Raw genomic sequence first — 57,671 nt, 5'->3', positions numbered from 1 at the left:
CGTATGAAGTTCAACCGTTCTCTGCTGCGCGACGAAATCGAAGGTTCCGGTATCCTGAGCAAAGACGACATCATTGAAGTGATGAAGAAGCTCATCGATATCCGTAACGGTAAAGGCGAAGTGGACGATATCGACCACCTCGGCAACCGTCGTATCCGTTCCGTAGGCGAAATGGCGGAAAACCAATTCCGCGTTGGCCTTGTACGTGTTGAGCGTGCGGTGAAAGAGCGTCTGTCTTTGGGCGATCTGGATACCCTGATGCCTCAGGATATGATCAACGCCAAGCCGATTTCTGCAGCAGTGAAAGAGTTCTTCGGTTCCAGCCAGCTGTCTCAGTTTATGGACCAGAACAACCCGCTGTCTGAGATTACGCACAAGCGTCGTATCTCTGCTCTCGGCCCAGGCGGTCTGACCCGTGAACGTGCAGGCTTTGAAGTTCGAGACGTACACCCGACTCACTACGGTCGCGTATGTCCAATCGAAACGCCTGAAGGTCCGAACATCGGTCTGATCAACTCCCTGTCCGTGTATGCACAGACTAACGAATACGGTTTCCTTGAGACCCCGTACCGTAAAGTGACCGACGGTGTTGTAACTGACGAAATTCACTACCTGTCTGCTATCGAAGAAGGCAACTACGTTATCGCTCAGGCGAACTCCAACCTGGATGACGAAGGCCACTTTGTAGAAGATCTGGTTACCTGCCGTAGCAAAGGCGAATCCAGCTTGTTCAGCCGTGACCAGGTTGACTACATGGACGTATCCACCCAGCAGGTGGTATCCGTCGGTGCGTCCCTGATCCCGTTCCTTGAACACGATGACGCCAACCGTGCATTGATGGGTGCGAACATGCAACGTCAGGCCGTTCCAACTCTGCGTGCTGATAAGCCGCTGGTTGGTACCGGTATGGAACGTGCTGTTGCCGTTGACTCCGGTGTTACAGCAGTTGCTAAGCGTGGCGGTACCGTTCAGTACGTCGATGCTTCCCGTATCGTTATCAAAGTTAACGAAGACGAGATGTATCCGGGCGAAGCGGGTATCGACATCTACAACCTGACGAAATACACCCGTTCTAACCAGAACACCTGTATCAACCAGATGCCTTGCGTATCTCTGGGTGAGCCGGTTGAACGCGGCGACGTGCTGGCAGACGGTCCGTCCACCGACCTCGGTGAACTGGCGCTCGGTCAGAACATGCGCGTAGCGTTCATGCCGTGGAATGGTTACAACTTCGAAGACTCCATCCTCGTTTCCGAGCGTGTTGTCCAGGAAGACCGTTTCACCACCATCCACATTCAGGAACTGGCGTGTGTGTCTCGTGACACCAAGCTGGGGCCAGAAGAGATCACTGCTGATATCCCGAACGTGGGTGAAGCTGCGCTCTCCAAACTGGATGAATCCGGTATCGTTTACATTGGTGCGGAAGTGACCGGTGGTGACATTCTGGTTGGTAAGGTTACGCCGAAAGGTGAAACCCAGCTGACACCAGAAGAGAAACTGCTGCGTGCAATCTTCGGTGAGAAAGCGTCTGACGTTAAAGACTCTTCTCTGCGCGTACCAAACGGTGTTTCTGGTACGGTTATCGACGTTCAGGTCTTTACTCGCGATGGCGTAGAAAAAGACAAACGTGCGCTGGAAATCGAAGAGATGCAGCTGAAGCAGGCTAAGAAAGACCTGTCTGAAGAACTGCAGATCCTCGAAGCTGGCCTGTTTGGTCGTATCTACGCGGTGCTGGTTTCCGGTGGTGTTGAAGCTGAGAAGCTCGACAAACTGCCGCGTGACCGCTGGCTGGAACTGGGCCTGACCGACGAAGAGAAACAAAATCAGCTGGAACAACTGGCTGAGCAGTATGACGAACTGAAACACGAGTTCGAGAAGAAACTCGAAGCGAAACGCCGCAAAATCACTCAGGGCGACGATCTGGCACCGGGCGTGCTGAAGATTGTTAAGGTATACCTGGCGGTTAAACGCCGTATCCAGCCTGGTGACAAGATGGCAGGTCGTCACGGTAACAAGGGTGTTATTTCTAAGATCAACCCGATCGAAGATATGCCTTACGATGAAAACGGCACGCCGGTAGACATCGTACTGAACCCACTGGGCGTACCGTCTCGTATGAACATCGGTCAGATTCTGGAAACCCACCTGGGTATGGCTGCAAAAGGTATTGGCGATAAGATCAACGCCATGCTGAAACAGCAGCAGGAAGTCGCGAAACTGCGCGAGTTCATCCAGCGTGCCTACGATCTGGGCTCAGACGTTCGTCAGAAAGTTGACCTGAATACCTTCAGCGATGAAGAAGTTCTGCGTCTGGCTGAAAACCTGCGCAAAGGTATGCCGATCGCAACGCCGGTCTTCGACGGTGCGAAAGAGTCTGAAATCAAGGAACTGTTACAGCTGGGTGGCCTGCCGACTTCCGGTCAGATCACACTGTTTGACGGTCGTACCGGTGAGCAATTCGAGCGCCAGGTTACCGTCGGCTACATGTACATGCTGAAACTGAACCACCTGGTTGATGACAAGATGCACGCGCGTTCTACCGGTTCTTACAGCCTGGTTACTCAGCAGCCGCTGGGTGGTAAGGCGCAGTTCGGTGGTCAGCGCTTCGGGGAGATGGAAGTGTGGGCGCTTGAAGCATATGGCGCAGCATACACCCTGCAGGAAATGCTCACCGTTAAGTCTGATGACGTGAACGGCCGTACTAAGATGTATAAAAACATCGTAGACGGCAACCATCAGATGGAGCCGGGCATGCCGGAATCCTTCAACGTACTGTTGAAAGAGATTCGTTCGCTGGGTATCAACATCGAACTGGAAGACGAGTAATTCTCGCTCAAACAGGTCACTGGTGTCGGGTTAACCCCCGACACCGGATTGTGCTAACTCCGACGGGAGCAAATCCGTGAAAGATTTATTAAAGTTTCTGAAAGCGCAGACTAAAACCGAAGAGTTTGATGCGATCAAAATTGCTCTGGCTTCGCCAGACATGATCCGTTCATGGTCTTTCGGTGAAGTTAAAAAGCCGGAAACCATCAACTACCGTACGTTCAAGCCTGAGCGTGACGGCCTTTTCTGCGCCCGTATCTTTGGGCCGGTAAAAGACTACGAGTGCCTGTGCGGTAAGTACAAGCGCCTGAAACACCGTGGTGTGATCTGCGAGAAGTGCGGCGTTGAAGTGACCCAGACTAAAGTACGCCGTGAGCGTATGGGCCACATCGAGCTGGCGTCTCCGACTGCGCATATTTGGTTCCTGAAATCACTGCCGTCCCGTATCGGCCTGCTGCTCGATATGCCGCTGCGCGATATCGAACGCGTGCTGTACTTCGAATCCTATGTGGTTATCGAAGGCGGTATGACTAACCTGGAACGCCAGCAGATCCTGACTGAAGAACAGTATCTGGATGCGCTGGAAGAGTTCGGTGACGAATTCGATGCGAAGATGGGTGCGGAAGCTATCCAGGCCCTGCTGAAGAGCATGGATCTGGAGCAAGAGTGTGAAACTCTGCGCGAAGAGCTGAACGAAACCAACTCCGAAACCAAGCGTAAGAAGCTGACCAAGCGTATCAAACTGCTGGAAGCGTTCGTTCAGTCTGGTAACAAACCAGAGTGGATGATCCTGACCGTTCTGCCGGTTCTGCCGCCAGATCTGCGTCCGCTGGTTCCGCTGGATGGTGGTCGTTTCGCAACGTCGGATCTGAACGATCTGTACCGTCGCGTTATCAACCGTAACAACCGTCTGAAGCGTCTGCTGGATCTGGCTGCGCCGGACATCATCGTACGCAACGAAAAACGTATGCTGCAGGAAGCGGTTGACGCCCTGCTGGATAACGGTCGTCGCGGTCGTGCGATCACCGGTTCTAACAAACGTCCTCTGAAATCTTTGGCCGACATGATCAAAGGTAAGCAGGGTCGTTTCCGTCAGAACCTGCTCGGTAAGCGTGTTGACTACTCCGGTCGTTCTGTAATCACCGTAGGTCCATACCTGCGTCTGCATCAGTGCGGTCTGCCGAAGAAAATGGCACTGGAGCTGTTCAAACCGTTCATCTACGGCAAGCTGGAACTGCGTGGCCTGGCCACCACCATCAAAGCCGCTAAGAAGATGGTTGAGCGTGAAGAAGCTGTCGTTTGGGATATCCTGGACGAAGTGATCCGCGAACACCCGGTACTGCTGAACCGTGCACCAACACTGCACCGTCTGGGTATCCAGGCATTTGAACCGGTACTGATCGAAGGTAAAGCTATCCAGCTGCACCCGCTGGTTTGTGCGGCCTATAACGCCGACTTCGATGGTGACCAGATGGCTGTTCACGTACCGCTGACGCTGGAAGCCCAGCTCGAAGCGCGTGCGCTGATGATGTCTACCAACAACATCCTGTCTCCAGCGAACGGTGAGCCAATCATCGTTCCTTCTCAGGACGTTGTATTGGGTCTGTACTACATGACCCGTGACTGTGTTAACGCCAAAGGCGAAGGCATGGTGCTGACTGGCCCTAAAGAAGCTGAGCGTATCTATCGCGCTGGCCTGGCCTCTCTGCATGCGCGCGTTAAAGTGCGTATCACCGAGTATGAAAAAGATGAAAACGGCGAATTCGTTGCGAAAACCAGCCTGAAAGACACGACCGTTGGCCGTGCCATTCTGTGGATGATCGTACCGAAAGGTCTGCCTTTCTCCATCGTCAACCAGGCGCTGGGCAAGAAAGCGATCTCCAAAATGCTGAACACCTGTTACCGCATTTTGGGTCTGAAGCCGACTGTTATCTTCGCTGACCAGACAATGTACACCGGCTTTGCTTATGCAGCGCGTTCAGGTGCATCTGTTGGTATCGATGACATGGTCATCCCAGAGAAGAAACACGAGATCATCTCTGAAGCGGAAGCCGAAGTTGCTGAGATCCAGGAGCAGTTCCAGTCTGGTCTGGTAACCGCAGGCGAACGCTATAACAAAGTTATCGATATCTGGGCAGCGGCGAACGATCGTGTATCCAAAGCGATGATGGATAACCTGCAAACTGAAACCGTTATTAACCGTGACGGCGAAGAAGAGCAGCAGGTTTCCTTCAACAGCATCTACATGATGGCCGACTCCGGTGCGCGTGGTTCTGCGGCACAGATTCGTCAGCTGGCAGGTATGCGTGGTCTGATGGCGAAGCCAGATGGCTCCATCATCGAAACGCCGATCACCGCGAACTTCCGTGAAGGTCTGAACGTACTCCAGTACTTCATCTCCACGCACGGTGCGCGTAAAGGTCTGGCGGATACCGCACTGAAAACAGCGAACTCCGGTTATCTGACGCGTCGTCTGGTTGACGTTGCGCAGGACCTGGTTGTTACCGAAGACGATTGTGGTACCCTCGAAGGCATCACGATGACTCCGGTTATCGAGGGTGGTGATGTTAAAGAGCCGCTGCGCGATCGCGTACTGGGTCGTGTAACCGCAGAAGACATTCTGAAGCCGGGTACCGCAGACATTCTGGTTCCGCGCAACACGCTGCTGCACGAACAGTGGTGTGACCTGCTGGAAGCGAACTCTGTTGACTCCGTGAAGGTACGTTCCGTCGTATCCTGTGACACCGACTTTGGTGTATGTGCGCACTGCTACGGTCGTGACCTGGCGCGTGGCCACATCATCAACAAAGGTGAAGCTATCGGGGTTATCGCGGCACAGTCCATCGGTGAACCGGGTACACAGCTGACGATGCGTACGTTCCACATCGGTGGTGCGGCATCTCGTGCGGCTGCTGAATCCAGCATTCAGGTGAAAAACAAAGGTAGCATCCGTCTGAGCAACGCGAAGTCGGTTGTGAACTCCAGCGGTAAACTGGTTATCACCTCTCGTAACACCGAGCTGAAGCTGATCGACGAATTCGGTCGTACCAAAGAGAGCTATAAAGTGCCTTACGGCTCTGTTATGGCGAAAGGTGACGGTGAGCAGGTTGCTGGCGGCGAAACCGTAGCAAACTGGGATCCGCACACCATGCCGGTTATCACCGAGGTGAGTGGTTTCGTCCGCTTCACTGACATGATCGACGGCCAGACCATTACTCGTCAGACCGACGAGCTGACCGGTCTGTCTTCTCTGGTGGTTCTGGATTCTGCTGAACGTACTACCGGTGGTAAAGATCTGCGTCCTGCACTGAAAATCGTTGATGCTCAGGGTAACGACGTTCTGATCCCGGGTACCGATATGCCTGCGCAGTACTTCCTGCCGGGTAAAGCGATTGTTCAGCTGGAAGATGGCGTACAGATCAGTTCTGGTGACACCCTGGCGCGTGTACCGCAGGAATCCGGCGGTACCAAGGACATCACCGGTGGTCTGCCGCGCGTTGCGGACCTGTTCGAAGCACGTCGTCCGAAAGAGCCGGCAATCCTGGCTGAAATCAGCGGTATCATCTCCTTCGGTAAAGAGACCAAAGGGAAGCGCCGCCTGGTTATCACCCCGGTAGACGGTAGCGAACCGTACGAAGAGATGATTCCGAAATGGCGTCAGCTCAACGTGTTCGAAGGTGAACGTGTAGAACGTGGTGACGTGGTTTCCGACGGTCCGGAAGCGCCGCACGACATTCTGCGTCTGCGTGGTGTGCATGCTGTGACTCGTTACATTGTTAACGAAGTACAGGACGTATACCGTCTGCAGGGCGTTAAGATTAACGATAAACACATTGAAGTTATCGTTCGTCAGATGCTGCGTAAAGCCACCATCGAAAGCGCAGGTAGCTCCGACTTCCTGGAAGGCGAGCAGGTTGAATACTCCCGCGTCAAGATCGCGAACCGCGAACTGGAAGCGAACGGCAAAGTGGGTGCAACATTCTCCCGCGATCTGCTGGGTATCACCAAAGCGTCTCTGGCAACCGAATCGTTCATCTCTGCCGCATCGTTCCAGGAGACCACGCGTGTCCTGACCGAAGCAGCCGTTGCGGGTAAACGCGACGAACTGCGCGGCCTGAAAGAGAACGTTATCGTGGGCCGTCTGATCCCGGCGGGTACCGGTTATGCGTACCACCAGGATCGTATGCGTCGCCGTGCAGCGGGTGAACTCCCGGCAGCACCGCAGGTGACTGCAGAAGATGCGTCCGCGAGCCTGGCAGAACTGCTGAACGCAGGTCTGGGCGGTTCCGATAACGAGTAATCGTTGATGCAGCTAATAAAAAACCCGCTTCGGCGGGTTTTTTTATGCCTGGCGGATTGTAAGCTGGATACGGTGAAAGGCCTTCATGCCTGATGGCGCTACGCTTATCAGGCCTATGAGATTGTTTGTAGGCCGGATAAGGCGAAGCCGCCATCCGGCGCTATTCATACCTGTTAGCTCTTTACCTACGCGGCGGGGGGTAACCGACGGTAAATCTCAATCATATCGCCGGCCAGATCCTGAATAACCATCGCGTTCATGAGATGGTCCTGCGAATGAACGGTGATCAGATTCACCGGAAGCTTGCCCGTGCCTTCATCGATGCCAATAAGCTGTGTCTGGATTTTATGCGCTTGCTTCACGTATTCATGCGACTCAGACATTGCTTGTTCCGCACCGGCAAAATCTCCTTTGCGTGCCAGTTGCAGCGCGGTTAATGCCTGGCTACGTGCTGCTCCGGCATTAACCAGCAGCTCCATAATAATGGTTTCGAGTTCTTCCATGTCATTGCTCCATCAGTTTCAGGGCTTTTTCCAACACGGCGTCCCCTTTCATCATGCCGTAATCCATCATGTCGATAACCGCGACTTTCTTGCCGAGCGGATCGGCCAGCGCCTGTAATTTCGCCTGCTCATATTTGACCTGAGGTCCCAGCAGGACTATATCCGCCGTGGCGATATTTTCTTTGAATTCAGCGACAGGGACGGCCCTTATGGAAACCTCAACGCCTTTTTTCTGCGCGGCGTCTTTCATTCGTTGAACCAGCATGCTGGTGGACATTCCTGCGGCACAGCATAAAACGATGTTCTTCATAGTTCGCTCTCACGGTTTCGTTGATACTTCATCTTTAGTCCGTGCTTGAGATGAGAACAACCGTCTTACCGAGAATGTGTGTAAAACATCACAAAGAAACAGCACAAATAATGAAACCGGTTACGGTTATTCTCAATCTGTAAAAAAGCCCGTCGCAACGGGCTTATCAGGGGGGCATGGGCGATCAGCGTTCGGCCACAATAATGCGGTTTTTTCCTTCCTGTTTTGCTTTATACAATGCTTCGTCCACACGCATGATGAGCTCTTCCTGCGTTTGCAGATGCCATTCCCCCAGCCCTACGCTAAAGGTAACGTGCAGGTTCTCTTCGCGCCAGGTGCGCTCCGCAATCTGAATACGCCACTGTTCCAACAGCGAGAATGCATTGTTGAGTTGTTCGCCGGAGAACAGCACGGCAAACTCTTCTCCCCCGTAGCGGTAAACTGAAACTGAGGCTGGCTGCATGATCTGAATCCCTTCACGGGCAACGTTACGCAGCACGATGTCACCGGTCAGATGGCCCCAGGTATCATTGATGGATTTGAAGTTGTCGATGTCGACTAAAGCCAGTGTAAAGGGTTGATGATTGTTCATCAGCGCGGCGATATCATTATCAAAAGCCCGGCGGTTTTTGCAGCCGGTCAGCGCGTCGATGGTTGCCTGGCGTGCGTAATCCATCTGGCGCTCTTTATTCGATTCAATGGCTTTACTCAGCATTGCTTCAAGACGCGGGGCTCGTTTGACATCGCCGGTTTTGATCGCGTTAATGATATTCATCAGCACGGTACGAGAAGCATGGCGTAAATACAGGCCAAACAGCACAATCATGATGGCTGCCAGCGCAAACCCCCAGGCGACGATATTCGTTTCATGACGCGTCAGGTCTAACAGCGTCGAATTGGAAACACGATAAATAACAAACCAGTCCGGGTTAGTAAAAGAGTAATAGTAATACCAGGTTTGACTGCCCGACTCGTAGAGATACCCCTCACCGCTGGTCATCTGACTCATGACCTTCTTGCTGACATACGTCTTAAAAATCGCGCCCGTATCCGGATGTATAACTACTTTGCCTTCACGGTCGACGACAAAAAACTCGTATTGTACGGGAGCAACCATCTGGCGCAGCGTGTAACCCATTGAGGTCAAATCGAGCTGGAACGCCAGGCTGCCTTTTAGAATACCTTCTGGCGAGATCACCGGCTTATAGACGGTTACCGTCGGATTTTGTGAGAAATACTCCAGATAGACCGGGGAGTAGCGGCTAAAGGTACTGGCTTCGGCTTGTTCCAGAAACCACGGGCGCGTTTTGATATCAAACTTTTGGCTGTGTGTATTGTTAAGAACCTGCGGTGCCCGCAGGTAATGTCCTTCGGTATCCAGCAGAAAGATAGATGAGACGGTGGGCATCAGGGTTTGTAACTGCATCAGTACCTTTATGCCCGCTTCAGGATTAACATTCACCATTTCATTGAGTTGGTCATTGCGGGAAAAGAATGTGGTTGCGCGGGTAAGAACATACTCGTTTTCACGTAACAGGGACTCGGTATAATTTACCGCCAGGTTATGCGTAAAGTTTCTGTTAATGCCATGATAATCCTCTAAAAAATCGTTTCGCTGAGTAAAGGTGATAAAAAACGCAATCAGAACGAAACTTAACAGGATCCCCGAGAAGCTCATCAGAATAGGAGATGTAAAAGAAAGGTTTCTGGAATGACGAGCCATTATTGTTCATTGTTCCTGAAGAGAGAGGTCCTGAAGCAAAGTGAGTATTCGGTACAGCAGGACAAGATGCCTACAATTATAATCTTTCTGATATAGTCCATTATGAGTTATCTTAAAAACAAATTACTGTCGTTTCGTTATTAATGATGACAGCTAACTATCACTTTTTTCACAGGAAGGCAGGGCGAAACGAGGGAGAAGCCTTTCGCCCTGGACAGCACTGCTGCTGACGGCCATACGATAAAAAAAGCGAGAGGCGGACCACAACCTCCCGTTTGCTCTCTTTCGTAGCGGCTCGGAAAAGAGTTATGCACTTGCATCCTGCTTCATAAGCGTTGCGAGGCGCGCCCCAAAAACGCATCCCAGTCTTTCCATACCGGCTGCAATCCCTGAGCGGAAAGGGCGGCTGCGACAGCTTCGGGACGGCGGTCATCATGCGGCGCAAACTGTTCCAGTTCCGGGTGATTGTCCGCGTATCCTCCTGGTTGCGTTTTCGAAAATGCGCTGACGTTAGTAATCGCCAGCGGGATCACGCGATCGCGAAACCACGGGGATTCCCGCGTGGAGAGCGACAGTTCAATGTCAGGTGCCAGCAGGCGAAATGCACAAATGGTTTGCACCAACTGGCGTTCGTCCATGATTGAGGCAGGTTCAATGCCTCCCGCGCACGGGCGTAGACGCGGAAAGGAAATGGAGTAACGACTCTGCCAGTACTGTTGCTGAAGCCACAGCAGATGTTCAGCGACCATATAGCAATCCACTCGCCAACTGTCGGACAGGCCAATTAGCGCACCCAGGCCGATCTTGTCGATTCCAGCGCGCCCAAGTCTGTCCGGCGTTTCCAGGCGCCAGAAGAAATCCTGCTTTTTCCCTTTCAGATGATGCTTTGCATACATCGCCGGGTGGTACGTTTCCTGATAAACCATCACGCCGTCCAGCCCCAGCGTTTTCAGTTCAGCATACTCGGCTTCGGATAATGGCTGAACTTCCATCTGCAATGAGGCAAATTGTTGGCGAATTGCGGGGAAATGAAGGCGAAAATAGTCCATTCCTACTTTTGCCTGATGCTCACCGGTGACCAGCAGAAGATGCTCAAAGCCCATTTCACGAATGGCCGCACATTCGCGCGCAATCTCATATTCATCGAGCGTTTTGCGCTTGATGCGGTTGCTCATGGAAAAACCACAGTAGGTACAGTCATTGGCGCAAAGATTAGAGAGATACAACGGGACGTACATATTCACAGTATTGCCGAACCGCTGTCGAGTAAGCTTCTGGGCACGCTGCGCCAGTGGCTCAAGAAATGCGCTTGCCGCAGGTGACAGCAACGCCATCATATCGTCGCGGCTGAGACGGGCGGCGTTCAGCGCTCGCTCAACGTCGGCGGCCGTTTTGCTGTGAATACGCAGGCGGATGTCGTCCCAGTTCAGCTGTTGCCAGTAGTCGGTGAACGTTTTCATGCCTGCGCCTCCAGAAAGCCGGTCAGCGGGCTGGTGGCGTTTGCCTGACTGCTGCGACTGCCCGGAACGGCCTGACGCGCCAGCAAGCCCGCTTCCACTGCCAGTCGGAACGCTTTTGCCATCGTTACCGGATCGTCCGCCACGGCAATTGCCGTGTTAACCAGCACTGCATCAGCCCCCATTTCCAGTGCCTGTGCCGCATGGCTGGGTACGCCAATCCCGGCGTCGACCACCACCGGAACGGTCGCTTGCTGAATAATGATGTCCAGCATCGCGCGGGTTTCCAGGCCCTGATTAGAACCAATAGGCGCGCCGAGTGGCATCACCGCCGCGCAGCCCGCTTCTTCGAGACGTTTACACAGTACCGGATCCGCGCCGCAGTAGGGCAGTACAACAAATCCCTGTTTGACCAGCGCTTCGGCGGCCTTCAGCGTTTCAATAGGATCAGGTAACAGCCAACGGGCATCGGGATGGATTTCGAGCTTCAGCCAGTTTGTTCCCAGCGCTTCACGCGCCAGTTGGGCGGCGAAGATAGCCTCTTCGGCGGTCTTCGCGCCGGAAGTATTGGGCAGAAGCGTGACGCCCGCGTCGATGAGCGGTGCCAGAATGGCATCGCCTGGCTTATGTAAATCCACACGCTTCATCGCCAGCGTCACCAGTTGGCTCCCCGAAGCGCGGATCGCATCAATCATCAGCGCAGAGGAGGCGAATTTTCCCGTTCCCGTGAAAAGATGCGAATCAAAAGTCTTATCGGCGATACATAACATCTCAACCTCCTGCAATTACCTGAAAAAGCAGGATGTGGTCATCTTCCTGCACGATGTGTTGCCGCCACTGTTCGCGCGGCAGGATCTGTTGATTCAGCGCCAGCGCAGCGCCCGGTTTGAGCTGATTTAACTGAACCAGCAGGTCGTGTACCGATAGTTCATCTGCACATTGCATCGGTTCATCATTAAACTGAATGCGCATCTCGGCCTCCGCATACCGGACAGCCGCTGGCACGCTGCAAAGCCAGCGAACGCCACTGGCTGGTTTTACCATCAAACAGGCGCAATTCACCGCCAGGCGTTGCCATGCCGCTCAGCAATTTAATTGCCTCCAGCGCCTGTAGCGTTCCCATCACCCCAACAACCGGGCCGACGATGCCAGCAGTGCGGCAATTGCGCTCTGGCTCCTCGTCGTCCGGCCACAGGCAGCGGTAGCAGCCTTGTTCCCAGGGCGGCGTGAGTACCATAAGTTGGCCGCCAAAACCGACAGCGCTGGCGGTAATCAGCGGGGTATCGTTTGCCACACATGCCGCGTTGATCTCCTGGCGTGTGGCCATATTATCGGTGCAGTCGAGTACCACATCGGCTTGCGCGATGGCATGGTTGAGGGCATCGCCCGTTAAACGCTGTTGTAGAGCCACCAGCGTGATATCTGGGTTAAGCTGCGCCAGTCGCTGCTGCGTTACCTGCGACTTGGCTTGGGCAATATCCTCAGTGGTGAACAGGATCTGCCGCTGCAGGTTGCTGATATGCACCTCGTCGTCATCGGCCAGGACCAGCGTACCGACGCCCGCTCCCGCCAGATACAGCGCGGCGGGGGAACCTAAACCGCCTAAGCCAATAATCAGTACACGGCTTGCAAGCAGTGCTTGTTGGCCTTCAACGGCGATTTCGGCCAGCAGGATCTGGCGGCTGTAGCGCATAAAGTCACGATCATTCATCGCCCGCTCCTGCTATCGCCAGTAACTGCGCCGTGGCGGCTTGCCAGTCTGCCGCCTGGGTGATGGCGCTCACTACGGCAATGCTCCCCACGCCGGTAGAAAGCACGTCCGGCGCGCGTGCCAGGCTAATGCCGCCAATGGCGACGGTGGGGTAGTCCGCAAGTCTTTCGATGTGGCGAGCTAACTGCGCCAGCCCCTGCGGCGCAGAAGGCATCTGCTTAGTTTGGGTAGGAAACACATGCCCGAGTGCGATATAGGACGGTCGGGCAGCAAGCGCGACGTCAATCTCCATATCATCGTGCGTCGAGACGCCCAGTCGCAGCCCTGCCGCCTGAATCGCATTAAGATCGGTGGTTTCCAGATCCTCCTGACCCAGATGCACACCGTAGGCCTTGTGCTTAATTGCCAGTCGCCAGTAATCATTAATAAAGAGCCGGGCGTCATAGCGACGTCCCAGTTGAATGGCCGCGACCACATCAGCCTCAACCTCTTCATCGCGTTTATCCTTGATGCGAAGTTGAATCGTGCGCACGCCAGCCTCCAGTAAGCGTGCGATCCATTCCACGCTATCAACAACCGGATACAGCCCTAAACGGAAGGGCACGGTGGGAAAATCAGGCTGATACATTACGCCTCCTCTTTTTTGAGGTAGATTTCGCCGCCTCTGGCGCGAAAATTCTCCGACATATCCGCCATCCCCACTTCGATGGTCTGTGCGGCGGCATAGTTGCGGACTTCCTGACTGATTTTCATTGAGCAGAATTTAGGCCCGCACATCGAACAGAAGTGCGCGACTTTACCGGACTCCTGCGGCAGGGTTTCATCGTGATACGCGCGGGCGGTAAACGGGTCGAGTGCCAGATTAAACTGGTCTTCCCAGCGAAATTCGAATCGCGCTTTAGACATGGCGTTGTCGCGGATCTGCGCGCCAGGATGGCCTTTCGCGAGGTCGGCGGCGTGGGCGGCGATTTTGTAGGTAATCAGCCCCTGCTTCACATCTTCTTTGTTTGGCAGGCCGAGGTGCTCTTTTGGCGTCACGTAGCAAAGCATCGCGCAGCCGAACCAGCCAATCATTGCCGCGCCAATGCCGGAGGTGAAATGGTCATAGCCCGGCGCGATGTCGGTCGTCAGTGGCCCCAGGGTGTAGAACGGCGCTTCGTGGCAGTGCTCCAGCTCCTCGGTCATGTTGCGGCGGATCATTTGCATCGGCACGTGACCCGGGCCTTCAATCATCACCTGCACATCGTATTCCCACGCGATTTTAGTCAGTTCACCCAGCGTATGCAGTTCGGAGAACTGCGCCTCGTCGTTGGCATCCTGAATCGAGCCGGGGCGCAGGCCATCGCCAAGAGAAAGTGACACGTCATAGGCGGCGCAGATTTCGCAAATCTCACGGAAGTGCTGGTAGAGGAAATTCTCTTTGTGATGGGAAAGGCACCACTTCGCCATGATCGAACCGCCGCGCGAGACGATACCGGTCAGGCGCTTCGCGGTCATCGGCACGTAACGCAGCAGCACGCCGGCGTGGATGGTGAAGTAATCGACCCCTTGTTCCGCCTGTTCCAGCAGCGTGTCGCGAAAGGCTTCCCAGGTGAGATCTTCGGCGATCCCGTTAACCTTCTCCAGCGCCTGGTAGATCGGCACGGTACCGATAGGCACCGGACTGTTACGTAAGATCCACTCACGGGTTTCGTGGATATATCGTCCGGTGGAAAGGTCCATCACCGTATCCGCGCCCCAGCGAGTCGACCAGACCAGTTTTTCCACCTCTTCTTCGATGGAGGAGGTGACCGCCGAGTTGCCGATGTTAGCGTTGACCTTCACCAGGAAGTTGCGGCCAATGATCATCGGCTCGGATTCCGGGTGGTTGATATTGGCGGGAATAATGGCGCGACCGGCAGCGACTTCGTCACGAACGAATTCCGGCGTAATATTTTCCGGCAGGCGTGCGCCGAAACCTTCCCCCGGATGCTGGTGGCGTAACACTTCGCTGCGGATACGCTCGCGCCCCATGTTTTCGCGAATCGCAATAAATTCCATTTCCGGGGTCACGATCCCCTGGCGGGCATAGTGAAGCTGGGTAACGCGGCGTCCTGATTTGGCGCGTTTTGGTGTCAGCAGGCCAGTGAAACGCAGTTCGTCCAGACCGTCATCGGCCAGACGTTCCTTCGTGTACGCTGAACTGCGGTCGTTCAGTTCTTCGCTGTCGTTACGGGCGTCAATCCACGGCTGGCGCAATTTTGCCAGGCCCTGTTGCACGTCAATCGTCACGTCAGGATCGCCATACGGGCCGGAGGTGTCGTAAACCGGAACCGCTTCGTTCTCTTCGAACTGCGGGTTCTCTTTGCTGCCGCCGATAAGCGTTGGACTCAACTGGATTTCCCGCATCGGTACGCGGAGATCGGGTCTGGAGCCGGGAATATAAATGCGTTTTGAGTTGGGGAAAGCAGTGCCTTCCAGGGTATCGATAAAGTGTTGGGCCTGTGCGCGCTGTTCGCGGCGGGACAATGGTGTAGTGGCAGACATAGCTCATTCCATAAAATTAAGGACGTGGCTTGCCAGACGACGGATGGAGTAATGGATGTGCGCCGCCCGTGAAGGCTGGTGCATAAAGCAGAATTACTCTTGTTCCCTTCGCAGGTATTAACCTGATCAGGTTCCGCGGATCCCGAATTAACGGTCTCAGCCCTTTCCACTTATTCCTTCGTGCTGCCCTGAGGCATTACGTCGGCTTAGGTGAAAAACAGGCACTCCGACAAGATAACTTCCCCTCCTGAGAGGGGGACATTTGTAAACTACGCGTTAACTGCGCAGAACTCAAGCAGGCCGTTTGATTTTGGCGTTCTCATGCATGGCCTCAAATACCAGCATAATCAGCTTGTCTTCCAGCACGAACCGGGCTTCCAGCGCTTCGCCGATATCCGACAGTGCCTGTTGAAATTCAAGGCAATTATCATGATCGATTGCGGTTTCCAGGCTGGAATCGTAGTAGTCCATGATGTGTTGCGTATTGGCTTCCAGCAGCGGCCAGATCTTTGTCGCTGCTAAAAGCTGACCGTTCCCTTCCAATTTATGCAGAATACGTTCATAAATACTGAAGTGTCCGGTGGAGAGGTAATCGACCAGGCTCTGGCAAAAATCATCCAGCGCTTTTTCATTCAATCGCATGTACGATTCTTTACCAGGTCTAATGCCAACCAGATTGTTGTAAGCCACGAGCAGGTGCTTACGTACATGCAGCCAGCGATCAACCAGTTTATTACTTCCACCGACGCGTTCTGTCAGGTTTTCCAGCTGGTTTAACATGTTCGACTCCAGAAGTTTAGATTTTAAAACTGCTCACTCAAAAATTGTAAAAATTATGTTAGCAACATGCCAGTGAAGCTAAGGTAGTGCAAGAGCTATGGATCGTATAATTGAAAATTTAGATCACGGCTGGTGGATCGTCAGTCATGAACAAAAATTATGGTTGCCCGGTGGAGAATTACCACATGGCGATGCGGGAAATTTCGATCTTGCGGGGCTGAAAGCACTGCATATCGGTGAGTGGGAGGGGGAACCTGTCTGGTTAGTTCATCAGCATCGTCGTCATGATATGGGCTCCGTCCGTCAGGTTATTGATCAGGATGTCGGCTTGTTTCAACTGGCGGGGCGGGGCGTACAGCTGGCGGAGTTTTATCGTTCGCATAAGTTCTGTGGCTATTGCGGGCATACCATGCACCCCAGCAAAACCGAGTGGGCGATGCTCTGCAATCACTGCCGGGAACGCTACTACCCACAAATTGCGCCATGCATTATTGTCGCTATTCGGCGTGACGACTCGATTTTACTCGCTCAGCATACCCGTCATCGCAATGGCGTACATACTGTACTCGCCGGGTTTGTTGAGGTCGGTGAAACCTTAGAACAGGCGGTTGCGCGTGAAGTGATGGAAGAGAGCGCGATAAAAGTTAAGAATCTGCGCTACATCACCTCACAGCCCTGGCCTTTTCCCATGTCATTAATGACCGCGTTTATGGCGGATTACGACAGCGGCGAGATCGTCATCGATCCGAAAGAGCTGTTGGAGGCCAACTGGTATCGCTACGACAATTTACCGCTGTTGCCACCGCCGGGCACCGTCGCACGGCGCTTGATCGAAGATACGGTGGCAATATGTCGGGCTGAATATGAATGACATGGTAAACTGACGGCCTGACGCAATAAGGAACTGCAAAAATGACCGAACTGAAGAACGATCGTTATCTGCGTGCGCTGCTGCGCCAGCCCGTTGATGTCACCCCGGTATGGATGATGCGCCAGGCGGGCCGTTATTTACCGGAATATAAAGCCACCCGCGCACAGGCGGGCGATTTTATGTCACTGTGCAAAAACGCCGAGCTGGCCTGTGAAGTGACGCTACAGCCGCTGCGCCGATATCCGCTTGATGCGGCGATCCTCTTCTCGGACATCCTGACCATTCCGGATGCAATGGGACTTGGGCTTTACTTCGAAGCCGGAGAAGGCCCACGTTTTACCGCGCCGGTCGCCAGCAAAGCTGACGTGGAAAAATTACCGATCCCCGACCCGGAAGATGAGCTGGGTTACGTGATGAACGCGGTGCGCACGATTCGTCGTGAACTGAAGGGCGAAGTGCCGCTGATCGGCTTCTCCGGCAGTCCGTGGACGCTGGCAACCTACATGGTGGAAGGCGGCAGCAGCAAAGCGTTTACCGTGATTAAAAAGATGATGTATGCCGATCCGCATACGCTGCATGCGCTGCTCGACAAACTGGCGAAGAGCGTCACGCTGTATCTGAACGCGCAAATCAAAGCGGGTGCCCAGTCGGTGATGATTTTTGACACCTGGGGCGGTGTGCTGACCGGACGCGATTATCAGCAGTTCTCCTTGTATTACATGCACAAAATTGTTGATGGCCTGCTGCGTGAAAACGATGGTCGGCGCGTGCCGGTAACGCTGTTCACCAAGGGCGGCGGACAATGGCTTGAAGCCATGGCGGAAACCGGCTGCGACGCGCTGGGACTGGACTGGACGACAGATATCGCCGATGCACGCCGTCGCGTAGGTGACAAGGTGGCGTTGCAGGGCAACATGGATCCGTCGATGCTTTATGCCTCTCCTGCCCGTATCGAGGAAGAAGTGGCGTCTATACTTTCTGGTTACGGCCAGGGCGAAGGCCACGTTTTCAACCTCGGTCACGGCATCCACCAGGACGTGCCGCCAGAACATGCTGGCGCATTTGTGGAGGCGGTGCACCGGCTATCCGCGCAATATCACCGCTAAGGGGAAACTATGGATCTCGCGTCACTACACGCTCAACAACTTGAACTAGCCTCATCGGTGATCCGTTCGGATCGGCTTGATAAAGATCCACCGGATCTGATCGGCGGGGCAGACGTCGGGTTTGAGCAGGGCGGTGAAGTGACGCGAGCGGCAATGGTACTTCTGAAGTATCCCTCGCTTGAGCTGGTGGAATACAAAGTGGCGCGCATCGCCACCACCATGCCCTATATTCCAGGCTTTCTCTCCTTCCGTGAATATCCCGCGCTGCTGGCAGCGTGGGAACAACTTTCGCAAAAACCCGACTTACTCTTCGTGGATGGTCATGGCATTTCCCATCCGCGCCGTCTTGGCGTTGCCAGCCATTTTGGGCTGCTGGTGGATGTTCCTACCATTGGCGTGGCGAAAAAGCGCCTGTGCGGCAAATTTGAGCCGCTCAGCGCCGAGCCCGGCGCGCTGGCACCGCTGATGGATAAAGGCGAGCAGCTGGCCTGGGTCTGGCGCAGTAAGGCGCGCTGCAATCCGTTGTTTGTGGCGACGGGGCATCGCGTTGGGTTAGACAGCGCGCTGGTATGGGTACAACGCTGCATGAAAGGCTATCGTCTGCCGGAACCAACCCGCTGGGCGGATGCTGTCGCTTCCGGGCGTCCGGCGTTTACGCGATGGCAGGAAATTCAGCCCTGATTGATGTACACTGCCGCCAATTTCCGATTCGAGAATTCATCATGTTACAAAACCCGATTCATCTGCGTCTTGAGCGCCTGGAAAGCTGGCAGCACGTCACTTTCATGGCCTGCCTGTGTGAGCGCATGTACCCGAACTATGCCATGTTCTGCCAGCAGACAGAATTTGGCGATGGACAGATCTACCGCCGTATTCTGGATCTCATCTGGGAAACGCTCACCGTCAAAGATGCGAAAGTCAATTTCGACAGCCAACTGGAGAAATTCGAAGAGGCGATCCCGGCGGCGGATGATTACGATCTGTACGGTGTTTATCCGGCTATTGACGCCTGCGTGGCGCTAAGTGAACTGTTGCACTCGCGGTTGAGTGGTGAAACGCTGGAACATGCTATTGAAGTCAGTAAGACATCCATTACGACTGTTGCGATGCTGGAAATGACCCAGGCGGGTCGGGAAATGACGGATGACGAACTCAAAGAAAACCCTGCTGTTGAACAAGAATGGGACATTCAGTGGGAAATATTCCGACTTTTGGCTGACTGCGAAGAACGCGATATTGAGCTGATAAAAGGGCTCCGCGCAGACTTGCGTGAGGCGGGCGAGAGTAATATCGGTATAAATTTTCAGCAATAAGACACGAAAACGTGATTTAACGTCCGATTTGTCGCACCTGGAGGCTTCCCATCGGCCCCCCGTCTGGTCTACATTTGGAGGGCGAAAAAAAGTGGCTATCGGTGCGTGTATGCAGGAGAGTGCTTTTTGGGCATTTCCGTCGCACTCGATGCTTAGCAAGCGATAAACACATTGTAAGGATAACTTATGAACAAGACTCAACTGATTGATGTAATTGCAGACAAAGCAGAACTGTCTAAAACCCAGGCTAAAGCTGCTCTGGAATCCACTCTGGCTGCTATTACTGAGTCTCTGAAAGAAGGCGATGCTGTACAACTGGTTGGTTTCGGTACCTTCAAAGTGAACCACCGTGCTGAGCGCACTGGCCGCAACCCGCAGACCGGTAAAGAAATCAAAATCGCCGCAGCTAACGTGCCGGCGTTTGTTTCTGGTAAAGCACTGAAAGACGCAGTTAAGTAAGACCGCGTGGCTGTGAACAGTTTTAACGAAGGGGCGGTTTCGCCCCTTTTGTCCGTCTGGCATCGGGTGTCGATGCTGGCGGGTGCGCTGTTGCTGACGGCCTGTAGCTATAACTCTTCATTACCCCCGTTTACCGCCAGCGGGTTTGTGGACGACCAGGGCGCAGTACGTATCTGGCGTAAAGACGCCGCAGACGGTGTCCATATGCTTTCAGTGTTTAGCCCGTGGCGTAATGGCAGTACCACCACCAGCGAATACCGCTGGCAGGGGGATACGCTTTCTCTTATCGAACTCAATATTTATGGCAAGCCGGCGGAACATATCCGTGTGCGTTTTGACGATCGTGGTGAACTGAGTTTCATGCAGCGAGAAGTTGACGGCCATAAACAGCAGCTTTCAACCGATCAAATTGCTTTGTACCGCTATCGTGCAGAGCAAATCCGCCAGACCAGCGACGCGCTGCGTCAGGGGCGTGTCGTCCTGCGACAGGGGCGCTGGCATGCCGCCGAACGCACGGTGACGACTTGTGAAGGCGAAACCGTTAAACCAGATCTCGAGACGTGGGCGATGAACCACATTGAGCGCCGCCAGAGCCGTTCATCTGCTGATGTCAGCGTGGCATGGCTGGAGGCGCCAGAAGGGGCGCAACTGCTGCTGGTGGCTAACGCTGATTTCTGCCACTGGCAACCCACCGAGAAAAATTTCTAGCCTTGTAGGCCGGATAAGGCGTAAGCCGCCATCCGGCAACATCCCATGCCTGATGGCGCTCCGCTTATCAGGCCTACAGGACGAGCAGCCCAAGCCACTATCCGGCAATCAGCGATTTACCAGCGCCCCATTCCCATATGACCGCCGCCACGGCCACCGCAACCGCTATAACCCATTCCGGCGCCGTGCGGGACTCCAGCCTCAACCATCGCGACATCACGCTTCACGCGCAGTTCATCCAGCGACTGGCGTAACGTTTCCATCTCTTTCGCCACCGCATTGATTTTGGCTTTATCCGGCGAACTGGCGGTTAATAGCACATTGTACTCATAGCGCTTAGACATAAGCTGCTGGCGCAGCGTATTCGCCTGGTTGTAAAACTCATTATGGATTTTCTGCGCGGCAGCCTGTTGTTCTGCGTTCAGGACGCCGCTGTTTTGCTGCCACATACCGTCACCGTTCCCCCAGTGATGCCGAGCCAATGCCGGGCTTGCGCCGAGAACCATTAGTGAAAGGGCGATTAGCGCCAGACCTGTTTTCGTGTTCCGTTTCATTATCTGTCCTCCTGTGGGTTGTCTTACCCTGCTTTTTGCATCTTCTGTGCCAGAAGTGTTTTCCCCGTGCGATGCGGGTTCTGGTCGCACGTCCGTTGGTGAAACGAGTAAAAATGACCCACCTGATTGACGCAGCGAGTCATTTTTACTCGTCTGTATCGGCGGTTTGTGTGGCAAGGCGGGGATATTGACAAAGAAAGCTGGCATGATTTCTGCTGAAACAAGGAATGTATGGGGTAACAGAGCGAGTGAATGGCGTTATGCAACAACATAAGGACACCGCTGCGAAATGGCTGAGCGGTTTGCTTCCCGCCGCGATACTGATTCTGGTCGGGTTGTTTGCCGTGATGGTCATTCGCGATTATGGCCGGGAAAGTGCTGCTGCCCGACAGACGCTCCTGGAAAAGGGCAGCGTGCTCATCCGCGCGCTGGAGTCCGGTACCCGTGTCGGCATGGGGATGCGAATGCACCACGCCCAGCAGCAGGCGCTGCTTGAAGAGATGGCGGGGCAGCCTGGCGTATTGTGGTTTGCCGTGACGGACGCGCAGGGCAACGTTGTCATGCACAGCGATCCGGGTCGGGTCGGTGAAATACTCTATACGGCTGACGCGTTGCAAAAATTAACGCCGAACGCAGAAGCGCAGTGGCGATCGATTGACGCGCTGGATGCGCAGGGGAATGCCGTTCCCGCACTGGAAATCTACCGCCAGTTCCAGCCGCTGTTTGTTTCGGGCGGTCACGGCATGGGCAACAGGATGCGTCACGCAGCCAGAACGATCGTTTCTGATCCGCAGTATATTTTTATCGCCTTTGATGCGCGCGACTTAGCGACCACCCAGGCGCGTGAGTGGCGCAATACGCTGATAATGCTGTTCGCGCTTTCCACCGTACTGCTGGCGACAATCCTGACCTTCTTCTGGTACCGGCGGTACAGGCGTTCTCGCCAGCTTTTACAGGACGAAATAAACCGTAAAGAGAAGCTGGTGGCGCTTGGTCACCTGGCGGCAGGCGTCGCGCATGAGATTCGCAATCCGCTCTCCTCCATTAAAGGGTTGGCAAAGTATTTTGCCGAACGCGCGCCCGCAGGGGGAGAAGCGCATGAGTTGGCGCAGGTGATGGCGAAAGAGGCCGACCGCTTAAACCGGGTGGTTAGCGAACTGCTGGAACTGGTGAAGCCCGCGCATTTATCCCTACAAACGGTGGATCTGAACGAGGTCATCGCACACTCTCTGCAACTGATAAGCCAGGATGCTCATAGCAGGGAGATTGTGCTGCAATTTATGCCTGACGCAGCGCTGCCCAGGGTTCAGGCCGACCCGGACCGATTGACCCAGGTGCTGTTGAATCTGTATCTGAATGCGATTCATGCCATCGACCATCAGGGGACCATCCGCATTGAGGCGAGCGCAGGCGGTGCCGAACGGGTTAAAATCACTGTCACAGACAGTGGAAAAGGGATCGCCCCGGAGCAACTGGACGCCATTTTCACCCCCTATTTCACCACCAAAGCAGACGGGACGGGGCTGGGGCTGGCGGTCGTACAGAACATCATCGAACAACACGGTGGGACCATTCACGCGGACAGTCCGGCAGGTAAAGGCGCCATTTTCACTATCTGGCTACCGGTGACAGGCAAACGTAAGGATCCACAAGGATGATTCGCCCAAAGATTGACATACTGGTGGTCGATGACGACATCAGCCACTGCACAATTCTACAGGCTTTACTGCGCGGCTGGGGCTATGACGTCGCGCTGGCCTATAGCGGACGCGCGGCGCTGGATAAAGTTCGCGAGCATGTTTATGACCTTGTGCTGTGCGATGTGCGCATGGCGGAAATGGATGGCATAGAAACGCTTAAAGAGATCAAAGCGCTGAACCCGGCGATTCCGGTCTTGATTATGACGGCTTACTCCAGCGTGGAAACCGCCGTCGAAGCGCTGAAAACCGGCGCGCTGGATTACCTCATCAAGCCGTTGGACTTTGACCGTCTTCAGGAGACGCTGGAAAACGCCCTGGCGCATACGCGAGATTCCACCAGCGAGCTGCCCTCGGTGTCCGCCACGCAGTTTGGCATGGTCGGCGAAAGCCCGGCGATGCAGCAACTCCTGAGTGAAATTGCGATGGTTGCTCCATCAGACGCCACGGTACTGATTCACGGCGACTCCGGTACCGGCAAAGAGTTAGTGGCGCGAGCCCTGCATGCCAGCAGTGCGCGTCGCGACAAGCCGCTGGTGACGCTTAACTGTGCCGCGCTGAATGAGTCACTTCTGGAATCTGAACTGTTCGGTCATGAAAAAGGAGCATTTACCGGGGCCGACCGGCGGCGGGAAGGGCGTTTTGTCGAAGCCGACGGCGGCACGCTGTTTCTCGATGAAATTGGCGATATTTCACCCTTGATGCAGGTACGCTTACTTCGGGCGATTCAGGAGCGTGAAGTGCAGCGCGTCGGGAGTAATCAGACGCTTTCCGTCGACGTCCGCCTGATTGCTGCAACGCACCGTGATCTGGCCGAAGAGGTTAACGCCGGCCGTTTTCGTCAGGATCTGTATTATCGTCTGAACGTGGTGGCCATTGAAATGCCGTCGTTACGTCAGCGCCGGGAGGATATTCCCTTACTGGCTGACTACTTTCTCCGTCGCTTTGCCGAGCGCAATCGCAAAGCAGTCAAAGGCTTTACGCCACGCGCGATGGATCTGCTGATTCATTACGACTGGCCGGGCAATATTCGCGAACTGGAAAACGCGATAGAGCGTGCGGTCGTTCTGCTGCACGGGGAGTACATCTCTGAACGCGAGCTGCCGCTGGCTATTGCTAACACGGCAATCCCCTTGATACGGGAAGACGTTATACAACCGCTGGTGGAAGTGGAAAAAGAGGTGATTCTGGCGGCGCTGGAGAAAACGGGCGGCAACAAAACAGAAGCCGCCCGTCAGTTAGGGATTACGCGCAAAACGCTGCTTGCGAAACTGTCGCGTTAATTCTGCTCGCGCTCAATGGCGCGCCAGCCGATGTCTTTGCGGCAGAAACAATCGTCCCAGTGGATATCGCGCATTAAGGCGTAAGCACGTTTCTGCGCTTCAGCCACGGTATGACCCAGCGCAGTGGCACACAGAACGCGACCGCCGCTGGTGACAACCTGTTCGTTATCCGCCAGCTTCGTGCCGGCGTGGAACACTTTGCCGTCCGCGACTTCTTCCAGCGGCAGGCCGTGGATCACATCGCCCGTGCGGTAATCGCCAGGATAACCTCCTGCCGCGATCACCACGCCCAGTGAAGCGCGCTCATCCCACTCAGACTTCTGCTCGTCCAGTTTGCCTTCACAGGCAGCCAGACAAAGTTCGACCAGATCGGACTTCATGCGCAGCATAATCGGTTGGGTTTCCGGATCGCCAAAGCGGCAGTTAAATTCAATAACCTTCGGGTTGCCCTGCTTGTCGATCATCAGACCCGCATACAGGAAACCGGTATAAGTATTGCCTTCTGCCGCCATGCCTTTTACGGTTGGCCAGATGATGCGTTCCATGGTGCGCTGGTGGACTTCATCGGTCACTACCGGTGCCGGAGAATACGCGCCCATGCCGCCTGTGTTTGGTCCGGTGTCTTTATCGCCAACGCGTTTGTGATCCTGGCTGGTGGCCATTGGCAGGACATGCTCGCCGTCGACCATCACAATGAAGCTCGCTTCTTCACCGTCAAGAAACTCTTCAATCACAATGCGGTGACCCGCGTCGCCAAAGGCGTTACCTGCAAGCATGTCATGCACGGCGGCTTCAGCTTCGGCAAGCGTCATCGCGACAATTACGCCTTTACCGGCGGCCAGACCATCGGCCTTAATGACGATAGGTGCGCCTTTCTCCCGCAGGTAGGCCAGCGCAGGTTCTATTTCGGTGAAGTTCTGGTACTCGGCAGTAGGGATCTGATGGCGCGCAAGGAAATCCTTAGTGAACGCTTTCGAGCCTTCAAGCTGCGCTGCCCCTTCGGTTGGTCCGAATATTTTCAAACCCGCAGCGCGGAAGGTATCCACCACGCCAATTACCAGCGGCGCTTCCGGACCAACGATGGTCAGGTCGATCTTCTCGCTCTGCGCAAAGTTCAGTAGTGCCGGAATATCGGTAGCGCTAATGGCGACGTTTTGCAGGGTCGGTTCCAGCGCGGTACCGGCGTTACCTGGCGCGACAAACACGGTTGTCACTTTTGGCGACTGGGCTGCTTTCCACGCCAGTGCGTGCTCGCGCCCGCCGTTGCCAATCACTAATACTTTCATGTTTCGCTCCATTAATGGCGGAAGTGGCGCATGTCGGTGAAGATCATCGCAATACCGTGCTCATCAGCGGCGGCAATCACTTCATCATCACGGATGGAACCGCCAGGCTGGATAACGCAGCTCACGCCAACGGCGGCAGCGGCGTCAATGCCATCGCGGAACGGGAAGAAGGCATCAGACGCCATGGCGGAACCTTTCACTTCCAGTCCCTCATCAGCAGCTTTAATGCCTGCAATTTTCGCGGAGTAGACGCGGCTCATCTGGCCTGCGCCGATGCCGATGGTCATATTCTCTTTGGCGTAGACAATGGCGTTGGATTTAACGAATTTCGCCACTTTCCAGCAGAACAGCGCATCACGCAGTTCCTGCTCGGTGGGCTGGCGCTTCGTGACGACACGCAGTTCACCCGCAGTGACCATTCCCAGGTCACGGTCCTGAACCAGCAAACCGCCGTTGACGCGTTTGAAGTCCAGACCCGGTACGCGCTCTGCCCACTGACCGCAGGTCAGGACGCGAACGTTCTGTTTGGCGGCGGTGATTTTCAGCGCGTCTTCGGTAGCAGACGGCGCGATGATCACTTCGACAAACTGGCGGGAGATAATTGCCTGCGCGGTTTCGGCATCCAGCTCGCGGTTAAAGGCGATAATGCCGCCGAACGCGGAGGTCGGGTCGGTTTTATATGCGCGATCGTAAGCGTCCAGAATAGAGGTGCTTACCGCCACGCCGCATGGGTTGGCGTGCTTAACGATAACGCAGGCTGGCTCGTTGAACTCTTTCACACATTCCAGCGCAGCGTCGGTATCGGCGATGTTGTTGTAGGAGAGTGCTTTGCCCTGAACTTGCTGTGCGGTGGCAACGGAAGCTTCTTTTACATTCTCTTCTATATAGAAGGCAGCCTGCTGGTGGCTGTTCTCGCCGTAGCGCATATCCTGCTTCTTAATGAAGTTCAGGTTCAGTGTACGCGGGAAGCGTCCGGCAGCGTCTTTACTTTCGCCGTGATAAGCCGGAACCATGCTGCCGAAGTAGTTGGCGATCATGCTGTCGTAGGCGGCGGTGTGCTCGAAAGCTTTAATGGCGAGATCGAAACGGGTATCGAGAGTCAGCGAGCCTTCATTGGCATCCATCTCTTTAATAATGGCGTCGTAGTCACTGCTCTTCACCACGATGGCGACATCTTTATGGTTCTTCGCTGCGGAGCGAACCATGGTCGGGCCGCCGATATCAATGTTTTCTACCGCATCTTCCAGCGAGCAGCCTTCACGTGCGACGGTCTCGGCGAACGGATAAAGATTCACGACGACCATGTCGATGGGGGCGATACCGTGCTGTTCCATAATCCCATCATCCTGACCACGACGACCAAGAATACCGCCGTGGACTTTCGGATGCAGGGTCTTCACGCGTCCATCCATCATTTCCGGGAAACCGGTGTAATCGGAAACTTCGGTCACTGGCAGACCTTTTTCTGCTAACAGACGGGCGGTGCCCCCTGTAGACAGAAGCTCCACACCGCGAGCGGAAAGTGCCTGGGCGAATTCAACGATACCGGCTTTGTCAGAAACACTGAGCAGAGCGCGGCGGACTGGACGACGTTGTTGCATGGTAAATCCCCTGGATTTGACTATTACAGAGAGCGTTAGCTGAATTTTTCGTGAAAAACTCAGCTAACGCCCCTTACGGGGCATCTTAGTTTTGCGGTGGGCATTGTAACGAAAACGTTTGCGCAACGCTCGCGAATTTTTCTGTTTCGATATTGGCGTTAATTTTCCTTCTATAGATAGCCGCTCTGGACGGTGAGATCCGCGAAAGGAATCGTGCAATTGTGGATAAGTCTGTGTGTAAAAGGGTATAAAGCGGGGTTTTGCTGGGGAATGCAGCAGTCAGTCATTTTTCTGCAATTTTTCTATTGCGGATGCTCGGGAACTCCCTATAATGCGCCTCCATCGACACGGCGGATGTGAATCACTTCACAGAAAAACGCCAGTGGCGATGAAGAGAAAAATCCTGAAATTCAGGGTTGACTCTGAAAGAGGAAAGCGTAATATACGCCACCTCGCGACAGAGCGCTGAAGCGCGTCGCAACTGCTCTTTAACAATTTATCAGACAATCTGTGTGGGCACTCAAAGTGACATGGATTCTTAATGTCCTCGGACACTAAATGAATACCAAGTCTCAAAGAGTGAACACGTAATTCATTACGAAGTTTAATTCTACGAGCATCAAACTTAAATTGAAGAGTTTGATCATGGCTCAGATTGAACGCTGGCGGCAGGCCTAACACATGCAAGTCGAACGGTAACAGGAAGCAGCTTGCTGCTTTGCTGACGAGTGGCGGACGGGTGAGTAATGTCTGGGAAACTGCCCGATGGAGGGGGATAACTACTGGAAACGGTAGCTAATACCGCATAACGTCGCAAGACCAAAGAGGGGGACCTTCGGGCCTCTTGCCATCGGATGTGCCCAGATGGGATTAGCTTGTTGGTGAGGTAACGGCTCACCAAGGCGACGATCCCTAGCTGGTCTGAGAGGATGACCAGCCACACTGGAACTGAGACACGGTCCAGACTCCTACGGGAGGCAGCAGTGGGGAATATTGCACAATGGGCGCAAGCCTGATGCAGCCATGCCGCGTGTATGAAGAAGGCCTTCGGGTTGTAAAGTACTTTCAGCGGGGAGGAAGGTGTTGAGGTTAATAACCTCAGCAATTGACGTTACCCGCAGAAGAAGCACCGGCTAACTCCGTGCCAGCAGCCGCGGTAATACGGAGGGTGCAAGCGTTAATCGGAATTACTGGGCGTAAAGCGCACGCAGGCGGTCTGTCAAGTCGGATGTGAAATCCCCGGGCTCAACCTGGGAACTGCATTCGAAACTGGCAGGCTAGAGTCTTGTAGAGGGGGGTAGAATTCCAGGTGTAGCGGTGAAATGCGTAGAGATCTGGAGGAATACCGGTGGCGAAGGCGGCCCCCTGGACAAAGACTGACGCTCAGGTGCGAAAGCGTGGGGAGCAAACAGGATTAGATACCCTGGTAGTCCACGCCGTAAACGATGTCGACTTGGAGGTTGTGCCCTTGAGGCGTGGCTTCCGGAGCTAACGCGTTAAGTCGACCGCCTGGGGAGTACGGCCGCAAGGTTAAAACTCAAATGAATTGACGGGGGCCCGCACAAGCGGTGGAGCATGTGGTTTAATTCGATGCAACGCGAAGAACCTTACCTGGTCTTGACATCCACAGAAGAATCCAGAGATGGATTTGTGCCTTCGGGAACTGTGAGACAGGTGCTGCATGGCTGTCGTCAGCTCGTGTTGTGAAATGTTGGGTTAAGTCCCGCAACGAGCGCAACCCTTATCCTTTGTTGCCAGCGGTCCGGCCGGGAACTCAAAGGAGACTGCCAGTGATAAACTGGAGGAAGGTGGGGATGACGTCAAGTCATCATGGCCCTTACGACCAGGGCTACACACGTGCTACAATGGCATATACAAAGAGAAGCGACCTCGCGAGAGCAAGCGGACCTCATAAAGTATGTCGTAGTCCGGATTGGAGTCTGCAACTCGACTCCATGAAGTCGGAATCGCTAGTAATCGTGGATCAGAATGCCACGGTGAATACGTTCCCGGGCCTTGTACACACCGCCCGTCACACCATGGGAGTGGGTTGCAAAAGAAGTAGGTAGCTTAACCTTCGGGAGGGCGCTTACCACTTTGTGATTCATGACTGGGGTGAAGTCGTAACAAGGTAACCGTAGGGGAACCTGCGGTTGGATCACCTCCTTACCTTAAAGAACCTGCCTTTGTAGTGTCCACACAGATTGTCTGATGAAAAGTAAATAGCAAGGCGTCTTGCGATTGAGACTTTACGTCCCCTTCGTCTAGAGGCCCAGGACACCGCCCTTTCACGGCGGTAACAGGGGTTCGAATCCCCTAGGGGACGCCACTTGCTGGTTTGTGAGTGAAAGTCACCGGCCGTCATATCTCAAAACTGACTTACGAGTCATGTTTGAGATATTTGCTCTTTAAAAATCTGGATCAAGCTGAAAATTGAAACGACACACAGTCAATGTGTGTTCGAGTCTCTCAAATTTTCGCAATCAGAAGATAACCTGTAAAAGGTGAAGTGAGCGAAGTGAAGACAAGGCGTACCGCACGCAGCGAGCGCAGTGGACTTAATGTCCATGAGCATCGCGAGTACGGAACAACGCAGTATTCACAACGCGCAACAAACCGGACAGAACAAGACATCTTCGGGTTGTGAGGTTAAGCGACTAAGCGTACACGGTGGATGCCCTGGCAGTCAGAGGCGATGAAGGACGTGCTAATCTGCGAAAAGCGTCGGTAAGGTGATATGAACCGTTATAGCCGGCGATGTCCGAATGGGGAAACCCAGTGCAATTCGTTGCACTATCGTTAACTGAATACATAGGTTAACGAGGCGAACCGGGGGAACTGAAACATCTAAGTACCCCGAGGAAAAGAAATCAACCGAGATTCCCCCAGTAGCGGCGAGCGAACGGGGAGCAGCCCAGAGCCTGAATCAGCATATGTGGTAGTGGAACGGTCTGGAAAGGCCGGCGATACAGGGTGACAGCCCCGTACACAAAATCACACATGTTGTGAGCTCGATGAGTAGGGCGGGACACGTGGTATCCTGTCTGAATATGGGGGGACCATCCTCCAAGGCTAAATACTCCTGACTGACCGATAGTGAACCAGTACCGTGAGGGAAAGGCGAAAAGAACCCCGGCGAGGGGAGTGAAAAAGAACCTGAAACCGTGTACGTACAAGCAGTGGGAGCCTCTTTTATGGGGTGACTGCGTACCTTTTGTATAATGGGTCAGCGACTTATATTCTGTAGCAAGGTTAACCGAATAGGGGAGCCGAAGGGAAACCGAGTCTTAACTGGGCGTTAAGTTGCAGGGTATAGACCCGAAACCCGGTGATCTAGCCATGGGCAGGTTGAAGGTTGGGTAACACTAACTGGAGGACCGAACCGACTAATGTTGAAAAATTAGCGGATGACTTGTGGCTGGGGGTGAAAGGCCAATCAAACCGGGAGATAGCTGGTTCTCCCCGAAAGCTATTTAGGTAGCGCCTCGTGAATTCATCTTCGGGGGTAGAGCACTGTTTCGGCTAGGGGGTCATCCCGACTTACCAACCCGATGCAAACTACGAATACCGAAGAATGTTATCACGGGAGACACACGGCGGGTGCTAACGTCCGTCGTGAAGAGGGAAACAACCCAGACCGCCAGCTAAGGTCCCAAAGTCATGGTTAAGTGGGAAACGATGTGGGAAGGCTCAGACAGCCAGGATGTTGGCTTAGAAGCAGCCATCATTTAAAGAAAGCGTAATAGCTCACTGGTCGAGTCGGCCTGCGCGGAAGATGTAACGGGGCTAAACCATGCACCGAAGCTGCGGCAGCGACACTATGTGTTGTTGGGTAGGGGAGCGTTCTGTAAGCCTGTGAAGGTGTACTGTGAGGTATGCTGGAGGTATCAGAAGTGCGAATGCTGACATAAGTAACGATAAAGCGGGTGAAAAGCCCGCTCGCCGGAAGACCAAGGGTTCCTGTCCAACGTTAATCGGGGCAGGGTGAGTCGACCCCTAAGGCGAGGCCGAAAGGCGTAGTCGATGGGAAACAGGTTAATATTCCTGTACCTGGTGTTACTGCGAAGGGGGGACGGAGAAGGCTATGTTGGCCGGGCGACGGTTGTCCCGGTTTAAGCGTGTAGGTGTGTGTACCAGGTAAATCCGGTTCACTTTAACACTGAGGCGTGATGACGAGGCACTACGGTGCTGAAGTGACAAATGCCCTGCTTCCAGGAAAAGCCTCTAAGCATCAGGTAACATCAGATCGTACCCCAAACCGACACAGGTGGTCAGGTAGAGAATACCAAGGCGCTTGAGAGAACTCGGGTGAAGGAACTAGGCAAAATGGTGCCGTAACTTCGGGAGAAGGCACGCTGATATGTAGGTGAAGCGACGTGCTCGTGGAGCTGAAATCAGTCGAAGATACCAGCTGGCTGCAACTGTTTATTAAAAACACAGCACTGTGCAAACACGAAAGTGGACGTATACGGTGTGACGCCTGCCCGGTGCCGGAAGGTTAATTGATGGGGTTATCCGTAAGGAGAAGCTCTTGATCGAAGCCCCGGTAAACGGCGGCCGTAACTATAACGGTCCTAAGGTAGCGAAATTCCTTGTCGGGTAAGTTCCGACCTGCACGAATGGCGTAATGATGGCCAGGCTGTCTCCACCCGAGACTCAGTGAAATTGAACTCGCTGTGAAGATGCAGTGTACCCGCGGCAAGACGGAAAGACCCCGTGAACCTTTACTATAGCTTGACACTGAACACTGGTCCTTGATGTGTAGGATAGGTGGGAGGCTTTGAAGCGTGGACGCCAGTCTGCGTGGAGCCGCCCTTGAAATACCACCCTTTAATGGCTGGTGTTCTAACGTAGGCCCGTGATCCGGGTTGCGGACAGTGTCTGGTGGGTAGTTTGACTGGGGCGGTCTCCTCCTAAAGAGTAACGGAGGAGCACGAAGGTTAGCTAATCCTGGTCGGACATCAGGAGGTTAGTGCAAAGGCATAAGCTAGCTTGACTGCGAGCGTGACGGCGCGAGCAGGTGCGAAAGCAGGTCTTAGTGATCCGGTGGTTCTGAATGGAAGGGCCATCGCTCAACGGATAAAAGGTACTCCGGGGATAACAGGCTGATACCGCCCAAGAGTTCATATCGACGGCGGTGTTTGGCACCTCGATGTCGGCTCATCACATCCTGGGGCTGAAGTAGGTCCCAAGGGTATGGCTGTTCGCCATTTAAAGTGGTACGCGAGCTGGGTTTAGAACGTCGTGAGACAGTTCGGTCCCTATCTGCCGTGGGCGCTGGAGAATTGAGGGGGGCTGCTCCTAGTACGAGAGGACCGGAGTGGACGCATCACTGGTGTTCGGGTTGTCATGCCAATGGCACTGCCCGGTAGCTAAATGCGGAAGAGATAAGTGCTGAAAGCATCTAAGCACGAAACTTGCCCCGAGATGAGTTCTCCCTGAGACTATAAGTCTCCTGAAGGAACGTTGAAGACGACGACGTTGATAGGCCGGGTGTGTAAGCGCAGCGATGCGTTGAGCTAACCGGTACTAATGAACCGTGAGGCTTAACCTTACAACGCCGAAGATGTTTTGGCGGAATTGAGAGAATTTTCAGCTTTGATTACAGATTGTAGTGCGCAATAGTTTGCGCAGCGGCAAGGCGGCAAGTGAAGCGACGGAAGGAGCATACATAAGTATGTGACTGAGGTTCGCGAATGCGGCCAACGCAGCTGATGCGATAAAATATTGCGTACTGAGCACAAAGAATTTGCCTGGCGGCTTTAGCGCGGTGGTCCCACCTGACCCCATGCCGAACTCAGAAGTGAAACGCCGTAGCGCCGATGGTAGTGTGGGGTCTCCCCATGTGAGAGTAGGGAACTGCCAGGCATCAAATAAGTGAAGAGCCCATCCTGACGGATGGGCTTTTTGCGTTTTTGCCCCGCAGAGCAGAGTTGCCGGATGGCAACTCTGCCTTATCCGGCCTACAGCGTGCAATAAGCCAGGTTTAACAACGGATGCGGGCGCCCCAAATCATCCACTTCTGAACGACCTGTCACTTGGAATCCCATCTTTTTATAAAACCCAACGGCCTGTTCGTTCTGTTCATTCACATTGGTCGTCAAATGAGGTGCCAGCGTAAGCGCATGCTCTATCAACATCTTACCTACGCCACAGCCGCGCACGTCCGGATCGACAAACAGCGCATCCATATGCTCCCCTGTAAGCAGCATAAACGCGATGGGCTCATCCTTCTCATTGGCAGCCACCCACAGTGGTGCTTCAGGTAGAAAAGAACGCACCAGTTCTTCAAGTTCAATTCGGTACTCTTTAGACAGAAAATCATGCGTGGCATCAACCGAACGACACCAGATAGCCACCAATTTCTCCCCTTCATCATGCCGCGATCGGCGAATGGAAATAACCATAATCTCTCCTTTTTCTCCTGCTTATAGTCTAATACATATGTCGTCGTGAAACTTTCTCACCTTTCACATGCAGACTCGACATTCAGGTTAATTCTCGGTATCTTCAGCTATCTGGATGTCTAAACGTTTAAACGTATGTAGTGAGGTTATCAGGTTATGCCGATTCGCGTGCTGGACGAGCTACCCGCCGTCAATTTCTTGCGTGAGGAAAATGTCTTTGTTATGACAACCTCTCGCGCTTCAGGTCAGGAAATTCGTCCGCTAAAGGTGCTCATCCTCAACCTGATGCCAAAGAAAATCGAAACTGAAAATCAGTTCTTACGGCTGCTCTCAAACTCTCCGCTGCAGGTCGATGTGCAACTGCTGCGGATTGACGCGCGTGAATCGCGTAATACGCCAGCGGAGCATCTGAACAATTTTTACTGCAACTTTGAAGATATCTGCGATCAAAACTTCGATGGTCTAATCGTCACCGGTGCGCCGCTGGGTCTGGTGGAATTCAATGATGTCGCCTATTGGCCACAGATCAAACAGGTGCTTGAATGGGCGAAAGACCACGTCACGTCCACCCTGTTTGTCTGTTGGGCGGTACAGGCCGCGCTGAACATCCTTTACGGTATTCCTAAACAAACCCGCACAGACAAACTTTCCGGCGTCTACGAGCATCACATTCTTCATCCCCACGCGCTGTTGACGCGCGGTTTTGATGACTCGTTCCTGGCGCCGCATTCACGTTATGCCGATTTCCCGGCAGCGTTAATTCGGGAATATACCGACCTCGAGATCCTTGCCGAGACAGAGAATGGCGATGCGTATCTGTTTGCCAGCAAAGATAAGCGTATCGCGTTTGTCACCGGACACCCGGAATACGATGCCAACACGCTCGCGAGTGAATATTTTCGCGATGTCGAAGCGGGGCTAACGCCGGAAGTTCCGTACAACTATTTCCCGAAGGACGATCCGCAAAACAAACCCCGAGCGACCTGGCGAAGCCACGGCAATTTGCTGTTTACTAACTGGCTCAACTATTACGTCTACCAGATCACGCCATACGATCTGCGTCACATGAATCCAACATTGGATTAATCGTCTATGACGGACGATCCTAAAGCGTTTCAGCATCTTGAAACAGGCACCTTCGGGTGCCTTTTTTATTTCCGAAATTCGCCTCATCTTGTAATTAAACTTTATCTTTATTGTTATCAATAGGTTAATTGATAATTAATTCAAAAATGGAAATTGTTTTTGATTTTGGAATTTAATTGAGTAGTCTTAGTTGTGCTGAACGAAAAGCGCACAACGATCCTTCGTTCGCATTGGGATGTGATCTGAACAATGACGAGGAGTTAAAGAATGAATCAACAGGCAACAACCACCGATGAATTGATCTTCACCAGACCATTCGGTGAGGCAGAGAATCAGATCCTCACCGCAGATGCCGTAGAATTTCTCACCGAACTGGTGGTGCGCTTTACGCCTAAGCGGAACAAACTGCTGGCAGCGCGTATTCAGCAGCAGCAGGATATTGATGATGGCAAGCTGCCAGATTTCATTTCGGAAACGGCTTCCATTCGTAACGGTGACTGGAAGATTCGCGGTATTCCTGAAGATTTGCAGGATCGCCGGGTAGAGATCACCGGGCCGGTTGAACGCAAGATGGTTATCAACGCTCTGAACGCTAACGTGAAAGTGTTTATGGCCGACTTTGAGGATTCACTGGCACCAGAGTGGAACAAAGTCATCGACGGGCATATTAATCTGCGAGATGCGGTTAACGGCACCATCAGCTACACCAACGAAGCCGGTAAAATCTATCAGTTGAAGCCAGATCCGGCGCTCCTGATTTGCCGTGTTCGTGGACTGCACCTGCCAGAAAAACACGTCACCTGGCGCGGCGAAGCCATCCCTGGCAGTTTGATCGACTTTGCGCTCTATTTCTTCCATAACTACCAGGCGTTGCTGGCGAAAGGCAGCGGCCCCTATTTTTACCTGCCGAAAACACAGGCATGGCAGGAAGCGGCCTGGTGGAGCGACGTATTCAGCTATGCTGAAGATCGTTTCAACCTGCCGCGCGGCACGATCAAAGCCACGCTGCTGATCGAAACCCTGCCCGCGGTTTTCCAGATGGATGAGATCCTCCATGCGCTGCGCGATCACATCGTGGGTCTGAACTGCGGTCGCTGGGATTATATTTTCAGCTATATCAAAACGTTGAAGAATCATCCCGACCGCGTCCTGCCGGACCGTCAGGTTGTGACGATGGACAAGCCATTCCTCAGCGCCTATTCACGTCTGCTGATCAAAACCTGCCACAAACGCGGTGCCTTCGCGATGGGCGGTATGGCGGCGTTTATTCCGAGCAAAGATGCCGAGCGTAATACTCAGGTGCTTAACAAAGTGAAAGCCGACAAAGCGCTGGAAGCCAGCAACGGTCACGACGGAACCTGGATCGCGCATCCGGGGCTGGCAGATACCGCAATGGCGGTATTCAACGACGTGCTGGGCGAAAACAAAAACCAGCTTTTCGTCACCCGCGAAGACGATGCGCCGATTACCGCTGAACAGCTTCTGGCACCGTGTGAAGGCGAACGCACTGAAGAAGGGATGCGCGCCAACATTCGCGTTGCCGTGCAGTACATCGAAGCGTGGATCTCCGGCAACGGCTGCGTACCGATTTATGGCCTGATGGAAGATGCCGCAACGGCGGAAATCTCCCGTACCTCCATCTGGCAGTGGATCCACCACGAGAAAACGCTGAGCAACGGCAAACCGGTTACCAAAGCCCTGTTCCGCCAGATGCTGGCTGAAGAGATGCGGGTGATTCAGGAGGAGTTGGGCGAACACCGCTACAGCAGCGGCCGCTTCGACGATGCCGCACGCCTGATGGAGCAGATCACCACCTCTGACGAATTAATCGACTTCCTGACCTTGCCAGGCTACCGCCTGCTGGCGTAATTCACCACATGACAATATGGAGCATCTGCACATGAAAACCCGTACTCAACAAATTGAAGAATTACAAAAAGAATGGACCCAACCGCGCTGGGAAGGCATTACCCGTCCATATAGCGCGGAGGAAGTGGTGAAATTACGCGGCTCGGTCAACCCGGAATGCACACTGGCGCAACTGGGCGCTGCCAAAATGTGGCGTCTGCTGCACGGCGAATCCAAAAAAGGCTATATCAATAGCCTCGGCGCGCTGACCGGCGGTCAGGCATTGCAACAGGCGAAAGCGGGCATTGAAGCGGTCTATCTGTCGGGCTGGCAGGTCGCGGCGGACGCCAACCTGGCTTCCAGCATGTACCCGGATCAGTCCCTCTACCCGGCGAACTCCGTTCCGGCGGTCGTGGATCGGATCAACAACACCTTTCGCCGCGCGGATCAGATCCAATGGTCCAGCGGCATTGAGCCCAACGATCCTCGGTATGTAGATTACTTCCTGCCGATCGTGGCTGATGCTGAAGCCGGATTTGGCGGTGTGTTAAACGCCTTTGAACTGATGAAATCGATGATTGAAGCCGGTGCAGCGGCTGTTCACTTCGAAGATCAGCTGGCGTCAGTGAAGAAGTGCGGGCATATGGGCGGTAAAGTGCTGGTACCGACGCAGGAAGCCATTCAGAAACTGGTGGCGGCGCGTCTGGCTGCGGATGTGATGGGCGTCCCGACGCTGGTCATTGCTCGTACCGATGCTGACGCGGCGGACCTGATCACTTCCGATTGCGACCCGTATGACAGCGAATTCATTACCGGTGAGCGCACCAGTGAAGGGTTCTTCCGTACGCGCGCTGGCATTGAACAGGCAATCAGCCGTGGCCTGGCCTACGCGCCGTATGCGGACCTGGTATGGTGCGAAACCTCCACGCCGGATCTGGAACTGGCGAAGCGCTTTGCCGACGCCATTCATGCGAAATACCCGGGCAAACTGCTGGCCTATAACTGCTCGCCGTCGTTCAACTGGCAGAAAAACCTGGATGATAAAACTATCGCCAGCTTCCAGCAGCAACTGTCCGACATGGGTTACAAATACCAGTTCATCACCCTGGCGGGGATTCACAGCATGTGGTTCAACATGTTCGACCTGGCGCGTTCCTACGCACAAGGCGAGGGCATGAAGCACTACGTGGAGAAGGTTCAACAGCCGGAGTTCGCCGCTGGCAAAGACGGTTATACCTTCGTTTCCCACCAGCAGGAGGTGGGCACCGGCTATTTCGACAAGGTCACCACCATTATTCAGGGCGGCACATCTTCAGTCACCGCATTGACGGGCTCGACGGAAGAATCGCAGTTCTGATGATCTGATGCCCGGTGGCGCGATGCTTACCGGGCCTACGAAAGCGTGTAGGCCGGATAAGCGTATGCGCCATCCGGCAACATCTGCTCTGCATGAGGGAAGGCGATGTCGCGAGGCCTGGAATTACTGATTGCTCAAACCATCCTGCAAGGCTTTGACGCGCAGTATGGCCGATTTCTGGAAGTCACCTCCGGCGCGCAGCAGCGCTTTGAACAGGCCGACTGGCATGCCGTCCAGCAGGCGATGAAACAGCGTATCCACCTCTACGATCACCATGTGGGGTTGGTGGTGGAACAACTGCGCTGTATCACCGAGGGTAAAAGTACGGATGCGGATTTTTTGCTCCGCGTGAAAGATCATTACACCCGACTCCTGCCGGATTATCCGCGCTTCGAAATTGCTGAGAGTTTTTTTAACTCCGTCTACTGTCGTCTGTTTGACCACCGTTCGCTTACACCCGAGCGGCTTTATATTTTTAGCTCACAGCCGGAGCGCCGCTTTCGCACCATTCCTCGCCCGCTGGCTAAAGATTTCTTTCCCGATCACGGCTGGGACCCCCTGCTGATGCGGGTACTGAGCGATCTGCCGCTGCGTCTGCCGTGGCAGAATAAAAGTCGTGACATTCGCTACATTATCAACCATTTGAACGAAACCTTTGGTGCGGATGCGCTGCCGCAGTGCCATTTGCAGGTGGCTAACGAGCTTTTCTATCGCAACAAAGCCGCCTGGCTGGTCGGCAAGTGTGTTACGCCTTCCGGCACGTTGCCTTTTTTGCTGCCCATTCACCGCACCGAGGAAGGCGAGCTGTTTGTCGATACCTGCCTGACCACGACGGCTGAAGCCAGCATTGTGTTCGGATTCGCCCGCTCTTATTTCATGGTTTATGCGCCACTGCCTGCCGCGCTGGTGGAGTGGCTGCGGGAGATCCTGCCAGGAAAGACCACCGCTGAATTATATATGGCGATAGGCTGCCAGAAGCATGCGAAGACGGAGAGCTATCGTGAGTATTTGCTGTACCTGCGCGGTTGTAACGAGCAATTCATCGAAGCGCCGGGTATTCGCGGCATGGTGATGCTGGTGTTCACGCTTCCGGGCTTTGATCGGGTTTTCAAAATCATCAAAGACAAGTTTGCCCCGCAAAAAGAGATGTCTGCCGCCCACGTCCGCGCCTGCTATCAGCTGGTTAAAGAGCATGACCGCGTGGGGCGCATGGCGGATACCCAGGAATTCGAAAACTTTGTACTGGATAAACGGCAAATCGATCCGGCGCTGATGTCGCTACTGCTGGAAGATGCGCCGGGAAAAATAACTGACCTCGGCGACCAGATCGTTATCCGCCATTTGTACATTGAACGCCGGATGGTACCGCTGAATATCTGGCTGGAGCAGGTAGAAGGCCAGCAGCTACGGGATGCCATTGAAGAATACGGTAACGCAATACGCCAGCTCGCCGCCGCCAATATTTTCCCCGGCGACATGCTGTTCAAAAACTTTGGCGTCACCCGCCATGGCCGCGTGGTGTTCTATGACTACGATGAAATTTGCTACATGACGGAAGTGAACTTCCGCGACATCCCGAAGGCACGCTATCCGGAAGATGAGATGAGCGCCGAGCCCTGGTACAGCGTGTCGCCGGGCGATGTATTCCCGGAGGAGTTTCGCCACTGGCTTTGTGCCGATCCGCGCATCGGGCCGCTGTTTGAAGAGATGCACGCCGACCTGTTTCGCGCCGACTACTGGCGAGCGTTACAGACGCGGATTCGGGAAGGGCATGTGGAGGATGTTTACGCTTACCGCCGTAAGCAACGGTTCAGCGTACGTTATGAAACCGACCGTAGGCCGGATAAGGCGCTTGCGCCGCCATCCGGCAATGTGCGACATACTGCATGATGCCCCATTCCCGATGGGGCTTCTTGATTAACGAATTCCGCCGTACGCCAGCGTTACTTCTTTCGCTGCCTTGATCACCATCGCACCAAACTCGGTCACCCGGTCGTCGGTAATACGCGAAATCGGCCCAGAGATAGAGATGGCAGCAAACGGCTCGCGGTGCTCGTCGTAAATGCACGACGCCACGCAGCGCAGGCCGAGCGCGTGTTCTTCATCATCAAACGAATAGCCGCGTTTGCGGGTCTGGGCGAGGTCATCTTTTAAATGCACAGGAGAAACCAGCGTCGCATGGGTATAGGCATGCAGCCCTTTACGGTGCAGCAGTTGCGTCACTTGTTCTTCGCTCAGCTGTGCCAGAAACGCTTTACCCGCGCCGGAGGCATGCATCGGGAGCTTGCCGCCGATGGGCGCCGACATGCGCATCAGTTGGGTACACTGGACCTGGTCGATAATAATGGCCTGATGGTCGCTCTGGTCCAGCACCGCCAGGTTTACCGTTTCGCCAGAGTCTTCCATCAGGCGACGCAGGATCGGGTGGACGATGGCCAGCAGGTTGCGGCTCTGCAAAAAGCTGCTGCCGACGATAAACGCATGCGCACCTACCGCCCAGTGCCCGAGATCGCCCACCTGACGCACAAAGCCCTGCTGTTGCATGGTGGTCAGCAAACGGTGGGTCGTGGAATTGGGCAAGCCTGCCTGCTGTGCCAGCTCGGTCAACGCGACGCTGCCGTTGGATTCTGCAATCCACTCCAGCAATTTCAGACCGCGGGTGAGCGACTGAACCTGTCCGGCGGCGGGGGCTGTCGTCGCGGCGGGTTTTCTACCGCGTTTCGCGGGTACGGTGGCAACCATGGCAGACTCCTTTTCTGTATCGTGGAAATCATTTTCGTTTTATTCAATTATAATGCAAGAAGTGTTGAACTGATCGGATGAGTGAAGCTGAACTTGTCTCATGTTGCCTGTTGTTCTCTTTTACGTCAGACAGGATTATGCCAGTATGACCTGTTGATATTTTTTCGGTCTGGTTGAGCGTTGTCGGGAGCGAGTGTGAGTAGCAAAGTGAAGCAACTGCGTGCGCAGTTAAATGAACGTATTCTGGTGCTGGATGGCGGCATGGGCACCATGATCCAGAGCTACCGTCTGAGTGAAGACGATTTCCGGGGTGAGCGCTTTTCTGACTGGCCGTGCGATCTGAAAGGCAATAACGACCTGCTGGTGCTCAGCAAGCCAGATGTCATCAGCGCGATTCACAACGCCTACTTCGAAGCAGGCGCGGATATCATCGAAACCAACACATTCAACTCCACCACCATTGCGATGGCGGATTACCAGATGGAATCCCTGTCGGCGGAAATCAACTTTGCGGCGGCGAAACTGGCGCGTGCCTGCGCTGATGAGTGGACAGCGCGCACACCAGAAAAACCGCGCTATGTGGCAGGCGTTCTCGGCCCGACCAACCGCACTGCGTCAATTTCGCCAGATGTGAACGACCCGGCCTTCCGTAATGTCTCCTTTGATCAGCTGGTGGCGGCTTACCGTGAATCCACCAAAGCGCTGGTGGAAGGGGGCGCGGACCTGATCCTGATTGAAACCGTCTTTGACACCCTGAACGCCAAAGCAGCGATATTCGCTGTCAAAGCAGAATTCGAAGCGCTGGGCGTCGATCTGCCGATCATGATTTCCGGCACCATTACCGACGCCTCTGGCCGTACGCTCTCCGGCCAGACGACCGAAGCGTTTTACAACTCGCTGCGCCACGCTGAGGCGCTCACCTTTGGCCTTAACTGTGCTTTAGGACCGGATGAACTGCGTCAGTACGTGCAGGAACTGTCGCGCATCGCCGAATGCTACGTCACCGCGCACCCAAACGCCGGACTGCCGAACGCCTTCGGGGAATACGATCTGGATGCTGACACCATGGCAGCGCAAATCCGTGAGTGGGCGGAGGCCGGTTTCCTGAATATTGTCGGCGGCTGCTGTGGTACCACCCCGGAACATATTGCCGCCATGAGCCGTGCGGTAGAAGGCCTACCGCCACGCAAGCTGCCTGAAATCCCGGTCGCCTGTCGCCTGTCCGGCCTCGAACCGCTGAACATAGGCGACGACAGCCTGTTTGTGAACGTCGGCGAGCGGACCAACGTCACCGGCTCCGCCAAATTTAAGCGCCTGATCAAAGAAGAAAAATACAGTGAAGCGCTGGACGTGGCTCGTCAGCAGGTGGAAAGCGGCGCGCAGATCATTGATATCAACATGGACGAGGGGATGCTCGATGCCGAAGCGGCGATGGTACGTTTCCTCAACCTGATTGCGGGTGAACCCGATATTGCCCGCGTGCCAATCATGATTGACTCCTCGAAGTGGGAAGTCATCGAGAAAGGGCTGAAGTGCATTCAGGGGAAAGGCATCGTTAACTCCATCTCGATGAAGGAGGGCGTGGAAACCTTTACCCACCACGCGAAATTGCTGCGGCGTTACGGTGCGGCGGTGGTCGTGATGGCTTTTGATGAACAAGGTCAGGCCGATACCCGTGCGCGCAAAATCGAAATCTGTCGTCGGGCGTACAAAATTCTCACCGAAGAGGTGGGCTTCCCGCCGGAAGACATCATTTTCGACCCGAACATTTTTGCCGTTGCCACCGGTATTGAAGAACACAACAACTACGCGCAGGACTTTATCGGCGCGTGTGAGGACATCAAACGCGAACTGCCGCATGCGCTGATCTCCGGTGGCGTTTCCAACGTCTCGTTCTCCTTCCGTGGCAACGATCCGGTGCGTGAAGCTATCCACGCCGTGTTCCTCTATTACGCGATTCGTAACGGGATGGACATGGGGATTGTGAACGCCGGGCAACTGGCGATTTATGACGATCTGCCCGCAGAACTGCGCGACGCGGTGGAAGATGTGATCCTCAACCGCCGCGACGACGGCACTGAGCGTCTGCTGGATCTGGCAGAGAAGTACCGCGGCAGTAAGTCGGATGAGGCGGTCAACATTCAGCAGGCGGAATGGCGCTCCTGGGACGTTAAAAAACGCCTTGAATACTCGCTGGTGAAAGGCATCACCGAGTTTATTGAACAGGATACTGAAGAAGCCCGCCAGCAGGCCACACGCCCGATTGAGGTGATCGAAGGGCCGCTGATGGACGGAATGAACGTCGTCGGCGATCTGTTCGGCGAAGGCAAAATGTTCCTGCCGCAGGTGGTGAAATCTGCCCGCGTGATGAAGCAGGCGGTGGCCTACCTGGAACCGTTTATTGAAGCCAGCAAAGAGAAGGGCTCCAGTAACGGCAAAATGGTGATCGCCACGGTAAAAGGCGACGTCCACGATATCGGCAAAAACATTGTTGGCGTGGTGCTGCAGTGTAATAACTACGAAATCGTCGATCTCGGCGTGATGGTACCCGCAGAGAAAATCCTCAAAACCGCGCGCGAAGTGAATGCCGACCTGATCGGTCTTTCCGGTTTGATCACCCCGTCGTTGGACGAAATGGTTAACGTGGCGAAAGAGATGGAGCGTCAGGGTTTTACCATTCCGTTGCTGATTGGCGGCGCGACCACCTCGAAAGCACACACGGCGGTGAAAATCGAGCAGAACTACAGTGGCCCGACGGTCTACGTACAGAACGCGTCGCGCACGGTGGGCGTCGTGGCTGCACTCTTGTCCGATACCCAGCGCGATGACTTTGTTGCCCGCACTCGTAAAGAGTATGAAACCGTGCGTATCCAACATGGGCGTAAAAAACCACGCACGCCACCGGTGACGCTTGCCGCCGCTCGGGATAACGATCTCGCTTTTGACTGGGAGAGTTACACGCCGCCGGTAGCGCACCGACTGGGCGTACAGGAAGTGGAAGCGAGCATTGAAACGCTGCGTAACTATATCGACTGGACCCCGTTCTTCATGACCTGGTCGCTGGCCGGGAAATACCCGCGTATTCTTGAAGACGAAGTGGTGGGTGAAGAGGCCAAACGCCTGTTCCAGGACGCCAATGATTTGCTGGATAAACTCAGCGCCGAGAAAACACTCAACCCGCGTGGCGTGGTGGGGCTGTTCCCGGCGAACCGCGTGGGCGACGATATCGAAATTTATCGTGATGAAACCCGCACCCACGTTCTGACCGTCAGCCATCATCTGCGTCAGCAAACGGAGAAGGTCGGCTTTGCCAACTACTGCCTGTCTGACTTCGTGGCACCGAAGCTGTCTGGAAAAGCGGACTACATCGGCGCCTTTGCGGTCACCGGTGGACTGGAAGAGGATGCCCTGGCGGAAGCGTTTGAAGCGCAGCACGATGATTACAATAAGATCATGGTGAAAGCGATCGCCGACCGTCTGGCGGAAGCCTTTGCGGAGTACCTGCACGAGCGCGTGCGTAAGGTTTACTGGGGCTATGCGCCTTACGAGAACCTGAGCAACGAAGAGCTGATCCGCGAAAACTATCAGGGCATTCGTCCGGCACCGGGCTATCCGGCCTGTCCGGAACACACCGAGAAGGGCACCATCTGGCAACTGCTGGATGTGGAAAAACACACCGGCATGAAGCTCACCGAGTCTTTCGCCATGTGGCCCGGTGCGTCGGTTTCCGGCTGGTACTTCAGCCACCCTGACAGCAAATATTATGCAGTGGCGCAGATTCAGCGCGATCAGGTTGAAGACTATGCCTTCCGAAAAGGGATGAGCGTGGCAGAAGTGGAGCGCTGGTTGGCACCGAATTTAGGCTACGATGCCGACTGACCGTCGCACGGGAAATACTTTTCCTTACAACAAACAGGGCGCTCACTGAGCGCCTTGTCTCTTTCTTACAATTAAACCCTTATACTTGAGCAGAGTTCCGTCGATTTTTGCCGGATGGCGCTTCGCTTATCCGGCCAACACGTAGGCCTGATAAGGCGTTTACGCCGCCATCAGGCGATTCACCGTAAGCTAACTACAGAAAAACGATAAAGATAAGGAGTGCCCAATTCCGTGTTAACCCTGCTTCACCTGCTTTCTGCCGTGGCCCTCTTGGTATGGGGCACCCATATTGTGCGTACTGGCGTCATGCGCGTTTTTGGCGCTCGCTTGCGTACCGTTCTTAGCCGTAGCGTTGAAAAGAAACCTCTCGCCTTCTGCGCGGGAATTGGCGTTACTGCGCTGGTGCAAAGCAGTAACGCCACCACCATGCTGGTGACGTCGTTTGTCGCCCAGGATTTGGTTGCCTTGACGCCGGCGCTGGTGATTGTGCTGGGTGCTGACGTGGGGACCGCGCTAATGGCGCGTATTCTCACCTTCGACTTATCGTGGCTGTCGCCGCTGCTGATTTTTATCGGCGTGATCTTCTTCCTGGGGCGTAAGCAGTCGCGCGCCGGGCAACTGGGGCGTGTGGGTATCGGTCTGGGACTGATTTTGCTGGCGCTGGAGCTGATCGTCCAGGCCGTCACGCCGATCACCCAGGCTAATGGCGTGCAGGTGATTTTCGCCTCGCTCACCGGCGATATCATGCTTGATGCGCTGATTGGCGCGATGTTTGCCATAATCAGTTACTCCAGCCTTGCGGCGGTGCTGCTGACGGCGACCCTGACGGCCGCGGGGATTATCTCTTTCCCGGTGGCGCTGTGTCTGGTGATTGGCGCCAACCTCGGCTCTGGCCTGCTGGCGATGCTCAACAACAGTGCTGCCAACGCCGCCGCCCGGCGCGTGGCGCTCGGCAGTCTGCTGTTCAAGCTGGTGGGTAGCCTTATCATTCTGCCGTTCGTGCATCCGCTGGCGAACCTGATGGATGAACTGCCGCTGCCGAAGTCCGAACTGGTGATTTACTTCCACGTCTTCTACAACCTGGTGCGCTGCCTGGCGATGATTCCCTTTGCCGGACCGATGGCGCGGCTTTGCCAGCGTTTGATTCGCGACGAGCCGGAACTGGACGCCCATCTGAAGCCGAAGCACCTGGACGTCAGCGCGCTGGACACGCCAACGCTGGCGCTGGCCAATGCCGCCCGTGAAGCGCTGCGCATCGGCGACGCGATGGAGCAGATGATGGAAGGGCTGAAAAGGGTGATGCACGGCGAGCCGCGTGAAGAGAAAGAGCTGCGCAAAATGGCGGACGATATCAACGTGCTGTATACCGCCATCAAGCTCTATCTGGCGCGAATGCCGAAAGAGGAACTGGCAGAAGAGGAATCTCGCCGCTGGGCGGAGATCATCGAGATGTCGCTAAACCTGGAGCAGGCGTCGGATATTGTCGAACGGATGGGCAGTGAGATTGCCGACAAATCGCTGGCGGCGCGGCGAGCGTTCTCCGTTGAAGGGTTAAAAGAGCTGGATGCCCTTTACGATCAACTGCTGAGCAACCTGCAACTGGCGATGTCGGTGTTTTTCTCCGGCGACGTCACCAGCGCCCGTCGCCTGCGTCGCAGCAAGCACCGTTTTCGCATTCTGAACCGTCGATATTCCCACGCGCATGTTGATCGCCTGCATCAGCAGAACGTGCAGAGTATCGAAACCAGTTCTCTGCATCTGGGATTATTAGGCGATATGCAGCGTCTGAATTCACTGTTCTGTTCGGTTGCCTACAGCGTGCTGGAACAGCCGGATGAGGACGACGAGCGTGAGTACTAACGAAGACAGATGAGATGTTGCCCGGTGGCGCTGACGCTTACCGGGCCTACCGTAGGCCGGATAAGGCGTAGCCGCCATCCGGCATCAACTCTTCTCGCTTAAAAACGGTGCCCTGCTTCCAGCGCAACCGCTTCTTCACCAGCTTTGAACACGTACGTGGTGTTTGGGCCGCCAAGTACCGCCTGACCATTGCTCACCTTGATCCAGTTCCCTTCCGGCAAACCAATCACCGTCAGTTCTGGGGCGACAACCAGCAGCTCGCGAATACGCTGTTCGCGCGTTTCGCCTTTATGCCCTTCCGGCAGCGCGTTGGTGAAATGTGGGTTAATCTGGAGCGGGAACAGACCCAGCGCGTCAAAGCCTTTGGGATCAACAATCGGCATATCGTTAGTGGTACGAATCGTCTGGCAGGCGAGGTTAGAACCTGCGCTCCAGCCGATGTATAGCGCGCCGCGTTTCACCACGTCAACAACCGGGGCCAGCAGCCCGCGTTCACGGCTCTCTTTCAAAAGCTGGAAGGTATTACCGCCGCCAACAATTACCACCTCGGCATTTTCAATGGCCGCAACCGGATCGGCTACCGTATGAATGCCCACCACGTTGACGCCCATTGGCGCAAAGATGGCTGCCGTTTTTGCCGTGTACTCATCCCAGGTTTGCGTCACGCCGGCGAACGGAATAAACACCGCTGAGCGGCGACCGTTCAGCTGTTCTGCAATCAGCGGCAGCGCATGTTCCATCCAGCCCTTACCCGGCAGCGTTGAGTTACTCAATAAAAGCAGTTCCATCGTTTCTCCATGTCATCGAAAAATTAACCGGGGCACATGCTAACACTGGAAGTCTACTCGCTTACTGACGTGGCTCACGATGTGGGAAAGGGCTTGGGGGGAGAGAGTCAAAGTTCATGTTTTAACAGTTAATCCAATACCCAGCGCCTTCATCACCGCCAGCGTGGTTTTAAGCGTGGGGTTGCCTTTGTCACTGAATGAACGATAAAGCTGTTCGCGTGATAAGCCGGTTTCAGCCGCAATGTTTGCCATGCCTTTTGCGCGAGCCACCACGCCGAGCGCTTTTGCTATGTAAGCCGCATCACCCGTTTCCAGGGCATCTGCCATAAATACAGCAATTTCGTCGTCATCGACCAGCGCAGCGGCGGGATCGTATTGAGTAAGCTTATTCATGGCTTGCTATCTCCTTATAGTTCAAAGTGTTGTCGATTATTTTGGCAAGTGCGATATCACTCTTCTGCGAGCTTTTATCACCACCACATAACAATATGATGATGGCATCTCCATGCTGCTTGAAGTAAATCCGATAACCAGGACCGTAATGAATACGCAATTCGCTAATCCCTTCACCGACTGGCCTCACATCACCAGCTAACCCATTTGCCACCCGAAAAAGACGTGAGGCAATAAGTGTTTTCGCTCTACGGTCCTTTAAGTTCCGCTCCCAGCGCTGGAAAACCGAAGTTTGTAATATTTCCATCAAACTCATCCTTGTATTTTATAAACTACAAGCTTTTTTGGCAAGAAGGGAGGGGAGGTTAGCAAATCATTGAGGAAAGGAAATGTTGCACAAGGGAAACCGGAAAGCGCTTTGCAATACCAGGCGTGTTGATTCGGTGATTAAGCAGGATATCGAGTGGAGATTGATAAATGCGTGATAAGGGAATAATGAAGGGATAGGTGGCCTGGGACCAGGAGTAGACTATTCACACTGCTGTTTAGGTGGCTAAATTCGGTATGCCACTACTTCCGCTTTGTGCCAGAAGCGGACGTTGGATGCTTAGTTCTGGGAGCAGTGTTGCTGGAATCAAACTGATGATCACGACGTTTCTGAGAAATTCTGTGACCTTTTTAAACCTGTCCACTAAGGATTTCTGTAAATTCTCTGCGCTTCCTTGTTGCCCATTCAGGTTTGATAGAGAGCATTAAACTATATTGTTTACGAAAATAAACATACCTGAATTCCGTTTCAGGTGAGCTATTCATGGCTGCATACTCTGTAGCTAGACCTACCACACCACACTCAACAAACCAATAAAGAATCTCATCATCACTAAGGGTTACTTTACGCGCTATTTCGGCACCTCTTTCATTGACAATGAAATGATATTCTTTGCAATGAATTTCCAGGTATGGAGTCGCCATACCGTCAGGTCTATCAGGGATGGTGAAGTAATAATTGGGTCTTATTCCACCTCCAATTCTTTCACCGATTTTGAGAAGTTCTGCGCGTAACTCTTCGATATTTTTCATGATTTATTGTTTTTGAGCGTTAACTGTTCGTTCCAGACCGCATTTCGCTCACAGCAGACTATAAGAGTTGATGGTGTGTTACACTGTGAGACCAATACATTCAGGCATCTTCCCACAGCGGCACCCATTCAACAGGTAACTGTTCCTTATCAAATCCCTCAAACCAGTAAACTGTACCTTTTGGCCCAACAATCGGCACTTCTCCCCAACCCTGATGAAACAATGCGCGACTCCAGTCCGGCTTGAGACGACCACGCCGTTTAAGGCGCTCACCATTACAAGCAGTTGCTCGTATTGAGGGAAAGTTAATAAAGAAACTTAACGGCATTTCCTCTTTTTGCGCACGTTGCAATTGCCTTGATATCCAGTCTTGGTTACGTTTGCGAAGTTTTTGTTTCATTGGCTACTGTTCTGATTCGACTCACTTATCAATCAATGATCTCACTGTAATCCGACGCCATACTTTGTACAAGAATGTCCGCTCTTCGCTCAAAGCGGACCAACCAAATTTGGCGCACAGCACAACCCTACACCTCAATCCCTTTCTGCTTTAGTTCCTTGCGAATCACCCGTTTGATCCATGCTGCCAGTGATTCATCGCCATCCAGTCGCTGCGCTTCTTCCATCGCTTTGCGAAGATCCGGATCCAGACGGAACTGAAACGGGGGATTGCCTCTTCTTTCATTCATGTGTGTTGACACCTAAAGTACACTGGAGTAGTGTGAATATGTGTGATGACACATTACGCTCACACGTTAAAAATGACAACGCCCCGATAGTGCAGCAACACGATCGGGGCGTTTAACCACAACATTATACGAGGTAATGCTATGGCTGATGCTAATAGTACCACTAACGCCTGTTCTGCGTCTTTTTCTCTCCCGCCCGAAGCCAATCTGCTTCATTTTCCCTTGGCCGACGCCTTTCGCCATCTTGACTGTCGCCAGCTCACCACCGATGAGAATCTCACGCTCTCATTTGGCTGCAAAGAGGCACTGGCTGGGCTTTACCATACGCTGAATTTTATCGGGGAAAGTCTGGTCACCGTCGCTGGCGAACGTCAGGAGATTTTTTCTTCAGAGAGCTTATGTCGGTTGGGCCATAGCCTGATGAACATCAGCCAGTTAATTCCGGCGCTTGCACTTCTGGAAGAAAAAGCCGATCGGCAGCTTTTTGCTGAACCACAAACGTACGTTGCATAACCCTGAATCATCAAGAGCGCCCGTTCCAGGCGCTCGTTGATCTTACTCTCTTAAATATCTTCGGCGTGCACCAGCAAATAATCCTCGGCCTCTTTTGACCAGATCCCTTGACGACGTTCGATAATGGCGAGCAGTTCAGGATCGTTAATTTGATTGAGCGCGGTGAGCGGCATTGTTTTGCCGGTATATACCAGCTTTTTCCCACCCCGGACTTTTGGCAGTTCCAGGGTTGTTTCACCCGCGGCGTTCAGGCCGAGAATATGCGTTACCACTTTTGCCGCCTGCACCTTCTTCTCTTCGATCAGTTTTACCGCCGTACGCATGTCTTCGGTATTCCCCCCCGATGTACCGACATAGTGGGTAAAGGCGTAATGAACGTCATAGAAATTTACCGGTGCGCTGAACTGCTTGTCCTGCGGACCGGCGAAGAAGTTCATGCAGCCGTCGGGAGCGAGCAGGGAAGAGGCTAACGTCACCAACTGCTCGTTAGGCACGAACACAAAAATATCGTCAAAACCGTGACCGCCGCTCAGTGCCATCAGCGTGTCGTAAGAGGCGTCCTGACTCAGGAGATAATGAATCAGCGTCTGCGGCTCTGAAGGATAATGCTTGCGGGCGTAGTCCAGCTTGTCGGTGTGTTTATCCGTGACGACCAGCAGGGAAGGATTGACCGGGCCATGCAGCGCGTAGTCAATTGCGAGTAGCCCCATCGGCCCGGTACCGCCGAGGATCAGCGCGCGACCCTGCGGACGAATCCCCATCTTGTGGTTATAGGTGCCTTCCTGCAAATGGTAGTTCGCGTTGAATGCGCCGATCACGCAGGAGAGCGGCTCAACCAGCGAGCCTTCAAAGTAGGTTTCGCCTTCGTAGGCCAGCAGGCAGTCCTGCTCCATCACCTCATTCGGAATCAGTACATGCGTCGCTTCGCCGCCCACCCACGGGAAGGAGTAGCCGGGGCAATCCGGGCGATCGGGCAGTTGCAGGTTCGCCTGAATCACATAGCGCTGGCCGGGCTGAAATTTATGCTGCCACTTTTTTCCGACGGCAATAATATCACCGCAAAATTCGTGGCCGATGATGATCGGGTTGGTCGCCACGTCGTTTGGCACCTTCTTATGATCCTCCCCCTGATTGGCCTCTTTCCAGGAAGAGAGACACAGGCTGTCGGTCACGACCGTGGCGAGGATTTCATCATCCTGCATCTGCGGAAGGTCAAACGTTTCCAGACGCAGATCGCGTTTGCCATATAATCTAAGAGCCGTTGTTAACATAAATTCCACCTCAGTGTAGATATAAGCCCCGGGCGACGCCGGGGCGAACAGTCAGGACAGGAAGCCCAGCGCGTTGCCGATAATCCCCAAACCGAACAGGGCGAAGATCAGCCATACCGGGTTAATTTTCTTGTTGAGCAGGCGCACCATCAGCATCGTCAGGCCCAGCGCCAGCAGGCCGGGACAGAGCTGATCGAGGATGTTCTGCACGGTCATAGTGACGGTCGTACCGTCTGCACCAGGCGTTTGCGAGACGATCAGCGGCACGTTGATGCTGGTCCATTTGGTGACCAGTACACCCATCACGAACAGGCCAAGAATCGACGCCCCTTCGGTCAGTTTTTGCAGCAGGTTGCCGCCCATATCGCTGACGATATTGACCCCTTTGTTGAAACCGATCTGCAAGCCGTACCATTTCATCGCCAGACGGACGGCGTTGAAGAGTACGAAGAAGAGGATGGGGCCGAGCACGTTGCCGGAGAGCGCCAGCGAGGCGCCGAGGGCGGCAGTGATCGGACGTAAGGTGCCCCACACCAGCGGGTCGCCCACCCCGGCAAGCGGCCCCATCAGGCCGACTTTGATGCCGTTGATGGCACCGTCGTCGATCTCCGCGCCGTTTGCCCGTGCTTCTTCCATCGCCGCGGTCACGCCAATCACCGGGCCGCACACCGCAGGCGTGGTGTTAAAGAACACCAGGTGCCGTCTGAGCGCCGCGACCTGATCCTCTTTTAACGGGTAGAGCCGCTTGATGGCAGGGATCATGTCATAGCAAAAGCCCAGCCCGTGGATACGTTCAAAGTTAAATGACGCCTGCTGCAGGTTGGAGCGAAGAAACATGCTAAACAGGTCGGATTTGGTCAGTTTTTTCTGTTCCATGATGGGCTCCATTAATCTTCAAGCTGGTCGAGTGCGGTGGAAGAGGTGGCCTGAGCCTGTGGTTCGGCTTTGCGCCACTGTGGGTTAAGCTGGAGGTAGACCAGCGCGATAATCACGCCAACGCCGCCAAAGGCCAGCAGGCTGAAATCGAGGTAGCCACCGGCGATAAAGCCGAGGAAGAAGAACGGCATCAGATACTTCACGCCCATCATGCGCAGCACCATGGCGTAACCCACCACCACGATAAAACCACCGGCAATCTGCAAGCCGCGGGTGACGAATTCCGGGATCGCGTTCAGCATATTGCTGACCATATCCGCGCTGACAAACAGCGACACAATTAACGCCGGAACGGCAACGCGTAGCGCCTGCACACCCAGCGCGGAAACGTGAAGAAAGTCGATGGTACGAAAGCGCGCGTCCTCTGCGGCTTTATCGGCTGCGTGCTGGAACGCCACGGTGATGGTACGGGCAAACACGGTCAGCACCTGACCGGCCGCCGCAACGGGCAGGGCGATGGCGATCCCGGTAGCGATGCTCTGTTGGCCGACAATGACCAGAATCGCCGAGATAATGCTGGCAAGTGCGGAATCGGGCGACTGCGCGGCACCGACGTTCATCCAGCCCAGCGCGATCAGCTCCAGCGTACCGCCCAGAATCACCCCGGTTTTTAAATCGCCGAGGATCAGGCCAATCATCGTACAGGCAATTAATGGGCGATGGGTCTGGAACTCATCCAGCACGCTGCCCATCCCTGCGATGCAGGAAAAGAGAAATATAGCAATAATTTGTAGAGTACTGATTTCCATAATAGGTCACCTTTGAATGTGATCATCCCGGCCTTAAATACAGGCGCTTTTCATTATTCAGCGAACGAAATTTCTTTTATTTTTTCTAAAATATTCACAGACGGATCGGAGGCGACGACGCGTAAATCCAACGTAACGCCTAAATTATCCAGTTCACGAAACGCATTAATATCCTCTTCATCTAATGAAACCGCTTTGGTTAACTGTTTTTTACCCGGGCGCCAGGCCATGCCGCCAATATTCAGGGTGGCAATTTTCACGCCCTGCTTAACCATCGCTAACGCGTCCTGTGGTCGGGTAAATAAATAAAAAACGGTTTCGTTCTGGTACTGCGGGTTATGGTAAACGGCAACGGCTTTTTCGATATTTACCACGTTGACTTTTATCCCCGGTGGGGCGGCCTGGCGTAATAACGTACGGCGCACCTCGTCGTTATACACTTCGTCGTTGCAGATAATAATCCGCTGGGCATTTGCCACCTTTGACCAGACGGTAGTGACCTGACCGTGGATCAGGCGATCATCAATGCGTGCAAGGGTAATATTCATCAGAAATCCTCTTCGGCTGTTTCCAGTTGCTGCCAGACAACGCAGGTCTGTTGGGCGATGGCTGTCAGGTATTGGCAGAGTTCATCCACATTCATGCTGCTTTGGTTATCCACCAGTTCCAGCGCCAGTGGCAGAGAGAGTCCACTGATGACGCGAATCGCCGGGTTGCGCATCGCCAGCGTGGCGGCGGCATTCCAGGGGCTGCCGCACTGTAGATCGACGGCGATAAGCCATTCATCATGAGGGTGGGTGCTTACTAACTTTTCCAGCTTAACCACGATGTCGCTGGCATTTTCTCCGGGGACAAACGCCACCGCCTCAACGTGGGTGTCGCCGTAGACCATCTGCACCGATTCCAGCATGGCGCAGGCCAGGTTGCCGTGAGCACAGAAGATTGCATGGACCATAACGTCTCCTTAACCGCGCGTTTTTCCACCCGCGATGTTAGTGGTTACTCCGGTTATGTAGCTGGCGCGTTCAGACAGTAAATAACAAACGAAATCAGCGACTTCTGCTAAACGTCCCGAACGGCCAATGGGGATGGCGTTTTTGGTGTAGCCCTCGCGTAGCTGTTCAACAGTGATATTGCGGGTCCACGCCAGCGCTTCTTCATACTCCGGCGTGCGCAGGCCGGTTTTCTCCAGGATACCGGGGGCGATACCCACCACGCGGATACCGTGTTTACCCAGCTCTTTCGACCAGGAGCGGGTAAAGCTGTTAAGCGCAGCTTTGGTGGCGGCATAGCAGCTCTGGCCTTCCGAGCCTTCCAGTCCGCTTTCCGAGGAGACGTTAACAATTACGCCGTCATGCTGTTTGACCATCTGCCGCGCCACCGCCTGGGATATTAAAAACACGCCTTTCTGATTGATATTGACCATTTTTTCGAAGGCGGCTTCGTTTAATTCGTATTTTCCGGTGGGGGCTTTTTCATCGACCAAAAGGCGCGGGAAATTAACCCCGGCATTATTGACTAGCCCGTCAATACGACCGAAGCGTTGAATAATTTCATCAACGGTATGATGCACGTCTTTGGCACTGGAAATATCTGTTGGCCAGAATTGATATCCGGCATGGCCAATATATTTTCCCTCGCCGCTGTGAATATCCGCCATTTGCACATTGGCGCCCTGGGCTAATAATTCTTCGACGATCGCTAAACCGATTCCCGATGCACCACCGGTCACAATAATGACTTTATCCTGTAGATTTAACCACGATTGCATAACAGACTCCCATCTTCAGATAAGGGGATCCTCCATAAACTTAATTACGTCAGGATCAAGGTAGATTTATTTACTTCAATAGCAATTCGGCGGTATGGTTGTTAGTGACTAAACCGTTAATATAATGCCCGCGCAAAGCACCTAAAATGCCGCTGAGTTTTTCTTCGCCCATTGCAATGCCGATCGAATAACGCGCCTGTTTTAATTTATTAGTTTCGATGGACAGCGTTTTTTCACTCATATTGGTTTCGACCGTTACACCATTGATATCGTAAAAGCGCGAACAAATATCACCGGCAACCTGACGGGCGTGCAGGTCGTCACTCTCTTCGCTGCCGTAGAAGGCGTGCCAGTTTGCGCCGTTACGGATTGCTGGTGATCCAATCCCAACCAGCGCCACGTCCAGGTTGTCCCAGTAGGCCGAGATGGTTTTAAAATGCTGAGACTGCATAATGCCGTTGCGAATCAACGGGTTTTCCAGCAGTGCCGGGAAGTCAGCGAGGTGCGACTCTGCCTTCAGCTTTGCCGCCGCGCCGTAAGTCAGCGTATTGACGTGAAAGCGACTTTCCAGTTTTCCGGAGGGGCCACCGATAATCGGCACGCAGATTAACTGACGTGACTGGCTTGAGGGTGATAACCCTTCGACCAGCGCCCTTACCGCGCGTCCCCATGAAAATCCGATGATATCGCCGGGTTCGAGCAAACGTTCCAGTAACTGTGCGCCGTGTTCGCCCATCATCGTTAAATGTTCCTCTTCCTGCTCGCTATCGCAGGAGACCACCACTGCCTCTTTGAGGCCAAATTTTTGTTTTAACTGCTGTTCCAGCCACAGGTTATCGTTGTAGTCGTAATTGATGGCAATCGTGACGATGCCCTGCTCGCGACCGCGCTTCAGCAGCCGACTGATCGTGGTGCGATAAATCCCCAGCTCGCGGGCAATTTGCGCCTGAGTCATATCCTGTTCGTAATAGAGCTGCGCTATTTTTACGATCAGACGAATATCATCACTGTTTTCCGCCGCCATCTTTAGACTCCTGCACATTTGTGCAAACCGCATTCCTGTCTGCTTGATCTGATATAACCTGATAAAAGCGGCAGTACAAAATGATTTTCTCTTATTTCAGGAGGTAAAGATGGCGATTTGTGTTGCACATATGCTGTGGTGGGAGTTGGTTTATGGCACAATTGTGCCTTAATCTCTAATTGGTTGATTCTGTTAGTTTTCGTTCGACAAAGTTGCACTCTCTGAACATGGTCACTTTTGTGTCGAAAGGTGTGCCGGATCACACATAGTGGAAGGACATTTTTTCACGATTATTTTTTATCGTGGGCGAGGTGCGGTATATTTCGTTTTTTCATACACCAAAGCATTCAAGTTGGATCAAGGCGGCAAGGGAACGAAGGCTCAGGAGCATAGATAACTATGTGACTGGGAAGAGTGAGTGCGGCCAACGCAGAGGCAGCTTGAAGGATGACGTGTGTTTTGGAGGTAATATGCTGCCCGACTCATCTATTCGTCTAAACAAATACATCAGTGAAAGCGGAATCTGCTCGCGTCGCGAAGCGGATCGCTTTATTGAACAGGGAAACGTCTTCATTAATGGCAAGCGCGCCACCATTGGCGATCAGGTCATGCCAGGTGATGTGGTTAAGGTCAATGGTCGGTTGATAGAACCACGCGAAGCGGAAGACCTGGTTTTTATCGCGCTGAACAAGCCAGTGGGGATCGTCAGTACGACAGAAGACAGCGAACGCGACAACATTGTTGATTTCGTCAATCACAGCAAACGCGTATTCCCGATTGGCCGTCTGGATAAAGACTCACAGGGGCTGATCTTTCTGACCAACCACGGCGATCTGGTGAACAAGATCCTGCGCGCCGGTAACGATCACGAAAAAGAGTACCTGGTCACCGTCGATAAGCCGGTCACCGACGAGTTTATTCGCGGCATGGGCGCGGGTGTTCCTATCCTTGGCACCGTCACTAAAAAATGCAAGGTCAAGAAAGAGGCACCGTTTGTGTTCCGCATCACCCTGGTCCAGGGGCTGAACCGCCAGATCCGCCGCATGTGCGAACACTTTGGCTATGAAGTGACGAAGCTTGAACGCACGCGCATCATGAACGTTGGTCTTTCGGGATTGCCGCTCGGTGAATGGCGTGACCTCACGGATGATGAGCTGATCGAACTGTTCAAACTCATCGAAAATTCATCGTCGGAAGCGAAGCCGAAGGCAAAAGCGAAGCCGAAAACCGCAGGGATTAAACGCCCGGTGGTGAAGATCGAAAAATCGGCAGAAAAAGAGAAAGCACGCCCGGCAGCAAACGGTAAACGCTTCACCTCGCCGGGGCGGAAGAAGAAAGGGCGTTAACGTCTGCCGCGCGTTGGCGTATTCGCCGACCAGGAAAACGACGCTTCGGAATCCGGTTTATAAGCCTGCTTTTTCTTCAACTGGCGGGCTTTTTTCGCTTCTGCTTCACGTAGTGCCATCAGTTTATCAATGTACTCTTTCTTCACGCTGTTGGTTTCCGCGTTAGTCAGCGGACGACCGTGCGCTATACGCGCGCGATCCAACAACGTCTTCAACTCGCGCTGTTCGCGCTCGGTCATCTCTTTTTGGGTAATGCGCGGGAGTGCCATGTGGGTGCCCTCAGTCAGCCAGAGCGTTCAGTGTACGGTAATTCCTTAAAAATAAAACTTCTCCTGAAAGCACCTCGCAAATTAATCCTTCGCACGATGACGATTCTTCATCACGACAGTAGCGTAAGCGGTGTTTGGTGATGGTGAATGTATAAAATTTTATACAGGGATGTGATATGCTAAAAAATAGTCGGGTTCTCAAACCTATCGCCTGGGTGGGAAGCTCTTTTGATGATTTACGCAGTTTTCCCGAAACGATTCGTAAAAATGCGGGGTTTCAATTACATCGTTTACAGGCGGGATTAGAAGCTGCTGACTGGAAACCCATGGCTGAAATCGGAAGAGGCGTTGAAGAGATTAGGCTCAGAAATGAATCTGGCTCTTATCGGATCCTTTATCTGACTCGTCTTGAAAACGCCATTTATGAACTGCATTGCTTTAATAAGAAAACGCAGCGTACATCGGAGCATGATAAACGGATCGCGAAAGTCCGTTATCTCGCGGTTCTGCAAACGCGCAGGAGTCAGTTATGAACAACGTTATAGATAAAAAAACGCGTCACGTTACCTTGCCTGAGGCCAATATTTTTGCGGAGTTGGGCTTTAGCGAATCTGAAGCCGCACAATTGCAACATGATGCTGAACACGAA

49 protein-coding genes, 1 tRNA gene, 3 rRNA genes and 1 riboswitch (2 of these 54 running past the window's edge) are annotated in these 57,671 nt (G+C 53.9%); of the genes, 24 read left to right on the top strand and 29 right to left on the bottom strand.

Translation table 11 applies throughout. The features are described 5' to 3' along the window. On the top strand, positions 1 to 2,826 hold the 3' portion of the coding sequence (rpoB, locus tag HVY19_RS19325; RefSeq protein WP_181682204.1) for a DNA-directed RNA polymerase subunit beta. It extends 1,203 nt beyond the left edge of the window; the window shows 2,826 of its 4,029 coding nt (coding positions 1,204-4,029); the start codon falls outside the window, past its left edge; its stop codon occupies positions 2,824 to 2,826. A gap of 76 nt (positions 2,827 to 2,902) precedes the next feature. Further along, positions 2,903 to 7,126, top strand: coding sequence for a DNA-directed RNA polymerase subunit beta' (rpoC, locus tag HVY19_RS19320; RefSeq protein WP_181682203.1), 4,224 nt, complete (start codon positions 2,903 to 2,905; stop codon positions 7,124 to 7,126). Positions 7,127 to 7,311: 185 nt separating this feature from the next. Here the strand turns inward: rpoC and HVY19_RS19315 are convergent, their stop codons facing one another. The 10 genes from HVY19_RS19315 to rsd all read right to left on the bottom strand — a co-directional run bounded on the left by HVY19_RS19315 (position 7,312) and on the right by rsd (position 16,136). Next, positions 7,312 to 7,629, bottom strand: coding sequence for a PTS lactose/cellobiose transporter subunit IIA (locus HVY19_RS19315; protein ID WP_181682202.1), 318 nt, complete (start codon positions 7,627 to 7,629; stop codon positions 7,312 to 7,314). Between the two features lies 1 nt (position 7,630). Further along, complete coding sequence (locus HVY19_RS19310; protein ID WP_181682201.1) at positions 7,631 to 7,939, bottom strand: PTS sugar transporter subunit IIB; 309 nt, start codon at positions 7,937 to 7,939, stop codon at positions 7,631 to 7,633. A 184-nt stretch (positions 7,940 to 8,123) separates the two neighbouring features. Next, on the bottom strand, positions 8,124 to 9,662 hold the full coding sequence (locus HVY19_RS19305; RefSeq protein WP_181682200.1) for a sensor domain-containing diguanylate cyclase: 1,539 nt from the start codon (positions 9,660 to 9,662) through the stop codon (positions 8,124 to 8,126). A gap of 326 nt (positions 9,663 to 9,988) precedes the next feature. Then, positions 9,989 to 11,122 (bottom strand): 2-iminoacetate synthase ThiH, encoded by a 1,134-nt coding sequence (thiH, locus tag HVY19_RS19300; RefSeq protein ID WP_181682199.1) that lies wholly within the window; start codon positions 11,120 to 11,122, stop codon positions 9,989 to 9,991. Continuing rightward, positions 11,119 to 11,889, bottom strand: coding sequence for a thiazole synthase (thiG, locus tag HVY19_RS19295; RefSeq protein WP_181682198.1), 771 nt, complete (start codon positions 11,887 to 11,889; stop codon positions 11,119 to 11,121). The genes thiH and thiG overlap by 4 nt, the downstream gene beginning before the upstream one ends. A gap of 1 nt (position 11,890) precedes the next feature. Beyond that, positions 11,891 to 12,091: a sulfur carrier protein ThiS gene (thiS, locus tag HVY19_RS19290; protein WP_181682197.1), complete on the bottom strand. Its 201-nt coding sequence runs from the start codon at positions 12,089 to 12,091 to the stop codon at positions 11,891 to 11,893. Further along, positions 12,075 to 12,830 (bottom strand): thiazole biosynthesis adenylyltransferase ThiF, encoded by a 756-nt coding sequence (gene thiF / locus HVY19_RS19285; RefSeq protein ID WP_181682196.1) that lies wholly within the window; start codon positions 12,828 to 12,830, stop codon positions 12,075 to 12,077. Before thiF ends, thiS begins: the two co-directional genes overlap by 17 nt. Beyond that, complete coding sequence (thiE, locus tag HVY19_RS19280) at positions 12,823 to 13,458, bottom strand: thiamine phosphate synthase (protein WP_181682195.1); 636 nt, start codon at positions 13,456 to 13,458, stop codon at positions 12,823 to 12,825. The genes thiF and thiE overlap by 8 nt, the downstream gene beginning before the upstream one ends. Then, entirely contained in the window at positions 13,458 to 15,356 is a 1,899-nt protein-coding gene (gene thiC, locus HVY19_RS19275; protein WP_181682194.1) for a phosphomethylpyrimidine synthase ThiC, read from the bottom strand. Before thiC ends, thiE begins: the two co-directional genes overlap by 1 nt. Before the next feature lie 86 nt (positions 15,357 to 15,442). Next, positions 15,443 to 15,595: riboswitch (TPP riboswitch) on the bottom strand. 52 nt (positions 15,596 to 15,647) lie between these two features. Further along, on the bottom strand, positions 15,648 to 16,136 hold the full coding sequence (gene rsd / locus HVY19_RS19270; protein ID WP_181682193.1) for a sigma D regulator: 489 nt from the start codon (positions 16,134 to 16,136) through the stop codon (positions 15,648 to 15,650). Positions 16,137 to 16,233: 97 nt separating this feature from the next. Between rsd and nudC the strand changes: the two genes are divergently transcribed. From nudC to HVY19_RS19240, 6 genes are all read left to right on the top strand, one after another. Further along, entirely contained in the window at positions 16,234 to 17,007 is a 774-nt protein-coding gene (gene nudC / locus HVY19_RS19265; RefSeq protein ID WP_181682192.1) for an NAD(+) diphosphatase, read from the top strand. Between the two features lie 41 nt (positions 17,008 to 17,048). Continuing rightward, positions 17,049 to 18,113: a uroporphyrinogen decarboxylase gene (gene hemE, locus HVY19_RS19260; RefSeq protein WP_181682191.1), complete on the top strand. Its 1,065-nt coding sequence runs from the start codon at positions 17,049 to 17,051 to the stop codon at positions 18,111 to 18,113. A 9-nt stretch (positions 18,114 to 18,122) separates the two neighbouring features. Further along, on the top strand, positions 18,123 to 18,794 hold the full coding sequence (gene nfi / locus HVY19_RS19255) for a deoxyribonuclease V (RefSeq protein ID WP_181682190.1): 672 nt from the start codon (positions 18,123 to 18,125) through the stop codon (positions 18,792 to 18,794). A gap of 41 nt (positions 18,795 to 18,835) precedes the next feature. Beyond that, complete coding sequence (locus tag HVY19_RS19250; RefSeq protein WP_181682189.1) at positions 18,836 to 19,426, top strand: YjaG family protein; 591 nt, start codon at positions 18,836 to 18,838, stop codon at positions 19,424 to 19,426. Positions 19,427 to 19,612: 186 nt separating this feature from the next. Further along, the gene (gene hupA / locus HVY19_RS19245; protein WP_001044509.1) at positions 19,613 to 19,885 is read left to right on the top strand and encodes a nucleoid-associated protein HU-alpha; all 273 of its coding nucleotides are present in this window, start codon (positions 19,613 to 19,615) and stop codon (positions 19,883 to 19,885) included. 12 nt (positions 19,886 to 19,897) lie between these two features. Next, positions 19,898 to 20,593: a DUF1481 domain-containing protein gene (locus tag HVY19_RS19240; RefSeq protein ID WP_181684334.1), complete on the top strand. Its 696-nt coding sequence runs from the start codon at positions 19,898 to 19,900 to the stop codon at positions 20,591 to 20,593. Between the two features lie 116 nt (positions 20,594 to 20,709). Here HVY19_RS19240 and zraP read toward each other — a convergent pair whose 3' ends face one another. Further along, positions 20,710 to 21,147 carry a zinc resistance sensor/chaperone ZraP gene (zraP, locus tag HVY19_RS19235; protein WP_181682188.1) on the bottom strand — a complete coding sequence of 146 codons (438 nt, stop codon included), beginning with the start codon at positions 21,145 to 21,147 and terminating at the stop codon, positions 20,710 to 20,712. 260 nt (positions 21,148 to 21,407) lie between these two features. On the opposite strand from zraP, the gene zraS reads away from it, so the two are divergent. Together zraS and zraR are read left to right on the top strand one after the other, a co-directional pair. Beyond that, positions 21,408 to 22,805 carry a two-component system sensor histidine kinase ZraS gene (zraS, locus tag HVY19_RS19230; RefSeq protein ID WP_181682187.1) on the top strand — a complete coding sequence of 466 codons (1,398 nt, stop codon included), beginning with the start codon at positions 21,408 to 21,410 and terminating at the stop codon, positions 22,803 to 22,805. Continuing rightward, positions 22,802 to 24,127 (top strand): sigma-54-dependent response regulator transcription factor ZraR, encoded by a 1,326-nt coding sequence (gene zraR / locus HVY19_RS19225; RefSeq protein WP_181682186.1) that lies wholly within the window; start codon positions 22,802 to 22,804, stop codon positions 24,125 to 24,127. Before zraS ends, zraR begins: the two co-directional genes overlap by 4 nt. On the opposite strand, the gene purD is transcribed toward zraR, so the two are convergent. Together purD and purH are read right to left on the bottom strand one after the other, a co-directional pair. Beyond that, the gene (purD, locus tag HVY19_RS19220) at positions 24,124 to 25,413 is read right to left on the bottom strand and encodes a phosphoribosylamine--glycine ligase (protein ID WP_181682185.1); all 1,290 of its coding nucleotides are present in this window, start codon (positions 25,411 to 25,413) and stop codon (positions 24,124 to 24,126) included. The two genes, zraR and purD, sit on opposite strands and share 4 nt — an antisense overlap. Before the next feature lie 11 nt (positions 25,414 to 25,424). Continuing rightward, positions 25,425 to 27,014, bottom strand: a complete 1,590-nt coding sequence (gene purH / locus HVY19_RS19215) for a bifunctional phosphoribosylaminoimidazolecarboxamide formyltransferase/IMP cyclohydrolase (RefSeq protein WP_181682184.1) — start codon at positions 27,012 to 27,014, stop codon at positions 25,425 to 25,427. A gap of 627 nt (positions 27,015 to 27,641) precedes the next feature. Between purH and HVY19_RS19210 the strand changes: the two genes are divergently transcribed. The 4 genes from HVY19_RS19210 to rrf all read left to right on the top strand — a co-directional run bounded on the left by HVY19_RS19210 (position 27,642) and on the right by rrf (position 32,882). Then, positions 27,642 to 29,183: ribosomal RNA gene (locus HVY19_RS19210) — 16S ribosomal RNA — on the top strand. An 84-nt stretch (positions 29,184 to 29,267) separates the two neighbouring features. After that, positions 29,268 to 29,343 (top strand) — tRNA-Glu (locus HVY19_RS19205). Positions 29,344 to 29,661: 318 nt separating this feature from the next. Continuing rightward, positions 29,662 to 32,568 (top strand): 23S ribosomal RNA (locus HVY19_RS19200). 198 nt (positions 32,569 to 32,766) lie between these two features. Then, a 5S ribosomal RNA gene (gene rrf / locus HVY19_RS19195) occupies positions 32,767 to 32,882 on the top strand. The 16S, 23S and 5S rRNA genes sit together here with 1 tRNA gene alongside, the layout of an rRNA operon. A 95-nt stretch (positions 32,883 to 32,977) precedes the next feature. Here rrf and HVY19_RS19190 read toward each other — a convergent pair. Further along, positions 32,978 to 33,421, bottom strand: a complete 444-nt coding sequence (locus tag HVY19_RS19190) for an acetyltransferase (RefSeq protein WP_181682183.1) — start codon at positions 33,419 to 33,421, stop codon at positions 32,978 to 32,980. A gap of 156 nt (positions 33,422 to 33,577) precedes the next feature. Between HVY19_RS19190 and metA the strand changes: the two genes are divergently transcribed. The 4 genes from metA to aceK all read left to right on the top strand — a co-directional run bounded on the left by metA (position 33,578) and on the right by aceK (position 39,602). Continuing rightward, complete coding sequence (gene metA, locus HVY19_RS19185; RefSeq protein ID WP_181682182.1) at positions 33,578 to 34,507, top strand: homoserine O-succinyltransferase; 930 nt, start codon at positions 33,578 to 33,580, stop codon at positions 34,505 to 34,507. A gap of 267 nt (positions 34,508 to 34,774) precedes the next feature. After that, positions 34,775 to 36,376, top strand: coding sequence for a malate synthase A (aceB, locus tag HVY19_RS19180; protein ID WP_181682181.1), 1,602 nt, complete (start codon positions 34,775 to 34,777; stop codon positions 36,374 to 36,376). Between the two features lie 31 nt (positions 36,377 to 36,407). After that, complete coding sequence (aceA, locus tag HVY19_RS19175) at positions 36,408 to 37,712, top strand: isocitrate lyase (RefSeq protein WP_181682180.1); 1,305 nt, start codon at positions 36,408 to 36,410, stop codon at positions 37,710 to 37,712. Between the two features lie 105 nt (positions 37,713 to 37,817). Then, a complete protein-coding gene (gene aceK / locus HVY19_RS19170) occupies positions 37,818 to 39,602 on the top strand; it encodes a bifunctional isocitrate dehydrogenase kinase/phosphatase (protein ID WP_181682179.1) in 1,785 nt (594 codons plus the stop codon). Between the two features lie 27 nt (positions 39,603 to 39,629). Here aceK and iclR read toward each other — a convergent pair whose 3' ends face one another. Beyond that, positions 39,630 to 40,454 carry a glyoxylate bypass operon transcriptional repressor IclR gene (gene iclR, locus HVY19_RS19165; protein WP_181682178.1) on the bottom strand — a complete coding sequence of 275 codons (825 nt, stop codon included), beginning with the start codon at positions 40,452 to 40,454 and terminating at the stop codon, positions 39,630 to 39,632. A 195-nt stretch (positions 40,455 to 40,649) separates the two neighbouring features. Here iclR and metH point away from each other — a divergent pair, with 195 nt between their 5' ends. After that, a complete protein-coding gene (gene metH / locus HVY19_RS19160; protein ID WP_181682177.1) occupies positions 40,650 to 44,333 on the top strand; it encodes a methionine synthase in 3,684 nt (1,227 codons plus the stop codon). A gap of 231 nt (positions 44,334 to 44,564) precedes the next feature. Then, positions 44,565 to 46,193, top strand: a complete 1,629-nt coding sequence (locus tag HVY19_RS19155) for a Na/Pi cotransporter family protein (protein WP_181682176.1) — start codon at positions 44,565 to 44,567, stop codon at positions 46,191 to 46,193. 98 nt (positions 46,194 to 46,291) lie between these two features. On the opposite strand, the gene pepE is transcribed toward HVY19_RS19155, so the two are convergent. The 6 genes from pepE to HVY19_RS19125 form a co-directional block, all read right to left on the bottom strand. Next, the gene (gene pepE, locus HVY19_RS19150) at positions 46,292 to 46,981 is read right to left on the bottom strand and encodes a dipeptidase PepE (RefSeq protein ID WP_181682175.1); all 690 of its coding nucleotides are present in this window, start codon (positions 46,979 to 46,981) and stop codon (positions 46,292 to 46,294) included. 114 nt (positions 46,982 to 47,095) lie between these two features. Then, complete coding sequence (locus HVY19_RS19145) at positions 47,096 to 47,374, bottom strand: addiction module antidote protein (protein ID WP_181682174.1); 279 nt, start codon at positions 47,372 to 47,374, stop codon at positions 47,096 to 47,098. Next, positions 47,367 to 47,684 carry a type II toxin-antitoxin system RelE/ParE family toxin gene (locus HVY19_RS19140; RefSeq protein ID WP_181682173.1) on the bottom strand — a complete coding sequence of 106 codons (318 nt, stop codon included), beginning with the start codon at positions 47,682 to 47,684 and terminating at the stop codon, positions 47,367 to 47,369. Before HVY19_RS19140 ends, HVY19_RS19145 begins: the two co-directional genes overlap by 8 nt. Positions 47,685 to 48,052: 368 nt before the next feature. Then, complete coding sequence (locus HVY19_RS19135) at positions 48,053 to 48,454, bottom strand: Imm63 family immunity protein (protein WP_181682172.1); 402 nt, start codon at positions 48,452 to 48,454, stop codon at positions 48,053 to 48,055. A gap of 100 nt (positions 48,455 to 48,554) precedes the next feature. Then, a complete protein-coding gene (locus HVY19_RS19130) occupies positions 48,555 to 48,854 on the bottom strand; it encodes a hypothetical protein (protein ID WP_087603053.1) in 300 nt (99 codons plus the stop codon). A gap of 127 nt (positions 48,855 to 48,981) precedes the next feature. Further along, positions 48,982 to 49,143: a hypothetical protein gene (locus HVY19_RS19125; RefSeq protein WP_181682171.1), complete on the bottom strand. Its 162-nt coding sequence runs from the start codon at positions 49,141 to 49,143 to the stop codon at positions 48,982 to 48,984. A gap of 141 nt (positions 49,144 to 49,284) precedes the next feature. Between HVY19_RS19125 and HVY19_RS19120 the strand changes: the two genes are divergently transcribed. After that, on the top strand, positions 49,285 to 49,656 hold the full coding sequence (locus tag HVY19_RS19120; RefSeq protein ID WP_181682170.1) for a hypothetical protein: 372 nt from the start codon (positions 49,285 to 49,287) through the stop codon (positions 49,654 to 49,656). A 50-nt stretch (positions 49,657 to 49,706) separates the two neighbouring features. On the opposite strand, the gene sorE is transcribed toward HVY19_RS19120, so the two are convergent. From sorE to HVY19_RS19085, 7 genes are all read right to left on the bottom strand, one after another. Then, positions 49,707 to 50,927: an L-sorbose 1-phosphate reductase gene (sorE, locus tag HVY19_RS19115; RefSeq protein WP_181682169.1), complete on the bottom strand. Its 1,221-nt coding sequence runs from the start codon at positions 50,925 to 50,927 to the stop codon at positions 49,707 to 49,709. Between the two features lie 51 nt (positions 50,928 to 50,978). Next, on the bottom strand, positions 50,979 to 51,803 hold the full coding sequence (locus HVY19_RS19110) for a PTS system mannose/fructose/sorbose family transporter subunit IID (RefSeq protein WP_181682168.1): 825 nt from the start codon (positions 51,801 to 51,803) through the stop codon (positions 50,979 to 50,981). Between the two features lie 11 nt (positions 51,804 to 51,814). Beyond that, positions 51,815 to 52,612, bottom strand: a complete 798-nt coding sequence (locus HVY19_RS19105) for a PTS mannose/fructose/sorbose transporter subunit IIC (protein WP_181682167.1) — start codon at positions 52,610 to 52,612, stop codon at positions 51,815 to 51,817. A gap of 53 nt (positions 52,613 to 52,665) precedes the next feature. Further along, positions 52,666 to 53,160: a mannose/fructose/sorbose PTS transporter subunit IIB gene (locus HVY19_RS19100; protein WP_181682166.1), complete on the bottom strand. Its 495-nt coding sequence runs from the start codon at positions 53,158 to 53,160 to the stop codon at positions 52,666 to 52,668. Further along, entirely contained in the window at positions 53,160 to 53,567 is a 408-nt protein-coding gene (locus HVY19_RS19095; RefSeq protein WP_181682165.1) for a mannose/fructose/sorbose PTS transporter subunit IIA, read from the bottom strand. Before HVY19_RS19095 ends, HVY19_RS19100 begins: the two co-directional genes overlap by 1 nt. Before the next feature lie 9 nt (positions 53,568 to 53,576). After that, on the bottom strand, positions 53,577 to 54,383 hold the full coding sequence (locus HVY19_RS19090) for an SDR family oxidoreductase (protein ID WP_181682164.1): 807 nt from the start codon (positions 54,381 to 54,383) through the stop codon (positions 53,577 to 53,579). 70 nt (positions 54,384 to 54,453) lie between these two features. Beyond that, complete coding sequence (locus HVY19_RS19085) at positions 54,454 to 55,407, bottom strand: sugar-binding transcriptional regulator (RefSeq protein WP_181682163.1); 954 nt, start codon at positions 55,405 to 55,407, stop codon at positions 54,454 to 54,456. Between the two features lie 470 nt (positions 55,408 to 55,877). On the opposite strand from HVY19_RS19085, the gene rluF reads away from it, so the two are divergent. Then, on the top strand, positions 55,878 to 56,753 hold the full coding sequence (gene rluF / locus HVY19_RS19080; RefSeq protein WP_181682162.1) for a 23S rRNA pseudouridine(2604) synthase RluF: 876 nt from the start codon (positions 55,878 to 55,880) through the stop codon (positions 56,751 to 56,753). Here rluF and HVY19_RS19075 read toward each other — a convergent pair. After that, entirely contained in the window at positions 56,750 to 57,022 is a 273-nt protein-coding gene (locus HVY19_RS19075) for a DUF3811 domain-containing protein (RefSeq protein WP_181682161.1), read from the bottom strand. The genes rluF and HVY19_RS19075 overlap by 4 nt on opposite strands. A 176-nt stretch (positions 57,023 to 57,198) precedes the next feature. On the opposite strand from HVY19_RS19075, the gene HVY19_RS19070 reads away from it, so the two are divergent. Continuing rightward, on the top strand, positions 57,199 to 57,555 hold the full coding sequence (locus HVY19_RS19070) for a type II toxin-antitoxin system RelE/ParE family toxin (protein WP_181682160.1): 357 nt from the start codon (positions 57,199 to 57,201) through the stop codon (positions 57,553 to 57,555). After that, positions 57,552 to 57,671, top strand: partial view of an XRE family transcriptional regulator gene (locus HVY19_RS19065; RefSeq protein WP_181682159.1) — the start only. The gene runs 219 nt beyond the window's last position; only the first 120 of its 339 coding nucleotides appear in the window; the start codon lies at positions 57,552 to 57,554; its stop codon lies beyond the right edge, outside the window. Before HVY19_RS19070 ends, HVY19_RS19065 begins: the two co-directional genes overlap by 4 nt.

It is taken from the genome of Citrobacter sp. RHB25-C09 (assembly GCF_013836145.1).
Classification (GTDB): domain Bacteria; phylum Pseudomonadota; class Gammaproteobacteria; order Enterobacterales; family Enterobacteriaceae; genus Citrobacter_A.
Note: the sequence above shows the minus strand (reverse complement) of the source record. Positions and strands in the feature narration are given on the sequence as shown.

What these genes read in the sequence shown, in the direction of transcription:
- HVY19_RS19315 (WP_181682202.1), bottom strand. Translation starts at nt 7,629, where the DNA reads ATGGAAGAACTCGAAACCATTATTATGGAGCTGCTGGTTAATGCCGGA.
- HVY19_RS19310 (WP_181682201.1), bottom strand. Translation starts at nt 7,939, where the DNA reads ATGAAGAACATCGTTTTATGCTGTGCCGCAGGAATGTCCACCAGCATG.
- HVY19_RS19305 (WP_181682200.1), bottom strand. Translation starts at nt 9,662, where the DNA reads ATGGCTCGTCATTCCAGAAACCTTTCTTTTACATCTCCTATTCTGATG.
- thiH (WP_181682199.1), bottom strand. Translation starts at nt 11,122, where the DNA reads ATGAAAACGTTCACCGACTACTGGCAACAGCTGAACTGGGACGACATC.
- thiG (WP_181682198.1), bottom strand. Translation starts at nt 11,889, where the DNA reads ATGTTATGTATCGCCGATAAGACTTTTGATTCGCATCTTTTCACGGGA.
- thiS (WP_181682197.1), bottom strand. Translation starts at nt 12,091, where the DNA reads ATGCGCATTCAGTTTAATGATGAACCGATGCAATGTGCAGATGAACTA.
- thiF (WP_181682196.1), bottom strand. Translation starts at nt 12,830, where the DNA reads ATGAATGATCGTGACTTTATGCGCTACAGCCGCCAGATCCTGCTGGCC.
- thiE (WP_181682195.1), bottom strand. Translation starts at nt 13,458, where the DNA reads ATGTATCAGCCTGATTTTCCCACCGTGCCCTTCCGTTTAGGGCTGTAT.
- thiC (WP_181682194.1), bottom strand. Translation starts at nt 15,356, where the DNA reads ATGTCTGCCACTACACCATTGTCCCGCCGCGAACAGCGCGCACAGGCC.
- rsd (WP_181682193.1), bottom strand. Translation starts at nt 16,136, where the DNA reads ATGTTAAACCAGCTGGAAAACCTGACAGAACGCGTCGGTGGAAGTAAT.
- nudC (WP_181682192.1), top strand. Translation starts at nt 16,234, where the DNA reads ATGGATCGTATAATTGAAAATTTAGATCACGGCTGGTGGATCGTCAGT.
- hemE (WP_181682191.1), top strand. Translation starts at nt 17,049, where the DNA reads ATGACCGAACTGAAGAACGATCGTTATCTGCGTGCGCTGCTGCGCCAG.
- nfi (WP_181682190.1), top strand. Translation starts at nt 18,123, where the DNA reads ATGGATCTCGCGTCACTACACGCTCAACAACTTGAACTAGCCTCATCG.
- HVY19_RS19250 (WP_181682189.1), top strand. Translation starts at nt 18,836, where the DNA reads ATGTTACAAAACCCGATTCATCTGCGTCTTGAGCGCCTGGAAAGCTGG.
- hupA (WP_001044509.1), top strand. Translation starts at nt 19,613, where the DNA reads ATGAACAAGACTCAACTGATTGATGTAATTGCAGACAAAGCAGAACTG.
- zraP (WP_181682188.1), bottom strand. Translation starts at nt 21,147, where the DNA reads ATGAAACGGAACACGAAAACAGGTCTGGCGCTAATCGCCCTTTCACTA.
- zraS (WP_181682187.1), top strand. Translation starts at nt 21,408, where the DNA reads ATGCAACAACATAAGGACACCGCTGCGAAATGGCTGAGCGGTTTGCTT.
- zraR (WP_181682186.1), top strand. Translation starts at nt 22,802, where the DNA reads ATGATTCGCCCAAAGATTGACATACTGGTGGTCGATGACGACATCAGC.
- purD (WP_181682185.1), bottom strand. Translation starts at nt 25,413, where the DNA reads ATGAAAGTATTAGTGATTGGCAACGGCGGGCGCGAGCACGCACTGGCG.
- purH (WP_181682184.1), bottom strand. Translation starts at nt 27,014, where the DNA reads ATGCAACAACGTCGTCCAGTCCGCCGCGCTCTGCTCAGTGTTTCTGAC.
- HVY19_RS19190 (WP_181682183.1), bottom strand. Translation starts at nt 33,421, where the DNA reads ATGGTTATTTCCATTCGCCGATCGCGGCATGATGAAGGGGAGAAATTG.
- metA (WP_181682182.1), top strand. Translation starts at nt 33,578, where the DNA reads ATGCCGATTCGCGTGCTGGACGAGCTACCCGCCGTCAATTTCTTGCGT.
- aceB (WP_181682181.1), top strand. Translation starts at nt 34,775, where the DNA reads ATGAATCAACAGGCAACAACCACCGATGAATTGATCTTCACCAGACCA.
- aceA (WP_181682180.1), top strand. Translation starts at nt 36,408, where the DNA reads ATGAAAACCCGTACTCAACAAATTGAAGAATTACAAAAAGAATGGACC.
- aceK (WP_181682179.1), top strand. Translation starts at nt 37,818, where the DNA reads ATGTCGCGAGGCCTGGAATTACTGATTGCTCAAACCATCCTGCAAGGC.
- iclR (WP_181682178.1), bottom strand. Translation starts at nt 40,454, where the DNA reads ATGGTTGCCACCGTACCCGCGAAACGCGGTAGAAAACCCGCCGCGACG.
- pepE (WP_181682175.1), bottom strand. Translation starts at nt 46,981, where the DNA reads ATGGAACTGCTTTTATTGAGTAACTCAACGCTGCCGGGTAAGGGCTGG.
- HVY19_RS19145 (WP_181682174.1), bottom strand. Translation starts at nt 47,374, where the DNA reads ATGAATAAGCTTACTCAATACGATCCCGCCGCTGCGCTGGTCGATGAC.
- HVY19_RS19135 (WP_181682172.1), bottom strand. Translation starts at nt 48,454, where the DNA reads ATGAAAAATATCGAAGAGTTACGCGCAGAACTTCTCAAAATCGGTGAA.
- HVY19_RS19130 (WP_087603053.1), bottom strand. Translation starts at nt 48,854, where the DNA reads ATGAAACAAAAACTTCGCAAACGTAACCAAGACTGGATATCAAGGCAA.
- HVY19_RS19125 (WP_181682171.1), bottom strand. Translation starts at nt 49,143, where the DNA reads ATGAATGAAAGAAGAGGCAATCCCCCGTTTCAGTTCCGTCTGGATCCG.
- HVY19_RS19120 (WP_181682170.1), top strand. Translation starts at nt 49,285, where the DNA reads ATGGCTGATGCTAATAGTACCACTAACGCCTGTTCTGCGTCTTTTTCT.
- sorE (WP_181682169.1), bottom strand. Translation starts at nt 50,927, where the DNA reads ATGTTAACAACGGCTCTTAGATTATATGGCAAACGCGATCTGCGTCTG.
- HVY19_RS19110 (WP_181682168.1), bottom strand. Translation starts at nt 51,803, where the DNA reads ATGGAACAGAAAAAACTGACCAAATCCGACCTGTTTAGCATGTTTCTT.
- HVY19_RS19105 (WP_181682167.1), bottom strand. Translation starts at nt 52,612, where the DNA reads ATGGAAATCAGTACTCTACAAATTATTGCTATATTTCTCTTTTCCTGC.
- HVY19_RS19100 (WP_181682166.1), bottom strand. Translation starts at nt 53,160, where the DNA reads ATGAATATTACCCTTGCACGCATTGATGATCGCCTGATCCACGGTCAG.
- HVY19_RS19095 (WP_181682165.1), bottom strand. Translation starts at nt 53,567, where the DNA reads ATGGTCCATGCAATCTTCTGTGCTCACGGCAACCTGGCCTGCGCCATG.
- HVY19_RS19090 (WP_181682164.1), bottom strand. Translation starts at nt 54,383, where the DNA reads ATGCAATCGTGGTTAAATCTACAGGATAAAGTCATTATTGTGACCGGT.
- HVY19_RS19085 (WP_181682163.1), bottom strand. Translation starts at nt 55,407, where the DNA reads ATGGCGGCGGAAAACAGTGATGATATTCGTCTGATCGTAAAAATAGCG.
- rluF (WP_181682162.1), top strand. Translation starts at nt 55,878, where the DNA reads ATGCTGCCCGACTCATCTATTCGTCTAAACAAATACATCAGTGAAAGC.
- HVY19_RS19075 (WP_181682161.1), bottom strand. Translation starts at nt 57,022, where the DNA reads ATGGCACTCCCGCGCATTACCCAAAAAGAGATGACCGAGCGCGAACAG.
- HVY19_RS19070 (WP_181682160.1), top strand. Translation starts at nt 57,199, where the DNA reads ATGCTAAAAAATAGTCGGGTTCTCAAACCTATCGCCTGGGTGGGAAGC.